This is a genomic window from Winogradskyella jejuensis (genome assembly GCF_900129745.1).
Classification (GTDB): domain Bacteria; phylum Bacteroidota; class Bacteroidia; order Flavobacteriales; family Flavobacteriaceae; genus Winogradskyella; species Winogradskyella jejuensis.
Window position 1 is genome coordinate 1,211,103 of record NZ_FQWS01000001.1, and the last position, 57,671, is coordinate 1,268,773.

Below are 57,671 nucleotides of genomic sequence, written 5' to 3' on the forward strand. Positions count from 1 at the left end.
TAAAGGACAATTATCATCCACATCGGCAATACCATCACCATCATCATCAGTATCACAAACATCCCCAATACCATCATTATCTGTATCTAATTGATCAGGATTAGGAATTAAAGGACAATTATCATCTATATCTGCAACACCGTCTTCGTCATCGTCAGTGTCACAAGCGTCACCATCCCCGTCGCTATCAGTATCTAATTGGTCTGGATTAGCAATAGTAGGACAATTATCTTCAACATCTAAAACACCATCTCCATCATCATCTGTATCGCAAGCATCACCGATGCCGTCATTATTTGAGTCTACTTGACTACTATTAGATGTGTTTGGACAGTTATCTTCGTCATCATTAATTCCATCATTATCTGTATCAATATTAACTTCTGGTGGCGTGGGTGTTTCTTCATCTTTACAGCCATTTACAAGAAAAATGGACATACACAGAAGTAGTCTAAGTGTAAGTTTGGTAATATTCATTCGGGTAAAATTTTATGCAATTTAATTATAACTATTAATACTTAACTAAAATTAGATCAATAAATTACCTTGAAATTGTTAAAAGCGTAATATTTTTGCAGCATGATAGAAGATAAAAATCCACAGCGTACGCCATTGAGTGAACTCGGTGAGTTTAAGTTAATTGAGCATTTAACAGCGCAATTTAAGATAAATCATAAGTCAACTGTTTTGGGGATAGGTGATGACGCCGCAATTTTAAACCCATCAAAAAAGCAGATTGTTGTCACCACAGATTTATTGGTTGAAGGTGTGCATTTTGATTTGAGTTATGTGCCATTAAAACACTTAGGCTATAAAGCTGTAATGGTAAATATTTCTGATGTATGCGCTATGAATGCCAATGCCACTCAGATTACTGTCTCTATTGCAGTATCTAATAGATTTCCCCTTGAAGCCTTAGAAGAGTTATATGCAGGTATAGAGACTGCTGCAAGATTATATAATGTGGATGTTGTTGGCGGTGATACAACGTCATCTACATCTGGACTTATAATATCTATTACCGCTGTAGGTGAAGTTGAAGAAGATAAAGTTGTAAAACGCTCCGGTGCAAAACCAAATGATTTACTAGTTGTTACGGGAGATTTGGGAGGTGCGTATATGGGACTTCAAGTGTTAGAGCGTGAAAAGGAGGTTTTTAAAGTCAATCCTCAAAATCAACCAGACTTATCCATGTATACTTATATAGTTGAAAGACAACTAAAACCTGAAGCACGTAAAGACATTGTGGATTTACTTAAAGAGCTAGACGTGAAACCAACAAGTATGATAGATATTAGTGACGGCTTATCTTCTGAAATTATCCATATCTGTAAACAAAGCAATGTTGGTGTAGATTTATATGAAAATAAGATTCCGTTAGACCCTCAAGTTATTAGTACTTGCGAAGAGTTTAATATAGACAGTACAACTATAGCCTTAAATGGAGGCGAAGATTACGAATTATTAATGACTATTTCTCAAGAAGATTTTCCTAAGATAAAAGGAAACCCAAATTTAACAGTAATTGGTTATATGACAGAAGCTGAAAGAGGCATGCATCTTATAACTCGTGCGGAAACAAAAGTCCCAATTATTGCTAAAGGTTGGAAAAGTTTTAATGAAAATGAGAAGCAGTAATTAAGCTGCCGAAGTAGCGTAGCGACGTGTTCTCATACGCGCTAACTTGTTAGAATATATTCTAGCCAAAGTGGCATTAATCTCCTTAAATTTTGGTGTAAGTTCGGTAAGTCGTCCATTACCGTTAGTGGTTAATTCGCGCTTACAACATTTACAAGTATACTCTTTTACATGCTCAGTGACGTCTTTGGTTACCTTATAATTATGCCCAAATATATCACAGTAGAAACGCTTTGGTGAAGTAGGTCGAGTAGATGTTTTCATAATTAGCTAGATTTGAGACAACTAACATAGCTAAAAAAAACACGTATAACGCCAAAACGTATTATTTTTCGATAAAACGTTTTAAAAAGTAAGATAATTCATATTTATTTTCAATATGACTCATGTGTCCTTGAGAGAAGATAACAGTTTCAATACCTGTATTTTTAGACTTTTCAACTAATAAATCTTCATCTACAATCCAATCTTTTTGCCCAATAACAATTACCTTTTTTCCTTTTATGGCTTTAAAAACTTCGTACCTATTAGGCCTTATAGCCATTCCTTTATGTCCAGCTATAAAACCTTGAACAGGAGTTTGTAAACCAATAGCGAGGGCTTTTTTTATTTCGGAAGCAAAAGGCACTTTACTTTCTGGTGCAAAAAGATTCACAAAAGACATACGGACTAAGTTTTCGTAATTGGTAGTGGCCATTTGTGCGGCTCTGGCTCTTAATACTTTTCGTTCGTGGTCATCTGCTTCAAAAGTGGAGTTTAATAAACATAAATCTTTAACTAAATTCGGATATATTTCTGCTAAAGCTAAAGCGACATAACCGCCCATGGAATGCCCTACACAACTAATTTCTTCAATCCGTAAATACTTTAAAACGGCAAAAACGGCTTCTGCCATATTTTCCATAGAATGAATGTATCCAAGACACTCGGTTTTTCCATGACCTAGTAAATCAATGCAAATAACTTTTCGTGTCCTGGAGAGTACAGGCACAAAATCGGTCCACATATCAATAGTTTCCAAAAAGCCATGTAGCAAAACAAGCGCATCGCCTTCGCCTTTAACGGTATAGTTAATCGAAATATTCTTGTAATTCAGTGTCATACTGCAAATATAAATTTTGAAAACTGATGTCGCTCCTATCGTTTTCACATTTATTATATTTACTGACGACTAAAATCAATGTCTTATGATAATTAAACGCTTTTTAGCTCTTCTGCTTTGTATTGTTTCGCTATCACTTTCGGCGCAAATTGAAGCAGAGAAACTGGATAAACTCATCCAAGAAACGCTTACCACTTTTGATGTTCCAGGGATTTCTGTGGGTATTCTAAAAGATAACCAGATTATTTATTCTCGAGGATTTGGGGTTCGTTCTTTGGAAACCAAAAAGAAAATGAATGCAGAAACCAAAGTTGGTGTAGCCTCTAATAGTAAGGGCTTTACCTGTTTTGCTTTGGCCATGCTTATAGATGAAGGAAAACTAAATTGGGATGATAAAGTGCGAAAGTACATACCGGAGTTTCAATTACATGACCCGTACATTACCGAAGCTTTTACCATTAGAGATTTGGTGACGCACAGAAGTGGATTAGGATTAGGGTCTGGCGATTTAATGTTTTTTCCAGAGGGAAGTGATTTTACGATTCAAGACATTATAGACAATCAAAAATATATAAAACCACAAAGTCAGTTTCGTACGGATTTTAGGTATAATAATAACATGTACATTGTTGCAGGTGAAGTATTGAAGCGCGTTAGTGGTATGTCTTGGGAAGACTTTATCGAAACTCGAATTATGCGACCTGTAGGCATGGTAAACAGTAAGGCATCTTATAACAGAGTTACAGACAAGTCTAATATTATTGAAGCGCACACGAGAACAGAAGGAAAGGTGATTCAGATTCCTCATGATTGGAGTCCAACAGCCAATGCAGCTGGAGGTATTGTAAGTAATGTTAGAGATATGCTCACTTGGGCTCAATTTTTAATGAATGATGCTGTAACGGTTGACGGTACGCGATTATTAAGTTCAGAACAATTTCATGAGCTATGGCAATTGCAAACGCCTCTTAAAGTCCGAAAAGGCGACTGGTACGATTCTAATTTTAGAGGTTACGGTTTGGGTTGGTTTTTAACGGATGTTAAAGGTGGACACAAACAAGTTTATCATACTGGTGGTTTGTTAGGAACGGTGACACAATTTACTATGATTCCAGATTTAAATTTAGCAATAGTCGTTTTGACCAATCAAATGAATGGTCGCGCTTTTAATACCATTACAAATACTATTAAAGACGCGTATCTAGGTTACGAGAATAGAGATTGGCTAAAAAACTATGGAAGTAGCCATGTCAGAAATTTGAAATATAACGATAGTATAAAAGCGTCGGTTTTTGCTCAAGTAGATAAAATGAATGGCAGTAAATTACTGCCTCAGCCAAAGCAGATTGTTGGGACATACAAAGACGCTTGGTTTGGAAATATCATTATTAGCCATGACGGTAAGAACTACACCATTAAAAGTGAACGTTCTTCTCAGCTTGTAGGCGAATTACTGCCTTACAGTCCCACAACCTATGTGGCTAAATGGAATAACAGAAGTTTTGACGCTGATGTGTTTGTTAATTTCACTTTTGATAAAGACGGAAAAGCGCAGTCAGCTACAATGAAATTTGTAGCACCAATCACCGATTTTAGCTTCGATTTCGAAGATTTAGAACTTAAACGTATAGACTAATGAATCGAACTAAAGAAATTTGGATGAGTGGCTTTGCGCTGTTCTCAATGTTTTTCGGTGCTGGAAATCTTATTTTGCCACCGCTTTTGGGTTTTAAAGCGTTGGACCAATGGCTCATTGTAGCTTTAGGTTTTGCCATTACGGCTGTAGTTATTCCCATAATGGCCATTTACGCTCATGCTAAACTTCAAGGGACTTTGTACGACTTTGGTAAAAAAGTATCTCCGCTTTTTAGCACAGTGTATTGTGTGTTAATATACATAATCGCTATAGCTTTACCGGCGCCACGTACGGCATCGGTAACTCATGAAATGGCAATTCAACCTTTTTTTGAAACACCAACATTGCTCACGAGTACTATTTATTTTTTATTGGTTTTAGTCTTTGTGCTCAACCGTTCTAAAGTGCTAAGTATCATTGGTAAATTTCTAACGCCACTTATTGTACTAATTCTATTACTAATTATTAGTATTGGTATATTTTCTGATGCTTCTATTGCTAACTCTGGTGTGTCTGGCGCACCATTAGTAGATGGTATTTTAGAAGGCTATCAGACCTTTGATGCCGTTGGAGGTGTTGTGGTTGGTGCTGTTCTTATAATCTCTCTTAACCTTAGAGGACATAATGGTTTTGAGGAGAAAAAAGAACTCATCAAAAAATCGGGACTTATCGCAGGAACAGGTCTATTTGTTATTTATGCTGGATTAATTGTGGTTGGTGCTTTGTACAGTAGTTATTTTCCTTCGGATATAGACCGTACTGCATTATTAGCAGGTCTTAGTTTAGAGACATTGGGAAGTATCGGACGTACTTTTTTAAGTGTTTTGGTAGCCTTGGCATGTTTCACGACTGCTGTTGGGATTATTACTGGTACAGCGGATTATTTTAAAGGCCTATTTGGTAATTCGCAAAAAGCCTACATCACCACAGGAGTTATAGGTTGTGTTATAGGTATCATTGTCGGAAGCTATAATGTTGGTTTTATTATCGATATTGCTTTACCAGCATTAATGTTTATTTACCCTATAACTATTATTCTTATTTTACTCAATACGGTACCTTCAAAATGGGCGTCACCTTTGGTATTTAAGACTGTGGTTTTAGCTACTTTTATATTTAGTATTCCAGATTTTCTAAAGTTTTTAGTCAATCCCAAACAACTAGAACCCATTGTAAATAGCATACCATTAGCACAACATAGTTTGGGTTGGGTATTGCCAGCTTTGGCAGCTTTTATTCTTACAAATTTGTTTCAGAAAACGTCTACTGCGCGTTCAGATTCTTAATAGCCGAAAAGGCTTGGTCAACAAGGTGACTCTCCACTAAAACGGTAAATTCGTTAGTGGTAGAAATGACTTCGTGAAGTGAAATCCCTTCCCAAGCAAAACGTTTAAAAATTTGATAATACAGACCCGAAATACGTTGGTTATTTTTTGGCAATCGAATACTAATGGCAGATAAATCATCTTGAGAGTCTATCATTTTTTCATTTTTAAAACCCTCTAGAACAATTCGTTTTTCAGACTCAGAAACAACAATGTTACTTTCGTAAACACCTCTCGAAAATCCATAAAATGATTTGGTGTCTAAGGTCTCCATAACATTAGAATGGCTCTTAATTAAAGTATCCGAATTCTGAAACGTATAATCTATTAAATGTGAACGCACTGTAATATCTCCCAATTGTTTTAACACAGCTTTTAGCTGATGCGATTGTCTTAAATGTACAGGTGGCGCATAACGTCGTAAGGCCATCATAATAGCACCTGTTTTTACAGGTTTGCCTAGCATTTTACTAACGGGTGCTTGCAACTCTTCAGACAAGGCTGAAAAGTTGATGATTTGTCTAAACAAGGCTTCTTCTAAAAAAGGTTGTTTAATTAAAATGTCTTCAACGCAGGAGGCAATAGTTTTCATTTTTTCTTATTTTTATTTCTTTCGGTTATGCTTTAACAGGCTCAGTATGTCTAGTCGTTTTTGTTTGAACACAATAGTAAAGAACAATAATTCTTATCATTTAAATTATAAACTAACACAAATCGAATCCTCTATGTCAGCCTAAGCTTGTCGAAGACGTCATAATATTTAGTCATCATTAATTTTAGTACCATATTCAGTATAATTCTTTGAGAATAATACTAAATCATCCCAATTTTCTTTTATCAGAGCAGTCTTCTTCCTTCGTGACCATCCTTTTATTTGTTTTTCAATCTTTATAGCTTCAGAAGGATTAGTACATTGTAAATACCATTCTAACTTAACAGGTAACCGTTCTGCTGTGTAACTAAACTTGTTACTACCAGACTGGTGTTGTTTTATGCGTCTTTCTAAATCGTTTGTCATACCAACGTAATAGGTCTTGTCTGAGCATGATAATATGTAAACGTAATAAGACTTCATAAGTTGGCTACAATAGATTTATAAATTATATGCTTCGACAGGCTCAGCATTACAGGTGTTTTTTTATTTGTAATAATCAATATTTTGTTACTGCTTCATCACACAATTTAATCAACACAATTTATTTCTTTAATGTCAGTCTGAGCTTGTCGAAGACGTCAACGGTTTTTTTATGCATGATGCTTCGACAGGCTCAGCATGACAATCGTTTTCAAAATTGTAATAAACTTATTTTTTTCTTATTGTTATATAATTAACACAATGTGCAAAAATAAACTATTTCTTTTAATAATTGGTAACAAATGACATTACAAATCTATTTTTGCCCTGTAAAAAAGAAAAAGAAGAATGTTAGTATATAAGTTTGGAGGGACGTCAGTAGGTTCTGTAGTAAACATGAACCACGTTAAAGACATCATAGATACCAAAGACCAAAAAATAGTAGTGCTTTCTGCCATGTCAGGAACTACAAACGCTTTGGTTACAATTTCAGAGCATATAGAAGCTGGTCGAATTGATGAAGCGCAACAAGAGATTAATAATCTAAACGAAATCTATAACGCCACCGTTTACGATTTGCTTTATGACGAAACATTAAGACAAGAGGTCAGCACCTATGTCAACGGTATTTTTAAAAATCTGGTTCAAGCAACAACACGTCATTACAACATTCAATTACATAATAGTATTGTGGCTAATGGCGAGTTGTTATCGACGTTTATGTTCAGCCGATTTTTACAACAAGAAGGTTATAATGTTCAGTTGTTATCGGCTTTAGATTTTATGCGTTTGGACCGTAATAACGAGCCCGATAATTTTTACATCAAACAAAATTTATTTCGTCTAATCGATAGCCAACCAACGGCAGACATCTATATTACACAAGGGTTTATTAGCTTGGATGCCGATGGTGCTATTACCAATTTACAACGTGGCGGTAGCGATTATACAGCCACGATTATTGGTGGCGCTATTGAAGCGGATGAGGTTCAAATCTGGACGGATATCGACGGGTTTCATAACAACGACCCGCGTTATGTAAACGATACCAAAGCCTTATCGCATTTGTCTTATGACGAAGCGGCAGAGTTGGCGTACTTTGGCGCAAAGATTCTGCATCCGCAAACGGTGATGCCCATGCGTAGTCTAGATATTCCACTACGTCTTAAAAACACGATGGCACCGGAAGCGCATGGTACCTTAATCACTAACCAAACGCACGGCGAAGGCATTAAAGCCATTGCCGCCAAAGATGGTATTACGGCTATAAAAATAAAGTCCGTTAGGATGCTTTTGGCGCACGGTTTTTTAAAGAAAGTTTTTGAGATTTTTGAGACTTTTGAAACGCCAATAGATATGATTACCACTTCCGAAATTGCCGTATCGCTAACCATTGACGACGCGCAACATTTAGATGCTATTGTTACCGAGCTTCAAAAATTTGCTGAGGTCGAGGTGCAAGATTATATGAGTATTGTTTGTTTGGTGGGGAACCAAATTATTTATCATCCTGATACACCAGAGCTTTTCCAAGTGTTGCAAGATGTTAATGTACGTATGATTGCCTATGGCGGCAGCAACAACAATATTTCCTTATTGGTAAACACTAGCGATAAGCACGAAACCTTACAGAAGTTACAACGCTACGTGTTTGATGGTAATTCTGTTTTAGTTTAGTTTTTAGTTGAAGAAAGCGCCGAAAGGCGCTTTTTTATTCTCTATAACTTATCCTATCTTTAACACTCCTTTTTTCTCATTGTATAATTACACTAAATGTTATATGCAAGCTTATGCAGCTATTTGTTTTAGTACTTTTTTTGCCAACTTAACAGCCAACGCTGAATAAATAAAAGAGCTGTTTTTTTCCCTCGGACACATACAGATTATCAAGAATATTTCTATATTTGACAAAAAAAGTCAAATTATGTTGGACGCAATAGTTTCAATTGGAGATACCTTAAAAGAAATACGCGAAACGAAAGGTTTTCATCTACAAGAAGTTGCTGATAAAACTTCCATTAACTATACTTCATTAAGCAGAATTGAAACAGGAAAAAGACTTCCAACAAAAACGCAAGTACAAAGTTTAGCTGAATTTTATAGTTACAGCGAAAACGACTTAATTAGACAATTAATTAGTGACAAAATAATCTATGAAGTTCAAAACGAAGATTTAGGACTTGAAGGTTTTCATCTTGCGGAGCAAAAATTAAAATATGGTCTAAATCTTTTTAATGACTATAAAAATCAAGACAAATTTCAACTACAAAGTCGTAGATACATTGGCAATAAGGCAAAATTGACTGATTGGATAATGGAAATTATTGAATCGGAAACAGAAGGAAATGGAACTTTTATTGACATATTTTCTGGAACTTCAATTGTAGCTAAATCTGCAATGGAAAAATATAAAACCGTTATTCTAAACGACATACTATACTCTAACAATGTAACTTATCAAGCATTTTACGGTACATTAAAATGGAATTCTAACAAACTTGTTGAGTTAGCAAATGAATACAATACTATAAACTCAAAATCTATAAGAGAAAACTATTTTTCAAAAAATTTCGGAGGTAAATTTTATGAAAAGGAAGTTTCAAAACAAATTGGATATATAAGACAAGATATTGAGAAAAAGAAAAAAAATAATGAACTAAATTCGAGAGAATACGCAATATTACTCACTTCATTAATTTATACAATAGACAGACTTGCAAATACTGTTGGTCACTTTGATGCTTATATTAAAAAACCAATTATAAAAAAACCTTTGAATTTTAAATTAATTCAAACCTCTGATTTTAAAGGAGCAAAGATATTTCAAGAAGATGCTAATGAATTAGCGAGAAATATTAAAGGAGATATTGCATATATCGACCCACCATATAATTCAAGACAATATAGTAGATTTTATCATATTTACGAAAATCTTGTACAATGGAAAAAGCCAAAACTATACGGAGTTGCATTAAAACCTGAACCAGAGAATATGAGCAAATATTGTACTGTTCAAGCAAAAGACACTTTTAAGGATTTAGTAGAAAATTTGGATGTAAAATATTTAGCTGTTTCTTATAATAATACTCACAAATCAAAAAGCAAATCGTCTAAAAACAAAATTACGCTCGAAAAAATAACAGAAATACTTAATAATGTTGGAGAAACTAAAACATTTCAAACTAATTATAAAATCAAAGGAGTTAAATATATAGAGTCATTAATTGTAACTAAAAAATAGAATTATTAGGATTTGGGCGTTTCCCTTCGGGTCAGGCTTTCCGTTGCAATCTTTTTGTGAAAAACAAAAAGGATTTCCAATTCAATCCTTAACGCAAAAGCAAATTATGAGTTCAATTCAAATATTATCAAATTTAAATTACCCAATAGGAAAAGTAATAAATCAAGAATTACAAAATTCCATTGACACACAAATAGCAGTTGCATTTTTAAAATATACTGGTGTGAAAGTCATCGAAAAATCTTTAAAAACTTCATTAGATAATGGTGGTAAATTTGAGATAATCGCTGGGCTTGATTTTAAAACAACTGACCCAAAATCAATGTTGTATTTTATCAATTTGAAAAAGCAAAATCCCAATTTAAAATTTTATTGTTATGGAGATAGAAAATCAAATAAAACAGATATAGTATTTCATCCAAAGATTTATTTATTTAATAATGGTAAAGAAACAACTTCAATTGTTGGAAGTGCAAATATGACTGGAGGTGGCTTGCTTACAAATTTTGAAGTAAATACAATTTTCAATGAAAAGCAACCTATTTACAACTCTCAATTAAAGGCTATTTATAATTCAATAAAATTTACAGATAGTCTTTTTGAACCTAATGAAGAATATTTAACTGGTTATTCAGATGTTTTCAAGGCATTCACGAAAAATGAAAATCAAGCTTTAAAAGACAAAGGCTTAAAAAAAGCAATTAAAGAAATTGAGGAAAAAGAAAAGGAACTTCCTGGTACTATTCCTTCAATAAAATCAATGATTGTAGATTTCATTTTAAAACAAAATCAAAAAGGAATTAAAAGTGTTACTATCCCAGAAATTTATGAAGCTCTATTGCAAAGAATCAAAAATGAAGAAATAGAAGATAAATATAAACTTGAAACCTTCAGAAATTCAATAAGAGGAGAATTAAATCATCACGAAAAAAATAGTAACTCTACAAATGGAATGAAACTATTTAAAAGAGTTGAAAGAGGTTATTATTCGCTTACAGAAAAAGGTAAAGTTTTTAAAGGAAGATAATTATGGCACAACACATTTCAATTTTAAAAAATGATTTTCACCCAAAAATCAAAGAAACAATAATCAAAAGATTTTCAAAGAAAAATATAGGTTTAGCATCTTTAAAGTATCAAGAAATAAAAGATAAAGATTTAAAAATCAATAATTCTGATAGAGTTTTCATTAACAATCGAAAAATTAAGGGAAAACAAGAAATTTTTGAAATTCACTTTAATTCAGAAAAAAATAAAGTAGAAGAAATTTTTTGGGTAAAATAGCTTTTCAGACAGCAGTTAGGAATCCAGAGAGATATATTGATATATTAAGTGCTGTTGCTGAATTTGAAGGGACAGTACTGAATGATAAAAACCTAATAAAAATTGTTTCTAAACTCTATCTTGAGGGCATAGTTTCAAGTAACGAAATTGAAATTACCGAAAACACAAAACTTGAAGATATAGAAAAGCAAGTTATCGAAGTAAATAGTACACGGAGAGCAGATGGTGGTTTTCCTGCTGGCTACGCTTCACGCTTTTGGACTTATATGCGAACACCCTCAGAATTAGGATTTGTTTATGCCCAATACAATGACCAGTTTAAACTTTCAGCAATTTGTAAAAAATTAATCTCATCAGAAATTGATGAACAAGAGGCTTTTTCAATACAAGCAATAAAATATAATCGTAAAAATCCTTATCGAAACGTAAGTAACGATTTTAACTTTTTCGTATTTATTCTAAATATTCTACTTGAATTAAGAAAGAATGGGAAGTCTTTAAGCTACGAACAATTAATTGTTTCTATGTTCAGTAAAAATGGTAATGTTAAAGAGTTTCTAACATTATTAGAGAATAATAAGTTTCAAGACTATGATGCTGTTTTTGATTTTGTTAAAAACGAATACAAAGTCAACACAAAATTTAAGACAATTACGCAAGATTATCCAGATGTTGTACGTAGGGTTTTTATAATTTCAGGTTTTATTTCTATTCGTTTTACAGGTAAGAAACTAATTCAAATTAACGAAAGTAAACTCACATACATAGAAAAACTTTTGAAGTTTGATTTCCAATTAAGTGAGGAAGAAAAATCAGTTGCAATTAAATATTTTGATAAACTTGACACGCAAAATGACGAATTGTTTGAACTAATAACTTCATTTAGGAAAGAAGACGTTATTGACGGAGAACAATATGTCAACAAAATTTACAGTATAATTGAAGATTATGGAATAAACGAAGAAATAATTGTTGAGAGTATTGAAAAAATCGGAACAAGGAGGACAGTTATCGAAGAGTTTAAAGAAATTCCAGAACCACTAAAATTGGAATTTTTCATATCAATTTTAATAGCTTTAAAATACGGAAAGGAATATGCTATTAGACCAAATTATAAAGCTGACCACATTGGTAAACCGTATTCACACGCACCTGGAAACAAAGGAGACATTGAGATTTTCTCTAAAGAATTATATTGGCTGATAGAAGTAACACTAATTAGAAATAAAACTCAACAGCTAAATCACGAAACTGCTAATGTTATTAGACATTTGTATTCAAACGAGGAGTTTGATGATAGGTTGATAAAATATTTATCATTTGTTGCACCAACAATTCATCAAGACGTTCGTGAATTTTTTGATTTTTCAATTGTAAGAAGTAAATCAAACGAATATGACGTTAATATCAAACCTTACGATTTGAATGAGTTTGTCGATGTAACTATGGTTAGCGAAAATTTTGACGATATGAGAAATTATACAAATAATGTGATTGAAAATTTTAAAAATAATCTGAATTGAGTCAACGCTCAAAGACATACACATTTGCAATTCGCTTCATTCAACACAAGCCCAAAATTTCATAAGAGTATGTCTTTGCAAACTTTGATTGACATTCTGAATGAAAAAAGCTAGTTTACTAGCATATGTAAAAAACAAGCGGTTTAATTCCTAAAATTTATCCTATCGCGAATACCACCACTTTCTCGGTGAATAATCACATCAGCTTTCTTGCGTTTGGCAATGGTTTTGGCTTTGTTAATAGCGGTAGATTGCTTGCGATGTTTGGAGGTAATGCGTTTGTTGCCTTCGCGCCGTACAGCCCAACCGTCTTCGTAAGGCACCACATGTTGATGCCATGTACGGTTTTTAGATGCTGAGCCTGTTGAAGCACCTAAAGCTTCAAGAATAACCTTGATGATATCAACTATAGTTTTTGACCACGACCTAGAAGGCATATACTTAAGAATTACGAGTTCATCAAATCTTCAATTTCTTCAATGGCAATAGGGATATTTCTCATAAGGTTAAACGGCTCACCAGACTCTTGAATTACCACATCGTCTTCTAAACGAATACCAAAACCTTCGTCAGGTATGTAAATTCCAGGTTCTACTGTAAACACTTGGTTTGCTTGCATTGGTTCATGAAGCAACCCGTAATCGTGGGTGTCTAAACCTATATGGTGACTAGTGCCGTGCATAAAGTATTTTTTGTAGGCTGGCCAATCTGGATTTTCGTTTTGTACATCGGCTTTATCAATTAAGCCTAGACCCAATAATTCTGAGGTCATGAGTTTACCAACTTCTACATGATAGTCTTCCCAATATGCACCAGGAACGAGCATCTTTGTCGCTTCGTCTTTCACCCGATTTACAGCATTATAGACTTGCTTTTGTCGGTCTGTAAAACGACCAGAAACTGGTATAGTTCTGGTCATATCGCTACTGTAATTGGCATATTCTGCACCAACATCAAGCAGAATTAAATCGCCTGCTTTGCATTGTTGGTTATTTTCAATGTAATGCAATACGTTAGCATTATTCCCTGAAGCTATGATTGGTGTGTAAGCAAAACCTTTAGAACGGTTATTTAAAAACTCGTGCATAAACTCGGCTTCGATATTGTATTCCCAAACATTTGGTTTTACAAAATTAAGCACACGTCTAAACCCTTTTTCGGTAATATCACAGGCTTTTTGCATTAAGTCCAATTCAATTTGGTCTTTTACAGAACGTAAACGTTGTAAGATGGGATTGCTTTTGGCTACACTATGCGCAGGATATTTGTCTTTTAGCCATTTGGTAAAACGGTCTTCACGTGTTTCGGTTTCTACATTGGCACGGTAATGCTCGTTGGTATTAATGTAAACCGTTTCGGCTTGTGTCATTAACTCAAACATGACTTTTTCTAGGTCTTGTAACCAATACACGGTTTTAACACCAGAGGTTTCAAAGGCCTTTTCTTTGGTGAGTTTTTCGCCTTCCCAAACAGCAATATGTTCATTTGTTTCTTTAAGAAATAAGATTTCGCGATGTTTTGCTTTTGGACAATCTGGGAATAGCACCAAAATACTTTCTTCTTGGTCAACGCCACTGAGGTAAAAAATATCACGATGTTGCGCAAAAGGTAAGGTGCTATCTGCACTAACAGGATAGATGTCGTTAGAATTAAAAACGGCTAAACTGTTTGGCGTCATTGCAGCCATAAAGTTCTTACGGTTTTTTATAAAGAGCTGGCGGTCGATTAAATCGTATTTCATGAGTAATGATTTTCTGTCTGTTTGAACTAACGGTATTGTGTAATTCGTAATCGTTTCAAAAATAAACAATCAAAGCTATAAGCAAAAGCAAAGCAGACATTCTGTTAAACTTTTATTAGCAATTTTGAAGCTGAAAAGAGATTGGTTAATTTCATGCCACTAAAAAACCACCACCATGAACTATTTTAAAATATTCTCATTTTTTCTTTTTATCTCTTCAGTTTTAGGATTTGCACAACAACCTGCAACATCTGCCGAAACTATAAAAGCGGCCTTAGAGCAAAAACGCCAAATGACCGAAAACTCATTGGTAAAAAATGTGCCTTTTAAAAACATTGGGCCAACCATAATGAGTGGTCGTGTAGTCGATGTCGATGTTAATCCAGAAAGGCCATCGGAATTTTACGTAGGCTACGCGTCTGGAGGTGTTTGGCATACAACAAATAATGGGACGACTTTCGAGCCAATTTTAGATTCATCAGATACTCAAAATGTAGGTGATATTGCTGTGCATTGGTCAACTCGCACCATTTATGTAGGTACAGGTGAGAATAATGCGTCGCGAAGCTCTTATGCAGGTATAGGTATTTTAAAATCTACGGATAATGGTAAGTCTTGGGGAAATTTGGGTCTGATGGACGCACATCATTTTGCGCCGATATTAATTCATCCAGAAAACCCTGATGTGGTCGTTGTTGGCGCAACGGGACATTTATATTCTGAAAATGATGAACGAGGTATTTACAAAACTACCGATGGCGGAAAAACATGGAAACAAACGCTTTTTGTAGATAATATGAGCGGTATTATAGACTTACAACAAAATCCAAATAATTACAACGTTATGTTTGCTACATCGTGGACAAAAGACCGTAAAGCATGGAATTTTACAGGTAATGGAAGCAACTCTGCCATTTATAAAAGTACTGATGCTGGCGAAACGTGGACAAAAGTTTCAACGGCTTCAAGCGGTTTCCCTACTGGCGAAGGTGTTGGACGTATTGGTGTTGCTGTTTTTGATGATAATACAGTGTATGCCATACATGATAGCCAATTCCGAAGACCAGACGATAAAAAGAAATCGGACAGTCGAGGATTAACAAAAGACGATTTTAAATCCATGTCTAATGCTGAATTTTTGGCACTTGATGACAAAAAATTAAACACGTTTTTAAAGACCAATGGCTTCCAAGAAAAATACCGTGCTGAGAATGTAAAGCAAATGGTACGTAGTGGAAATGTAAAGCCGATAGATTTAGCTAAGTATTTGGAAGATGCCAACTCTATGTTGTTTGATACACCTGTCGTTGGTGCAGAAGTTTACAAAAGTACCGATGGTGGAAAAACTTGGAAGAAAACACATGACGATTATTTAGATGGCATTTATTTTAGTTACGGGTATTATTTTGGGCATATCCATGTATCGCCAGCGGATGCTAATCATATTTACATTTATGGCGTGCCGATTTTAAAGTCTAAAGACGGCGGAAAAACATTCAAATCTATTAGTGCTGAGAATGTTCACGCGGACCATCATGCGCTTTGGATTAATCCTAAGAATCCAAATCACTTAGTAAATGGTAATGACGGTGGTGTTAATATTACCTACGACGATGGCGAAAATTGGATTAAAAACAATTCGCCTTCAGTTGGGCAATTTTATGCGATTAATGTCGACAATGAAAAGCCCTATAATGTTTATGGCGGTTTACAAGATAACGGCGTTTGGAAAGGGGCTAATAATGCTCGTGAAGATAAAGGCTGGCATCAGCGTGGACAGTATCCTTGGAAATCAATCATGGGTGGCGATGGCATGCAAATTCAGATAGATAGCAGAAACTCAAACACAGTTTATACAGGCTATCAGTTTGGAAATTATTTTCGATTAAATCTAGAAACCGGTGACCAAAAGTACATTCAGCCAAAGCATACTTTAGGCGAGAATCCATACCGTTTTAATTGGCAAACCCCAATATTATTATCACCACATAATCAGGATATTTTATATCTCGGTGGCAATAAATTGATGCGCAGTATGAATCAAGGCGACGATTGGGAAGCTATAAGTGACGACTTAACTAATGGTGGTAAAAAAGGAAACGTAGCTTACGGTACATTGGCAACCATTAGCGAAAGCCCGTTTAAATTTGGTTTAATTTATACTGGTAGTGACGATGGACTAGTGCACGTTACTAAAGATGCAGGTGGCAGTTGGACTAATATTTCAGCAGGATTTCCAAAAGATTTATGGGTAAGTCGTGTTGTGGCGTCTCAGCACAAAAAAGAACGTGTTTATGTGACACTTAATGGATACCGTTGGGACGATTTTAAAGTGTATGCTTACATGAGCGATAATTATGGACAAACTTGGAAAGACATTTCTGGCAATATACCAGCATCGCCAGTAAATGTAATTACTGAAGATTCTGAAAATGAAAATATCCTGTATTTAGGAACAGATAATGGAGCATATGTCTCTTTCAATCAAGGCGAAAGTTGGGAAGTCTTTTCTAATGGCGTGCCTAATGTTGCAGTCCATGATATTGTTCTTCAGCCTGAAGCAAAAGACCTATTATTAGGTACACATGGAAGAAGTATTTACAAGGCAAATGTAGCGCCTTTGCAAATGATGGATTCTAAAATGAATTCTGAAGCTGTTACGCTTTTCAAAATAAATCCAATCCGCTATTCTAGCCGTTGGGGAAGCTCATGGAGCAAATGGTTAGACGCATACGAGCCTGAAACAACAATTCAGTTTTTTAGCAATTCAAAAGAAGAAAAAGTAATTAAAATCCTATCAGAAAAAGGTGCTGAGTTAAATAGAATGACTGTCAGTGTAGATAAAGGTTTTAACTACATTGATTATAACTTGGAGTTGTCTAAAAAAGGAAGAAAAGCATTGCTGAAAGAGAACACCAGTATTGATGTTAATGAGGCAAGCAACGGAAAATATTACCTTCCTAAAGGCACTTATTCTATAGATATCGAAGGCGTTAAAACAGATTTAGTAATTAAGTAAAAACGTACAGAATTTAGTTAAATTAAACTAAAAACGATGGTTTAACGTTTAAGAAGTGATTAGGTTTGTTTGCCTAACGGATAATCATCAATCATTGTTACACATGTTAAACCGCTATTTACTTATCGCATGTCTATGCGTCTCGTTTATTTCATTTTCACAAGAAGAAACAGTTGAGCAAGTCAAGATTTTTCTCGATTGTGACCGCTGCGATGACGAATTTCAACGACAAAACTTAGGAAACGTCCAATTTGTAAGAGATCAAGATTTAAGTGACGTCCATATCTTTGTGGTAACACAACGAAATGGTGCTGGTGGGCGGAGTTATGAGATGGATTTTATAGGTAAGAATACGTTTGAAGCCATTAATTACAAATTAAGTTTTTCCACAGATGCAAACATGACCAATGATGAGGTTAGAAAGCGTGTTTTAGAATATTTAAAGCTTGGTTTAGTGCGTTTTTGGATTGCAAAAGGAACCATTTCGGAAGTTGCAGTAAATGTTCCAACACCAGAAAATGAAGAAGAGGAAGTTGAAGAAGAAGATCCTTGGAATTACTGGTTATTTCGTGTGGGAGCCAACGGCTTTTTTAATGGACAAGAGCTTAATAATAGAAGTAATTTTAATGTAAATGCTTCGGCAAGACGCGTTACAGAAAAGAATAAATTTTCATTATTTCTACGTTATGGCGAAAACAGGTCCACATTTACATTTATAAATGATTTAGATGAAGAAGAAGACTTTAAAGTGTTTAATAATAATAAACGTTTAAATGTTAATGATGTTCTAAGCATCAATGACCATTGGTCTTACGGTTTCTTTGGGAGCTTAGGGACTTCAACGTTTAGTAATTTCGATTTATTTGCAACATTTAGACCAGCATTAGAGTATAGTTTTTTTGATTATGTAGATTCTGCAAAAAAGCAACTGACCATTTCTTACCGAAACGGAATTAGATATAACGAATATATAGAGCGTACTGTTTTTAATGAGACAGAAGAGCTTCTTTGGGAGCATGGAGTTCAACTTGGAGGCCGTATAAATCAGGAATGGGGTACAGTCAATGCAGAAATCTCATTTAACCAGTTTTTAAATGACCCAACACTGAATGCAACAAATTTCTTTTTAAGTACTAATGTGCGCCTGTTTAAAGGTTTTAATTTTAATGTCAGCGGCAGTTATTCTATAACAAGAAACCAAGTAAATATTCCCGGTGGCGACCTAACCGTCGAAGAGTTATTACTACAACAACAACAGCTTCAATCGGGTTATAATTATTTTGTAAGTGTTGGATTTAATTATGCTTTTGGTTCTATTTACAATACGATAGTTAATCCGCGTTTTGATTTTTAATTAAAACGATTCTAAATAAGTGATTAGAAGTCGTCTCAGTTGTCAAAACGCCATTTGAGCAGTATCTTTGCAGGACTAACTTATAAGAATAAATCTACAATGAGCGGAATTTTAAATTCGTCAATAGGAAGAAAGTTTGCCATGGCACTTTCGGCACTCTTTCTAATGGTTTTTTTACTACAACATTTTTCAATTAATATTTTATCGGTTTTTAGTCCAGACACCTTCAATGAGGTTTCGCATTTTATGGGAACATTTTGGGTAGTACAGTACTTATTACAACCTGTATTGATTTTTGGTGTGGTGTTTCATTTTGTAATGGGCTTTGTGTTAGAATACCAAAACAATAAAGCAAGAAAGGTTGGTTATGCAAAAACAAGTCGTGCTGCAAACTCAACTTGGATGAGTAGAAACATGTTATTAACGGGTCTTGTGGTATTAGCATTTTTAGCCTTGCACATGTATGATTTTTGGGTTCACGAAATGCAGGTAAAATATATCCAAGGCGATATGTCTGGTCTTATTAATCCAGATAATGCAGAATCAGGATTTAGATATTACGAAGAGCTACGCGAGAAGTTTGTTGACCCAATAAGAGTCGGATTCTATGCTGTCTCTTTTGTACTGTTAGCATTACATTTATTGCACGGTTTTAATTCGGCGTTTCAATCCGTTGGCGCAAATAATAAATATGTAAAAGGACTTAAAGGCTTTAGCAAAGTGTATGCTATCGGAATTCCTGTAGGATTTATTTTTATAGCTTTATTTCATCACTTCACCCACTAAAAAAATTAGACAATGTCAATATTAGATTCTAAAATACCAGAAGGTCCTTTAGCGGACAAGTGGACAAAACATAAAAATGAGATTAACTTAGTTAATCCTGCTAACAAACGTCTTATAGATGTTATAATTGTTGGTACAGGTTTAGCTGGAGGTTCTGCTGCAGCAACCTTAGCAGAGCTTGGTTATAACGTAAAGGCATTTTGTTTTCAAGATTCGCCAAGACGTGCGCACTCTATTGCAGCGCAAGGCGGAATTAATGCAGCAAAAAACTATCAAGGTGATGGAGATTCTACATACCGCTTATTTTACGATACGGTAAAAGGGGGTGATTATCGTTCTCGTGAGGCTAATGTTTATCGCTTGGCTGAGGTATCTACAAATATTATTGACCAATGTGTAGCGCAAGGTGTACCTTTTGCTAGAGAATATGGTGGTTTATTAGATAACCGTTCTTTTGGTGGCGTATTAGTGTCAAGAACATTCTATGCCAAAGGACAGACAGGACAACAGTTATTGCTAGGTGCTTATGCAGCTATGAACCGTCAGATTGGCCGTGGAAAAATTAAAATGTACACGCGTCACGAAATGTTAGACGTTGTAGTAGTTGATGGTAAAGCTCGCGGAATAATTGCGCGCAACTTAGTTACTGGTGAGACTGAAAGACATTCAGCTCATGCTGTTGTTTTAGGAACAGGTGGCTATGGTAATGCATTTTACCTTTCAACTTATGCTATGGGCAGTAATGTAACGGCTGCATGGAAAGCGCACAAACGTGGTGCATTCTTTGCAAATCCATGTTACACTCAGATTCACCCAACATGTATTCCTGTTTCTGGAGACCATCAATCTAAATTAACATTGATGTCAGAGTCGTTACGTAACGATGGACGTATTTGGGTGCCAAAGCACAAAAAAGATGTAGAAGCTATAAGAAACGGAAGTTTAAAACCTGTTGATTTAGCAGAAGAAGATAGAGATTATTATTTAGAGCGTCGTTATCCTGCATTCGGAAACTTGGTGCCGCGTGATGTTGCCTCAAGGGCAGCTAAAGAGCGTTGCGATGCTGGTTATGGTGTTAACCAAACAGGAGAGGCTGTTTACTTAGATTTTGCAGCGGCAATTGAGCGTTATGGAAAAGAACAAGCCTATGTTAAAGGACTTGATGTTGATGACAAAAAGGTAGTTACGGATTTAGGTAAAAAAGTGGTAGAGAATAAGTACGGAAATTTATTCCAGATGTACGAAAAAATCGTAGATCAGAATCCATACGAAACACCAATGATGATTTATCCTGCTGTTCACTACACTATGGGTGGCCTTTGGGTAGATTATAACCTAATGACTACTGTGCCTGGTTTATATGCTATCGGAGAAGCTAATTTCTCTGATCATGGCGCTAACCGTTTGGGAGCTTCGGCATTAATGCAAGGTTTAGCAGATGGTTATTTTGTATTGCCTTATACTATTGGAGACTATCTAGCTCACGATATTAGAACAGGACCAATCCCTACAGATACTAAAGAGTTTGATGAAGCAGAAGAAAAAGTAAGAGGTGATATTGACAAACTTATCAATAACGAAGGCTCTAAGTCTGTAGATTATTTCCACAAGAAATTAGGTAAAATCATGTGGAATAAATGCGGAATGGCACGTAATGAGAAAGAGCTAAAAGAAGCGATTACTGAGATTGCTGCTTTACGAGAAGAATTCTACAAAGACGTTTTTGTACCTGGAACAGATGCAGAGTATAACGAAGAATTAGCTAAAGCAGGTCGTGTTGCAGACTTCTTAGAATTAGGAGAGTTATTTGCAAAAGATGCTTTGGAGCGCGAAGAATCAGCTGGTGGTCACTTTAGAGAAGAGTATCAGACAGAATCTGGTGAAGCATTAAGAGTTCCTGAGTTCCAATATGTATCTGCATGGGAATACAAAGGAAAACCTAGTGAAGCTGTTCACCATAAAGAAGAGTTGAAATACGAAAATATTGAAGTAAAAGAACGTTCGTATAAATAGAAAGTTTATGAAATATGTAATCTCACTAATAATAGTTTTATTCACGTTCAGTGGTTTTTCTCAAACTTTAAAAAAACCATCAGAAGGTAAAGCTATGGTCTACATCATGAGAAGTAATGACCTTGGAGGTGCCATGAACTTTAGAGTTTATGACAAAGATTTGTTCTTAGGTGCATTGCCTTCTAGAGCCTATTTCACATACGAATGTGACCCAGGAGAACATTTATTTTGGGCTGCTTCAGAGAATAGAGATTACGTAGAAGCTAATCTTGAAGCTGGTAAAACATACGTTATAGATTTAAGAGCAAAGATGGGTATGTTTATCGCTGCTGTTGGTGTTGAGCCGTATACGCCAAACAACAAAAGACATGTAAAGCGTGTCAATAAAGTGCTTAAAAAACACATTAACGCCAACATTGTAGAAGCCGATAGAACATCTGAAAAAGAGGAAAATATCGAAAAAGCTATGAAAGCATATAATAGAATTAAGGATAATACTAATTCTAAAATAAAAAGGCTTACAGCTGATATGAACTTTAATAACAACTAACTAACCAATCAATAATCAATTATGAATTCTAACATTTTAAAATTAAAATTAAAAAGAGTTGACCCAGTAAAGTATGCTTTAATCACGACTGCTTTAACACTTACAATCATGTTAATCGTCTTTGTTCCATTTTTACTAATCTTTTCTGCCATAGGAATAGGTGCAGGCTCTGAGTCTTTTGGAGCTGGAGCAGCTATTTTAGGAGGAGGAATTATTGGGATGCTTTTTGGAATAATTTTTTATGGAGTTATCATATTTGTAGTTACATTGATTGCTACATCACTTTTAAACTTCATTCTTAAGAAAACAGGAGGATTAGACATCGATTTTGAAAAAGTGGGTTTCGATTTTGAAGCACAACAACAATCAAATCAGGGTCGCATAGAACAATAAAAAGAAAAATTGCTATGATGAATTTAACGTTAAAAATATGGCGTCAAAAAAACGCTAGTGACAAAGGAAAGATGGTAGATTATCCACTTAGTGGTATTTCTCCAGACATGTCATTTCTTGAAATGCTAGATGTTTTAAATCAAGAGCTCATAGGAAAAGGCGAAGAGCCAGTAGCTTTTGATCACGACTGTAGAGAAGGTATTTGCGGAACATGTTCTTTGTATATTAATGGACGTGCACATGGGCCGGCAACAAAAATTACAGCATGTCAACTGCACATGCGTAGTTTTAAAGACGGCGATACCATTTATATAGAGCCATGGAGAGCAGAAGCATTTCCGGTTGTAAAAGACTTGATTGTAGACCGTTCTTCTTTTGACAGAATTCAGCAAGCAGGAGGATTTATATCTGTAAACACTTCAGGTAATACGCAAGATGCAAATGCTATTCCTATTGAAAAAGAAAATGCAGATAAAGCCTTTGATGCAGCAACATGTATTGGATGTGGTGCTTGTGTAGCGAGTTGTAAAAACTCATCTGCTATGTTATTTGTATCAGCAAAAGTATCTCAGTTTGCGCTTTTACCACAAGGTCAAGTAGAAGCAACTGACCGTGTACTTAACATGGTAAAGCAAATGGATGAAGAAGGTTTTGGTAACTGTACAAACACAGGAGCTTGTGAAGTAGAATGTCCTAAAGGAATTTCTTTAGAGAATATTGCACGTATGAATCGTGAATACCTTTCAGCTAGTTTAAAAGGTTAATGAACGAATAAGAAATTATAACGTCTAAAAAAATCCTAAGTTTAGCTTAGGATTTTTTTATGCCCCAAATCAAATGATAAATCACGATTCTAAAATGAAATTTTATAAATTTTCAATCTTACTTTTTACGGTAATCTTTTTCACGTCTTGTGGTCAGAAAGCCACACAACCAAAAGAAGTAACGCAGCCAGATAAAACTGAGGTTTTATATGATGACATAGCACTATTAAATCATATTAAAACCTTAAGCTCTGATGCTTTTGAAGGTCGGAAAACAGGAACTGTAGGTGCAGAAAAAGCTAGAGTATACATTATTGAACAATTTAAAGCCCAAGAAGTAAAAACTTTTGGAAAATTTGAGCATCAATTCACATTCAAAAACCGTGATAAAGAAATTGAAGCTGTCAATGTTTTAGGTGTTGTAAAAGGAACTGTATTTCCTGATAAGTATATCGTTGTAAGTGCACATTACGACCACTTAGGTAGCAGAAATGGTGAAATTTATAATGGCGCAGATGATGATGCCTCTGGTGTCGCCGCGTTGTTTGCATTTGCTGAAATGCTAAAGAAAAATCCACCAAAACATTCTGTGATATTAGCGGCTTTTGATGCCGAGGAAATGGGTTTACAAGGCGCAAAATATTTTGTTGAAAAGATGAAAGATTCAAAAATAATTGCCAATATTAATATGGATATGATTAGTCGAAGCCCTAAAAACGAATTGTATGTGGTGGGCAGCCGTTATACCGAAAAATTGAAATCTTTAATAGAGGATTTTAAAAATCCTACTCAGGCTAAACTATTGGTTGGTCACGATGGTACAGACGGTAAGATGGATTGGACCTATTCTTCAGACCACGGACCTTTTCATAAAGCTAATATTCCATTTTTGTACTTTGGTAACGAAGACCACGCTGCTTACCACAAACCAACTGATGATTTTGAAGATATTACCCCAGAATTTTACAAAAATGCGGTGACTATAATTCAGGCTGTATTTAGGGACTTAGATGCTTCAAGTTTATAATCTTCTTAAGGTTTAACCTTATGTTTTAGTATATTTCGAGTGTTATTTAGAAAGCATGCAAAACCCAACGGAATTTTATAATAATCAGTTAGAAAAGCATAAGGCAAAAGCAAAGCAACTCTTTAAAACCTTAAGTCTATTTAGCTTATTCAGGCTTACCGTCTTTGTGCTTACCGTTGCGGGAATTTATTTTACCTTCAATCAGTGGCAAGTAGCAGCAGTCATTGCTGTTGTTGGTGTTGCTATCTTTCTATACCTATTATCTAAATACACAGATCTAAAAGCGGAGCGTGCACGTTACAAGAGACTGGTAAAGATTAATGAGACAGAGCTTCAAATAGCTTCAGGCGATTTTCACAATAGAGCAGATGGCTCAGAATATCAAAATTCAAAGCATTTTTACAGTTTGGATATCGACTTGTTTGGTAAAGGGTCTTTCTTTCAGTTTATTAACAGAACAACCATTAAAGAAGGTACTCAAAAGCTCGTTAATACTCTTTTGTCTAATGAGATAACGGATATTCCAAAGCGTCAAGACGCTATAAAAGAATTGGCAGAAACACCGGAGTGGTATCAAAATTATACAGCTGTAGCGCAAGGCGTCACTGTAGAACATTCTGCAAGTCGTATTATCTCGTGGCTCAAAGATTACAAGCCTTTTTTAAGTAAAACTTGGTTTTTAATTACCATTGTATTTAGTCTTATGTCTTTAGTCATTTTTGGGTTGGCAGTGGTTGAAATGATTCCAATAGCCTATTTTGGGTATTGGCTATTACTTGGTTTAGGATTAACGGGTCATTTTCTAAAGCGAATAAATAATGTTTCTCTTCATACATCAAAAGCAAAGGAAACTTTTAGACAATATGCACAACTTCTAAGTGCCATTGAGAATACCACTTTTAAGTCAGAACTTTTAAAAGAGCAACAACATAAAATTGAATCAGACGGAAAAAAAGCGTCAGAAATTTTTTCAAAGTTTTCTAAACACATCGATGCTTTAGATAACCGAAACAATTTGATTTCTGCCATATTTGGGAATGGTTATTTCCTCTGGGATATAAGGCAAACTTACTACATAGAACAATGGATTAACACCTACGCTCATAAGATTGAAGATTGGTTTGAAGTTGTTACTTTCTTTGATGCTTATAACAGTTTAGGAAATTATGCTTTTAATCATCAGGATTTCTCATATCCTAAAATTTTGGATTCTGAACATACAATCTTTGCTAAAGACTTAGGTCACCCACTTTTAAATTCAGCTAAGCGTGTAGATAGTGACTTAAATTTACAGCAAGAGCAATTCTTTATAGTCACAGGTGCAAATATGGCAGGGAAAAGTACCTTTTTAAGAACCGTAGCTTTGCATATTGTTATGGCCAATGTTGGTTTGCCAGTATGTGCAAAAGAGAGTACATACAAGCCTATTAAACTCATTACGAGTATGCGTACCACAGACTCTTTAACAGATGATAGCAGTTATTTCTTTAGTGAACTGACACGTTTAAAATTTGTGGTTGATACTATAGAAAAGGATAATAACTATTTCATCATACTAGATGAAATCTTAAAAGGTACTAACAGTACTGATAAGGCCATTGGTTCACGAAAGTTTGTAGAAAAACTAGTTAAATTAAATGCTACCGGAATTATTGCCACTCATGATTTAAGTCTTACAGAAATTGAGAGCGAACTAGAAGCTGTAAAAAACTACTTTTTTGATGCTAAGATTGTTAATGACGAGCTCTTTTTTGATTACAAACTCAAACAAGGTGTTTGCCAAAACATGAATGCGAGTTTTTTGTTGAAGAAGATGGAGATTGTTTAATATGTAGGTTTTATAATTTGTCATGCTGAAACAAGTTCAGCATCTCTTTAAAATTCTTCTAAGTATTCAATAAAATGCAATAAAAAACCCTCTCTATTTCTAGAAAGGGTTTTTTTTAAATGATTTATAAAAGAGTGTTTAATTAAGCTTCAAAAGGCTCAATTGAAACATAAGACTTGTTGTCTTTCTTTTTAGTAAATTTTACGATACCATCAACTTTAGCATGTAAAGTGTGGTCTTTTCCTTGGTATACGTTCTCACCTGGGTGATGCGTGTTACCACGTTGTCTAATGATAATGTTCCCTGCGATAGCAGCTTGACCACCAAATATCTTAACACCTAAGCGTTTCGATTCTGATTCTCTACCGTTTTTAGAACTACCAACTCCTTTTTTATGAGCCATTGTCTTAAGGTTTTATATTGTTAAACTTGAGCGATTAAGCAATTACGCTTTACCACCATCTAATTCGTCTTGCCATTTTTTAAGCTCGTCCCACTTACCTTCAGCAGCTAATTTAGCTTGCTTTGGCCAAGTGTCAGTAACATGGTTACCACGAACTCCAGCAATAATTTCAGAAATTGCTTCTGGCTTAGCTTTTGCTAAATCAGCGAAAGTAGCAATACCAGCTTCAACTAACGTAGAAGCAATTTTTGGTCCAATACCTTCAATTTTCTTTAAATCATCTGCTTTTGCAGTTGCTTTTTTAGCCGGTGCTGCTTTTTTAGCTGCTGGCTTTGCTTCTGCTTTAGGTTCAGCTTTTTTAGTTTCCTTTTTTGGAGCAGCTTTTTTAGCTCCAGAAGCTGTAATACCTTCGATTACGATTTCAGAAAGTGCTTGACGGTGACCATTCTTAACTCGGTAACCTTTGCGTCTTTTCTTTTTGAAAACAATAACCTTGTCACCTTTAAGGTGCTTTAAGACTTTAGCACTTACTTGTGCTCCGTCTATAGCTGGGGCGCCTAAAGTTACATTGTCACCATCACCAATTAAAAGAACGTTGTCGAAAGAAACTTTCTTACCTTCTTCAGTTGCTAAACGGTTAACAAAAACTTTTTGGTCTTTTTCAACTTTAAATTGATGCCCTGCTATCTCTACAATTGCGTACATAGCGTAACGTTTTTATTAATTTGTTATTCAATAAATTAAGCCTTCTTCTCAGAAAGCGGATGCAAATATACGCTTAAATTACTAATTCACAAACGTTTTAAAGGTTTTGAGCTATATTTTAAATACGAATTATTTGATGATTGAAGTTTGTTTTGTTTCCAATTTATAAAAGACCTATATATTTTACATTTTATTTAGAAGAAAAAGCTTTTTTGTTCGCTATTTTTGTGGGAATTGCTGTAACAATAATCACTTCAGCAAGACAAACATTTGAAACTTTTATTAAATAAAACACCAAAAATGAAAAGAAGCTTATTAAGTTTAGCCCTTTTGATGTTTGTAGGCTACTCAGCCTCAGCACAAAAGGTAGAGTTTGAAGAATTTGATTTAGATAACGGTCTCCACGTTATTTTGCATCAAGATAATACCGCGCCAGTAGTTGCTACAACAGTAATGTATGATGTTGGAGGTAAAGACCGTGAGGAAGGTAGAACGGGTTTCGCTCACTTTTTTGAGCACCTTTTATTCGAAGGCTCTGAGAATATCGAGCGTGGAGAATTTATGAAAATTATTCCTGCAAACGGAGGTACGTTTAATGCCACAACATCGCAAGACAGAACTTATTATTATGAGATTTTCCCTTCTAATAAATTAGAGTTAGGTCTATGGTTAGAGTCTGAGCGTATGCTTCACCCTGTAATTGACCAGGTAGGTGTTGATACACAAAATGAAGTTGTAAAAGAAGAAAAGCGCCAAAGTTATGACAGACCTTATGGAAAATTATTAGAAGTTATTGGTAATAACTTATTTGAGGTTCACCCTTATAAAGACCCTAATATTGGTTTTATGGAAGACCTCGATGCAGCAACACTCGAGGAGTTTAATGCTTATTTCGAGAAATATTATGGACCTAATAACGCTGTATTAATTGTAGCAGGCGATATTGATAAAGAAAAAACTAAAGAATTAGTAAAACAATATTTTAGTGCTGTAAAGCCTAAGCCAGAAGTCGTTAGAAACTTTCCAAAAGAAACACCTATTACCGAAACAAAGAAGGTAACAGCATACGACCCAAACATTCAAATTCCTGCGATATTGGCAGCATACAGATTACCAGGCCAAGCGTCTAGAGATGCATATGTATTAGATATGATTTCTTCATATTTAAGTGGAGGAAAAAGTTCGGTTTTATACAAGAAATTAGTAGATAATCAACAACAGGCTTTAGCAGTGCAAGCTGTTAATTTAGGTCAAGTAGATTACAACATCTTTGCTTTATTTGCTTTACCTCAAGGAGAAACAACACTCGACACGCTTTTAGCTGAAATGGACGAAGAGATTGCTAAAATGCAAACAGAATTAATCTCTGAGCGTGATTATCAAAAACTTCAAAACCAGTTTGAAAATCAATTCGTAAACTCTAATTCTAGCGTTGCTGGTATTGCAAGTTCTTTAGCAACCTATTATTTGTTGTATGGAGATGTTAATTTAATTAATACACAATTAGATTTATACCGCTCTATTACTAGAGAAGAAATTAGAGATGTGGCAGCAAAATATTTGAGCCCAAATCAACGTGTTGAAATCCAGTACTTACCTAAAAAAGACGAAAAATAAGATGAAGAATATAAAATTAAAATTAGCTGCGTTTGTAGGGGTTGCTTTACTATCTTTTGGCGTTAATGCACAAATAGACCGTTCTCAAATGCCAAAAGCAGGACCAGAACCTACAATTAATTTAGAGAAACCAGACGAGTTTAAGCTTAAAAACGGAATTACGGTAATGGTTGTCGAAAACAACAAATTACCTCGAGTATCTTATCAGTTAAGTATTGATAATAACCCTTACAAAGAAGGAGATAAAGCAGGTGTTGCTAGTATTTTATCCGCAATGTTAGGTAATGGAACAACGTCTATTTCTAAAGACGATTTTAATGATGAGGTGGACTTCCTTGGAGCAAATATTAGTTTTAGTTCTAGTGGAGGTTTTGGTAGTGGGTTAGTAAAATACGCAGACCGTATTGTTGAACTTATGGCTGATGCCGCAATCAATCCTTTATTAACAGAAGAAGAGTTTAACAAAGAAAAGGATAAACTTATTGAGAATTTAAAATCTAACGAGAAAAGTCTTGATGCAGCTGCTAGTAGAGTTGGTGGCGCTTTATCATATGGTAAAAATCATGTGTATGGTGAGTTTACGACAGAAAAAACCGTAAACAACGTAACCTACCAAGATGTATTAGATTTTTACAAGGTGCGTTTTGCTCCTAACAATGCCTATATTGTTGTAGTTGGCGATATCGATACAAAAACAGCAAAAAAACAATTAAAGAAATATTTTGGAAAATGGGAGAAAGTTGAAAACCTACCGGTTATTCCTAATCCTGAATTAACATCTAATGTTTCTAATACTGAAATCAACTTTGTGGATATGCCCAATGCGACACAGTCTAATATCTCTGTGACAAATAATGTTAGCTTAAAACAAAGTGATGACGATTATTTTGCCGCACTTATGGCCAATAACATCCTTGGTGGTGGAGGCGAAGGTTATTTATTTAAAAACCTTCGTGAAGACAAAGGGTATACGTATGGAGCTTACTCTAGTTTAGGAGCTAACCGTTATGGTGTATCTCGTTTCAATGCAAGCGCAAAAGTGCGTAACGCGGTAACTGATAGTGCTGTAGTAGAGTTTCTTAAAGAGATTAAGCGTATAAGAACAGAGCCAGTTGATCCACAAAATTTAAAAGATGCTAAAGCTAAATATGTTGGTAATTTTGTAATGCGTTTAGAGCGTCCACAAACAATTGCAAGCTATGCGTTAAACATTAAGCGTAATAACTTACCAGAAGATTTTTATGCAAACTATTTAGAAAACATCAATAAGGTTTCTATAGAAGATGTACAGCGTGTGGCTAACAAATACTTTAGTGTAGATAATGCCAGAGTTGTTATCGTTGGTAAAGGTGCTGATGTTATTGAAAATCTTGAAAAAGTAGGCTTACCAATTAAATATTACGACAAGTATGCTAATGCTACAGAAAAACCAGTATTTTCTAAGCCATTACCAGAAGGTTTAACTGCTTCTGATGTTGTAAAGAATTATGTTAAGGCTATTGGGGGCGAAGCTTTATTGAGAGATGTAAAGTCTACACTAACGGTTGCTGATGTTACAATCACTGGCGCACCATTTAAGCCAAAGGCTACGATTAAACAAATGGCGCCTAATATGTTCTCTATGGAAATGGCCATAGAGGGTATGGGAACTGTCATGAAACAAAAATTTGATGGGAAGTCTGGTTACCAAGAGCAACAAGGACAAAAAATACCAATGTCAGATGATGATGTTAACTCACGTAAATCAGAAAAAGGTTTATTCCCTGAGATATATATGGAAGCTTCAAATATTGCATTAGAAAGTCTAACAGATGTTGACGGTACAGATGCATACAAAATTGTAGTAACAAAAGATGGTAAATCATCAGCGAGATACTATGCGGCTGATTCAGGATTATTAATTAGGACTGAAGAAACTAACGAAGTTCAAGGACAAACAATTACCACTGTGACGGATTACTCTAACTATAAAGAAGTAAATGGAGTTATGATGCCACAAACTATGAAGGTCAATGCAGGACCACAAGTCTTAGAATTTAATATGTCAGAGATTAAAATTAACGAAGGCGTAACAGCCGAAGATTTCAACTAGAAGTCTGTATATAAATACATTAAAAACCGAAGTCAAGAGGCTTCGGTTTTTTTATGTTTTTCTAGTATTGGAAATGTAAACTCCAGTTAAAATGATAAGTGTTGCAATACCTTGCATTGGAGTAAAAGCTTCGCCATCTAAGAGTCCCCAAATTACTGCTACAATAGGCATTAAATAGGTCACAGAAGTCGCAAAAACTGGAGAAGATATTTGTATCAATTTATTAAATAATACCTTGGCTAAAGCGGTGCCAAATACAGATAAAATAATGACGCAAAGGATAGCCGTCCAAATAGTTTCAGAATTAAAAGTCGACGCAGAGAAAAAATCTGTAAATAGTAATACGATAAGTGCTGGTACAATGATAAACACATAATTACCCGCAGCAATTGTCAGTGGCTTAACATCTTGTAAATAACGTTTTATAATATTTACATTGGCAGCGTACATTAAAGTTGAAATAATAATAAAACCGGCATAGAGATAATTTTGGTTTGGATTAATCTCAGAGCCTTTTAAAATTAGAATCGCAGTACCAATAAACCCTACAATAATTCCAAATACTTGCCTACGAGTAGATGTAATTTTAAACACAGCGACACCCATCAAAACGGTATTAAGCGGTACTAAAGAATTTAATATAGAAGTAACCGCACTATCAATTTCAGTTTCAGCTATGGCAAATAAAAATGCTGGAAAAAAAGAACCCAAAAATCCAGAGATAGCTATCCATTTCCATTGCGGTTTTTTTATTTGTTTTAAGCTACTATAACCAAAAATAAGTAAAATCCCACCTGTAAGAACATTTCGTAAAGACCCAATTTGAAAAGGCGTTAGCCCTAAAAGCGATTTCTTAATAAGTATAAAAGAACTCCCCCAAATAATCGATAAAATGATGAGATAAAGCCATTTGGTGTTAATGTTTTTCATAAATGCTGGTTAGAGGTCACAAAATTCGTTAATTATTTTTCAAGAAACCTTGTATTTATTAGATTTGTTTCAAATAAGAATTTAGTAATTATGAAAATTTTCAAAAATATTATTACGGTCGTTGCACTAGCATTAGTTGTTATTGCATGTAAAAACAATTCTGAACCAGAAGTAAAAACAGTTGAGATTGCTAAAAAAGAGACCAAGCAAGCTTTAGACCCAAATGCTACATATGCTAAAGTTGAGTTTAATATTGAAGGTATGACTTGTGCTGTAGGATGTGCCAAAACCATTGAAAAGAAAATGGCTAAAATGGAAGGTGTAAAAATGGCTAAAGTAGACTTCGATAAAAAATTAGCTATGGTAGAATACGATGAGGCTAAGGTTTCACCAAATTCTCTAAAAGAAGCCGTTGGTAAAGTGAGTGATATCTACGAGGTAAAAGACATTAAAAACGTAGATGCGTTTTCTTCTGAGAAAAAAGAATGCAAAGCAGATTGTAAGATGGATTGTTGTAAAGACAAATCTAAAGAAGAGAAGGAAAAAATGGCTTGTGCTAAAGATTGCAAAAAGGCATGTTGTAAGGCTGAAAAAGCTTAACTACAATTAAATAATAATATTGTATTAAACGCTATCCTTTTCGGTGGCGTTTTTTCTTTTATATAGCTTGTAAAAATACTAAGGCTAGAATTATAAAAGCTAAAGGTAAAACTATAAGTTTCCATGGTTGAATCTTTTGCCTTTTTGATTTAGCGTTTAGAACATTTCTTCGTTTTCCGTTATAACGCATCCAGTTTTTTAAGTAAATGAATAGCACACATATTAAAGAAAGTATTACAGCTTTTTCTGAGCTTATTTGACCCATATTAAGCTGACTAGCAAAAGCAGCAAAGAAACATGCTATTAGACCGAAAAATGCTATTTCAACAACACTTATATAATGTAAGGATAGTTGCATAGCCTTGCGACCTAGTTTGGATTTGGTGTAGTTTAAAAAAGAAATGTAAAATGTATCAAACATAATTAATTGTAAAAATAAAAAACCGCACCTAATCAGGTACGGTTTTATTTATGATTAAATCAAATAACTAATTAAAGTACAGTGATTTTAACGTTGTCTAAATCTATAGTCATGTTTTGGTTAGCAGTATCACTACCTGTATATCTAAAGGCAATGTATGCAGTACCAGTTACAGACGATAAGTCTAAAGGTCCAGAATTTACAAACGTAAACCAGTTACCCGGATCTACGATATAACTTTTAGTAAAAGGTAATGATGTCCAAGTTGCACTTGTTACACCAGCTTCAGTGCCATCAAAATCGTTAGACCATAATACTTCTACTGGGTCATGACCAGAATCTGGGAATGCGTGTTGCATATCAAAAGATAATACTTCTCCACTCTGAGCATCCATGTCTATAGATGGTGTAATTAACCAACCGATGTTTGAAGAATCTCCTGAGCTAAATGCTGAGAATCTCGCCGTACCATTACCACTAAATACATCTTCTCTCCATGGTCTAGAACCAGCTTCGATAAAGTTAATCCATCCTGGAGTATTAAAATCTGTATTGTCTGTAGCTTCTTGGAAGTCTGCAATAAAAACTGGGTCACAACGCTCTCCTGTCATATCTACGTCTTCTGGTGAGTTGATAACAACGTTAAACTCATCTCCAAAGAAGTTTTTCTGTAAAACAGCGGTCATTGTACCTCTACCAGCTGGTAGTGTTAAACCTTTAAAATCTGCAAAAGTGCTAGTTGCAAAAGTTGTAGATGCACCAGTTGCACAATCTTCTAAAGTACGCTCACCGTCAAACTGGTCTCCAGGCTCAGAAGCATAACTTTGAGCGTTTGGTGCTACAGCTTGAGATTTTAAAAATTGTACATTATCTAAAGTGATTAGTAAGTTTGTTTTGTCATCAGAAAAATCTGCAATACCCATAGTTAAAGGAACCATAGTTGCAACTTCAGCAGAACGAATGATAAAATCATTTTCTACAGGAGCAGGAATTTTACCAATGCGCTCACCATCTCTTGGTCCAACCGTTAATACACCGTTAGAAATACCAGCTACTAAGCCATTTAACTTAACAAATACTTTACGACCGACTTCGTAACGTATAAACAAAGGGTTAACATCAACGAGTACTCTAATACCTGCTGTTGGGCTTTCAGGAGCATTTTGAAGGATTAATTCTTCGAAATAGTTACCGCCCTCATCAGAAGAGATTACATAACCTTCTACTAAAATATCATTACCGTCTGTTGGATAAGTAAAAAGCGTATCGTCATCAGAATAATCTAATGAACTGTTCCCTTGCTCTTGTGCTAAGTTTCCAACAACAGAGCTTATAGGAATAATTTGTTCACCATTAGTAAATACAGGTTCAACAACAGCAGTATTAGGAACGCTAAAATCGTCGTCTTCTACACAGCTATTAAATGCTACTAAACCGATAAGTAGAAGGATTAATTTATTAATTTTTAAAGTTTTCATTTTCTATGTGTTTTATTTTTTCTTTTTCAATTAAAATCTTACGTAAACATTTAAGTAATACGTTGTACCGTTACCAAAGAAATAACGCGAACCAAAAACAGGTCCATTATCTCTAGATTGATCTTCTCTGATTCTTCTAAAGTTAGCAAGTCTTGATTGCTCAAAACCACCTGTTCTATAATCTTGATTAAATACATTGTTTATAGTAGCAAAGAAACCGATGAAATAATCATCTACTTTCCATGATTTACCACCTATAATATTTACAAGCATATAATCATCAAACTGCTCTTGCTTTAATAATTCTTTAGCTAAAATAGGGTCATAGTCGTTGAATGTATTACCATCAAAATCTGAAGTAAAGTTAGCAGATCTTGCCAAATTACTAACATCTATATAAGCATTAGAGAAGAAATTACTCGTAACTCCTATATTCCAGAAGTCTGGGTCACGATATTCGAAACCAACTTGGAAGGCGCGTTCTGGTCCTCCAGCAACGTGAACATCCTTAAGGTTAGTTGTGCCATCACCAAAACGCAATTGACCTGGGAAGTTTACACTAGTTAGGTATAAATCTGGATTATTTTGGAAAGTATACTGTCCTACAGAGGCTGCACCTTTAAGCTTTATTGTAGGTGTAACTTGAGCTTCTATACCAACTTCTACACCAACATGACGTCTTTCGACATTCGTTAATATCTCTTGGACAAAAGCATCACCGTTATCAACACCTAAACCAGCTAAATCTTCAGTAAAGTAGAATCCAACATCACTTCCGTTTTCAAAACCAGAATAAAAACCAGTAACTCTGGCTTTTACTATTGGCGAACGGTAGATATAACTTACATCTAAAGACTGAATGTCTTCGCTTTCTAGACCAGTAACAGTTGCATTTGTCTGTCTAGCATTACTAAACGAATTTCTAATACCAGGTGCTTTTGTAAATTTACTAGCATTTACGTCTAATAAGTGCTTACCAGTAATTTTATAAGTAAAGCCAGCTTTAACACCATAATTTGTAAATTCTAATTCCTCACTTTTACCAAATGAACCTGTTGGTCCTTCTCCAGAGAAAAAGCCATTTTCAAAAATCCCATTTCTTTGGTATGTAGTTCTCGAAATATTTCCACCTAAATAAAAATCTATTTTATTGTATTTAAACTGCGCTTGTGCAAATGCACTGGCTACTTCAGCGTTTATCTCGTAGTTGTATTTATAACGGTCACCTTCTCTTACGATACGGTTAGGATTTCTTAAATCACTCTGTGCTAAATCTGCAGCAACATCGTCAGAGTCTGTTGTATTATCTTCTTCAGCAAAGAAATCTACATCTAAGTAACCTGTACCTCCAAGTAAATCTTCTACTCTAGCATAATTTTGGCTGTTTAAAGTTCTATAATTAACAGCAGCATTTAAACGAATATTCTCAGCTAAATCCGCATCTAAAATAGAGTTGAAGCTCCATTGCTTATCTTCTATGACATCAGCCTGTATAGCGTATAAAGAATTACCACCTTGAGCTCTTAAACTTGCATTGGCTTCGTACAGTTGATTCCAGTTAAGTTGCCCGTCATTTACAAAAGCCTCTTGAGCTATAAACGCTTGTTGGTAATCAAAAGCTGTTGGATTTGGGTCTTGTAAGAAGAAACTAGGAAGGTTTTGGTAATAATCTGGATTTGGGTTACGTGCACCTCCTAAAAAGACACTCTCGTTTCCAACAGTTACTAAGCGTGTACCTCCATTATCTATACGTGTATTGGCTATCTCCCCAAACTGGTAAGCTACATTTGTATTTAAACGCACCTTTTTAGAAATATCCCAGTAGTGGTTAAGCATTACTATTGGCTCTTCTATCTCTCTTATTCTAGAATTGCGCTGCTCACCATTTAATTCTCCCCAAAATGGATTGTATTGTCTTCCTTTTAAGTCAAAAATTTCTTGAGTAATAGCTGTAGAGCGTCCACGCCTGTTCTGAGCGTAGATGCTTGTTAAGTTAATGCTATGTTTATCATTAATTTTCTTTTCAACTGCTGCGAAAAAGGAGTTGGCATCGTATAATGTACCATCTACATAACCTTGGTTACCAAAACGTCTAGATAATAACACAGAATAAGACCAGCCATCAGCTAAAAGCCCTGAACTATAACTACCCATGATACGACCTTGGTAACTTCTGTTAGCAGCTGCGTAAGATATACGACCACCTTTACGGTATTTAGAAGCACGCATTATAATGTTATTTGTACCTGCTAAATCACCAAAATTATAATCGTTAGCAGAAATACCCATTGAGAATTCTTGGTTACGTTGCACATCATTTAATCCACCCCAGTTACCCCATTGTGGACGTCCGTTGAATTGCTTGTTCATTTCAATACCATTGATAAGTACTTTACCATTGGCATTGTCTAAACCTCTTGGTCTAAAGAATGTTGCGCTAAAGTCGAATGCAGCAGCACTTAAAAACACATCTCTAGAGGCTTGTAGTAATCCAGAAACGTTGTCAGTAAGACCATCGTCTTCACTGTTTAAGTTGTCATCGGAAATAGAAATGGTGTACAAATCTTTCTTGTCTGTTGGGTCAAAATCAAGAGTCATTCCTGAAATATCAACAGTTTTACCCTGATTAACTACAATTGGGTAACGCTTAGTTTCGTAACCTACTTTTTCAATTTTAAGTACCTGTTCACCTAAAGGGACATTAGCAGAAAAGCTAAATTCACCTTTGGCATCAGTAATCGTACTTAGTTCTGTACCTTCGATAGTTACAGTAACATCAGGAATAGGTTCTCCTGTTGTTCCATCTAAAACACTTCCTTTAACTAGAGTTTGCTGAGCAAAACTTACTAGCGAAAAAGCTATTCCAAACAGAAAGAGTAAAAAACTTTTTTTCATGCCTAGTTTTATATTGTTTAATTTAAGAAACCCTTAACAAAAATTTTAAGGGGATGCAAATTTACATTATTTATAATAAATACATACTTTTGGCATCTAATTTGCTCTAGGCTTTACAATTATATAACATTACTAAATGAAATTTTTAAAATTCCCCCTTGTATTAGTTGCTCTTTTCTTAGCATTCACGGTAAATGCGCAGGAAAAGAAATTTAAAATCCACACCGTGGCTTTCTATAACTTAGAAAACTTGTTTGATACGATTAACGACCCAACGAAATACGATGAGGCTAGTCCGATTATGGAAATGGCAGCTGCTAATCGATCTGAAGTTTACGAAAAGAAAGTAAAAGGAATGGCTCGTGTTCTTGCCGAAATTGGACGTGGTGAAATGAGTAGAAACGCTCCAGCAATTATTGGGGTATGTGAAATTGAAAACAGAAAAGTTTTAGAGGATCTTGTAAACAATCCTTTACTATTAGGAAAGGATTACGGAATTATACATTTTGATGGCCCTGATGCTAGAAGTATTGATGTAGCATTACTTTATCAAAAAGCATTATTTCAGCCCACAAATTCTAGCTCTCATGAATTAAAGATTTTTGATGATCAGACAGGAAAACGTAAATATACAAGAGACCAATTATTGGTTAGTGGAAAATTAGATGGAGATGATATCCATGTTATAGTAAATCACTGGCCATCTCGAAGTGGTGGAGAGGCTAGAAGTAGACCAAAGCGTGTTGCTGCGGCAAAAGTGACTAAGCGTTTAGTAGATTCTTTGCAGTCTAACGACCCTTATGCTAAGATTCTAATCATGGGAGATTTAAACGATGACCCAACAAATGCTAGTGTAAAAGACGTACTTAAAGCACAAGCCAATAAAAAGCGCGTAAAGCTAAAAGGTATCTACAATCCTTATGAAAATATGTTTAGGAAGAAAGGTCTTGGTACGACAGCATATCGTGACGCATGGAGTTTATTTGACCAAATTATGGTGACTGCGCCTTTACTAGAAAAGGATTATTCTTCTTTCAGATTTTTTAAAGCAGGAATTTATAATAAACAATACTTAACAAATCCACGAGGAAGATACGAAGGTTATCCATTTAGAAGTTTTGCTGATGGAGGCTACACAGGAGGATTTAGTGATCACTTCCCGGTTTATGTTTATCTTATAAAGGAGGTTGAATAATGCTTTCAACTTTCTGAAAATAAAAAGGCTTCAATTAGTTTTGAAGCCTTTTTTATGCGTTTATCTAAAACCACAGATTCCAAGGAATCATATAGAGAACAAGTGCTAGAGCTATAGTGTAAAAAATAGAAAGTATTTTAAATTTTGGTTTAGACACCAGTTTCTTTTTATGTTTTGAGTAGCCAATAGTAACTAAAGCCACAGCAATTAACATAGTTGAAGGATGCTCAACAGCTAACTTTCTTATAGCATCGTTTTTCATAACTTCTCCAACAGATAGTTCATCAAAATAACCTTTTGTAAACCAAAGAATGATGCCTATAAGTAACTGAATGTGCATTGTTATTAATGCAAACAATGAAATTCTAAAATCTTTTGCGTCAAATTCTTTATCTCCAAAGAATTTAAATAGTGCATTAAGTGTTGCTAGGACCAAGACTAATAAAACTAAATAGGCCCAATAAGAATGAATAAACTGAAGTGTTTCCATAGTGTGTAATTAGTTAGTTACACAAAAGTACATAATACAAGCTTATAAAACAGTAATAAATCTAGTCCGAAATTGTTATCTCATGCTTCAATTCATTCCCCAATTCGTCAACAACCGTAATCGTGTGCTTTCCTGGTTTCGGTAAAACCGCCATATCATGAAGGTCTTTTGTTTTGCCAACATAAGTTTCATCAATATACCAAAAGAGCTCCAATTCTGGTTTTGAATGTGCTACTTTTAAGATTAAATCATTTGTGTTTCCATCAAAATCTTTTGGTAAAAAAATGGTGCTTTGTTGCGTTGGGTAAATAAACTCCATAGCTACAGAAGTAGACGCTTTGCAGTCGCTTCGAAATGGTGGTAAGTCTTTATAAAATGGATTTTTACTTTTGTAATAAAACGCTTGTAATGGCGGAAGCGTAAACCAAGACTCACTTTTTATATTTAAAATATCCTCGCAAGACGAATTCACCTGAAATTGCTTCGAAGCATCTAAATGTACCAGTTTATGATACGGACAAGGTTCCGTTTTTTGTCCACTAATTTGAATAAATTTTGAAGACACCACATCGCATATTGAAGATGCGCGATAACCACTTTTATCGCAAATTTGTACTTCAATCATTTCGTCATATGGTTTATCAAACCAAGTACTTTTTGGGAGTAAATCAAACACATCGAATAAAATTGGCGCAGCAGTTTGTACACCAACCAAACCTGGTCGACCTTCGCCATCAGCATTGCCAACCCAAACGCCAACCACATAATCTTTCGTGGCGCCAATAGCCCAAGCATCTCTAAACCCAAAACTTGTTCCTGTTTTCCAAGCAATCTCTTGAGATGAGTCATAATATTCCCAACTATCATCTTCTTCTGGGCGATTGACTTGCTTCATACTTTCAAACGTATGATAGATAGAGGCGGCGTCAAAAATGGTTTTTTCCTGAGAAAGTTTTCCAAAGTTTACTGCTGAATTAGAAAACGTAGGCTCACAAAATTCCTTCGTATAATATTGACTTGAATTTTCATTAAAATGATTTAATGTAGAAGCCATTGCCGCGTAACTTTTGCACAAATCCCACAAGTTGCTTTCCGCACCACCTAGAATTAATGATAAGCCGTAATGATTGGCATTATACTTCACATCCTTAAGTTTCAACTGCTTTAAATATTGATAAAATCTATCCAAACCAAAATCTTGAAGCATTCGAACAGCAGGGACATTCAGCGAGCGTGATAAAGCCATATCCGCAGGCACGGCGCCATCAAATTCTTTGTTGAAATTTTCGGGTTGGTAACTCCCAAATTGCGTAGGAATATCAGCCACCAACGTATTTGGTAAAATATCGCCAGCATCAAGCATTGAAGCGTATAGAAATGGTTTTAGAATACTTCCTGTACTTCTCGGTTTGTCAATGATATCTACATTTTTTTGATGCGCTTTATCCGTTGGCGAGTTACCAATGTAGCTAAGTACTTTTCGTGTTTTCACATCCAAAACCAACACCGAAATATTATGAATTTCGTTCTGTTTTAATTGATTATAATGCTGTTTTACAATGCCATTGGCTTGTTCTTGTAAGCTAACATTTAGTGTGGTTTTTATCCGTTTTCCTTTATATGTTTTTGCAATTTTTTGAAGTAAATGTGGCGCAATCTGAGGTAAAGGATATGGTTTTTGAGGCAGACCTTCAGCTATAGATAATTCGTAAGTCAATTTGTCAATCGTGCCATTATCATAGATTTTTTTCAATAAACGATTACGTTTTTTTAGTAACCGTTCTTGGTTTTTACCAGGATAAATTAAACTCGGTGCATTGGGTAAAACAGCTAATGTTGCACTTTCTGCCCAAGACAAATCTGAAACGTTTCTATTAAAATAACGCCAAGCTGCAGCATCAATACCTACCACATTTCCGCCGAATGGCGCGTGACTTACGTATAGATTTAAAATATCGTCTTTCGAATGTCGAAATTCTAATCGCGTAGCCAAAATAAGCTCTTTCAATTTTTCAAAATAGGTACGTTTTTGTCCTTTTCGTGATAAGCGAATGACTTGCTGTGTAATGGTACTTCCACCACGTTTTATTTCTCCAGAACTTATGTTTTGCTTTAGTGCTTTAAATATGGAAATAGGGTTAAATCCAGGATGTTTATAAAAATAATCGTCTTCAAACTGAAGAATACAAATTTTAAATTTTTCTGGAATACTGTCCGTTTCTGGAAATCGCCATTGTCCGTCATCTGCAATTAGGGCACCTAATAATTGATTAGAATTGCTTGTAATTACGGTTGCTGTTGGGTCCTTAAAAAGTTGCTTTGGTAAGCAGAAGTAATAGGCGGCAAGCGCAATACAGATGATTGCGCTTTTGATTTTATTGCGTTTTATGTAGTTTATAAGTTTCAATATTTGGACTATTATCTCTCAAACTCATACTCACGTTCTACTTTGCAAATGCGCACTTTATACCAATTATACCATTGTTCACGGCCTTTTTGTTGTGCAAATAGATGCTCAGCGTTTTGTTTCCATTGCTTTATGGCGTCTAAACTTCCCCAGTAACTTACTGTGATTCCGACTTCGGAGCGCGCACTTTCAATTCCTAAATAACCGTCTTGTTGCTTGGCAAGATTTTCCATTTTGTTTGCCAGTTCAGCATAACCTTTAATATCCTCATTTTTTGTGGAGGTGAAGATAACAGCGTAATATGGTTTAGTGCTTTTCATAATTTACTTTTCAACCGTTATCCAACGTCCTTTATTACGCACCAAATAATCATTATCGTACATCGCTTCGGCTTGTGCGCCTGGTAAATAGTACGTTCCTAAGTAAGATGCGTTTAGTAAAACGGTGAATGTTTTTGTGCCTCTTTTGCCACGTCGTTCCATATCAAAATAAAAGTTCACACGGTCATCTCGTATGTCCGTATATCTCGCTTGACTTACTGTTGTGTCTCCAAAATCGGTAAAGCGCGTGTTTACAATATCCCAACCTGAAGGGAAAATCTGAGTCAGCGCCACATCTTTCACGACTTCGTTATTAAGATTTGTGATGCTTACGGTTGCCACAAAGTCCTGACCTTGTTGTAGTCTATTGACATCAAGTGTGTTGCCTTTTAAATCTTTATAAACTGTCGAAATTGAAAATCCGCGTTGTACTGGTAATTCTTCACCAAGCTTTAATTTTCCTGAGTTCAACACACGTACGTAAACCAAATTATCGTCATTATTTTCGAGTGAAATGGTGTTTAAACCATCTACGACAGGAATATCACGTTGTGCAATACCATTTTTAGTGGTAATGGTTTCTGTCTTTCCGTTTACGGAGTATTTGAGATTTAATTCCTTTCCGCCATTTTTAGCGATTAACTTTCCGATGGCTAGCAAACTATATGCTGTGGTTTGTGTGCTCATCCAAGTATCACTAGACAATGATTTTCCAATAGTTTTTGCCAAATCCGAAGCTTTCGGATTATTAGTAATGAGCATCGTTTCTAAAGCCATAGCGCAATTTCTATCCAACGAGCCATAGGTATAATAGTTACTTTTTGGTGGCTGAAAATCGATATTTGCTGTTTTGGTAATGGCGTCACTTGCCTCTTTTTGTCCAGCTAATGCGTAAGCTGCGGATAGTCTCCATTTGGCCTCATTAGACAGTTCTGTGAACTCGCGTAAACGGTTCATGCTCGCTAAATCCGGACTTCCTGCAAGTGCCAATGTGTACAATCTGTAAGCTTGTGCTAAATCACTACGATAGTTTCTGTAGCTCGGACGCCAATCTCGCGCCGCTCTTTTTTGATAAGCCAGCCAATTACTCTTAAATGTCAGTGGTAAAACATACCCTTTCTTCTCGGCTTCGAGCATGAAATGCCCAGCATAGGTTGTACCCCAATCGTTAGCTGAGTTTTCGCCAATCCAATAACTCAATCCGCCATCATGTCTTTGGAAACTCGCCAAACGGTTTATGCCGCTTTTAATATTATCTTGAATTTCTTTTTTACGTGTCGAAGTCAAATCAAAAATATCTGTCAAGTATAACTGTGGAAAAACACCTGATGTTGTTTGCTCGACGCATCCATGCGGATAGCGGATGAGATACGCTAAACGCTTATTAAAATCCATTGGCGGTAAAGTTGAAAACTCAACCGTTGCCATGTTCGTTCCCGATACACCGAATGTTGAAAAAGTCACATCTTGCGAAGATTTCGCTTGAAGTTCTTTATCAATCACTTTTGAAGAAATTGGATTTGGGTTTTCGACATCAATTTCTACTTTATAATAGGATGTTTCACCGTTTCCTGAAGCAACAACCTCAATAGTATTTATGCCTTTTGCTTTGGTCACATCCAATTCAAAATACGCCATTTTTTCATCAGGATTTTCAAATTGAAGCGTTTGAGTTTTGTTTCCTTTTACGGTGATACCATCACTTAATTTCAAATCTAATTTTACGTTTTTCACTTTCTTTTCCATGGCAAAAACAGTAACTGGTAAAGTCACTTTTTCGCCTGGACTTAACTTTCGTGGAAGCGTTGCCAATACCATTAAGGGTTGTTTTACTTGCACAGATTTTTCAGCATTACCGTAAGCTTCATCTGCATTATCGCCGGCGATAACCATTGTACGGACTGCACCAATATAATTTGGCATTTTTAGTTTGTGCGTTGCGGTTTCATTGGCCTCTAAAATAAATGGGCCTAAATAAGTAACGACTGGTTTAAACCGATTGGCTTTTTTATTTTTTCCTTTTGCCGCTTCGCCATCACCACCAATGGCGAACACTTGGTCAACACTACCAGAATATGCGCCTATGACATCATCGAAAATATCCCAAGTTTTTACCCCAAGCGCTTCGCGCGCATAGAAACTGTCCCAAACGTTTGGTATTTTAAAACGTGTTAAATCGAGCAAACCTTCTTCTACAACGGCGATGGTATAAGTCATGGGTTTGTTATTTTTTTCGGAGACTTTTATTTCGTAATCTGTCTTCGGTCTGATGCTATTTGGCATTGAAATTTCTGGATACAATCGTGTTTCAGGATTCTCTACGAGAAGCGGAATCACACCATACAATCTAATGGGTAAATCGTTAGACGTGACATCATGTGGCTGCAATAACGAAATATTGATAAAGGCATTTGGTGCCATATCTTCCGTAATCGGTATTTCAATTGTAGTTTCGCCTTTTTTCGTTTCTACCCATTGGTAATCGATGATTTCTGAACCATTTTCTAAGCTAATCAACGCACGACCTTCAGTACCAGAAGGAAACGTCAGTTTCGCCGTTTCGCCTACATTGTAATTGTCTTTATCTGTTGAAAACACCAACATTTTTGCGGCTTCTTTATCTGATGACGGTGCAGATTGCCACCAGTTTTTATAAAAGTATGCCGTACGTCCTGTGGCATGACCGCTTTCTGGGTCTAAAATTCTGATTAAATAACGACCGCGATTTCCATCAGGGATATTTAGCTTAAAATTTGCTTTTCCGTTAGTATCGGTATTAATTTTAAAGTCTTTAATTGGTCTATGATAACTGCTCGAAACGTAGCTTGAAAGATTATCGTAAGAGGAATTCCACCACCAACGCCATTCGACTTTATAAACTTTGACTTCGAGATTTTTTCGCTGCACGCCTTTGCCATCAGCATTAACTGTAGCCACATCAAACGTGTGGTTTTCATCTGTAAAATAGGAACCATAAGTATTGCCTTCAGGAGATTTTAAGCCCACAAAACTCTCGTAAGGCGCGTAAGGCATTGTAAAGGAATCTAATGAAAAATCACCGCCATTTTCAAACGCTCTGACTAAAAATTGAGCGTTAAGCATTCCTGGTGCATTTTTTCCAATATTTAGTTGGCTATTTATTTTTGCGTTGCCGTTTTCGTCCAGACTTCCATCGTAAACAATAGCTTCTTCCGTGGTAAAATTTCGGGTTGGGTCATTAAAAATGTAATCTTTATAACCTTCAAAACTTGCGGATTTTGTGGTGAATTTCGCTTTCACTTCAGCTTTAATGTTTTTTGCAGGTGCGCCGTGAAGCCAAGCAACATTTAAATCGCCCTTTAATGGTGTGTTGTTGGTTAAAATTTCATCTTTAAAATCGATTTTAATTTTTAAACGGTTAGGTTTTACGGTTTCAATCTTTAAGGTTTTGGTGAATGATGCGCCACCGACTGACACTTTCGCGTAGTAATTACCGGTTTTATAATCTGTAGATGTTGGTACTGTAAAATTGTAAAAATGATTGACGTTATCAACCGATACATGGCGATGCACCAGCTTACCAACTGGGTCTGTAATTTCGAGTTTTACAGGATGACGTTGTGGTAATTTATTAGCATTGTCGTTGAGCACAAATGTGAGAAATAAACTATCGCCAGGTCGCCAAACACCACGCTCAGCATAGATATAACCTTTAAGTCCACGTTGTAGTTTTTTACCAGAAACATCAAATTTACTAAGCGATAACGAATTGCCATCTAAAAGCTTTACATAACTTGTGTTTCGACCTTTATTGACGATGGCAAATGCAGCACGTTTTTCAGTATCAATTTCGGCAATGCCGTCTTTGTTTGTAATTGCTTTTGTAAGTAATTGCTGCTGATAATTATATAAATCTACGGTAACACCACTTTCTGGATTGGTCGTTAAAAGGTCTGTGACCGCAAAGAGATATGAGTTGGCATTTCCTTTTTTAGCTACAACACCTAAATTAGAAGCTATAAGATTTTGCGCAACAGTTCTGTTGGCATAATTATAATACGAATCTGTACAAGGATTATCTCTATCACGCCATCTGTAATTTTGGTTTCTGTAACTGTACGTAATATTGTCCCAATAGTCTTCTTCTAATTGGTTTAATTCTTCTTCGGACATGTCATTAGATGCGTAGCTGTCTTCTTCGTAGTAATCGTCATAATAGTCATCTTCGTTACTAGAGACTTCACTGGCATTTATGTCACAATCATAAAGTGAATAGTCACGCTTAAAACTTAATTCTACGCGATAAATAGAACCCACATCGGAGGTAAAATATTTAGATAAATCTATACTATAAGCCTTCCATTTTCCTGTGTTTTGAGATTCGTCTTCGATTAGGGTTATCGTTTGCTTAGCAATGCGTCGTCCTACGTTACGAATACCATACTGATTGTTGCTATTTAAATTATTTGTTTGAAGAAACTGAAGCACATTATCTTCAAAAATCTTAATAATACGTACATCGACCTTACTGAGGTTTACAGCTTCAAAATTGAATTTTAATTCTTGAGAATTTGGAAGAATAGTTCCATTACTTATTAACCGTACCTGTGGTTTTAAAGCCTCGAATGTTATTTTTTCAGAGAAATTAGTTTTTAACTTAAAGTTGTCCGTGTTTTTAATTCCAGTGAAAACATCGACTCTAATATCACCCACTAATTTAGAATCTGGATAGACTTTTAAAACATTTCCGTCGACCACATATTTAGGATTCTTTACATTTTGAATAGTCACCAATCCCGAAAAATTCTGCTGCTTTTTTAAGGGGTCAGAAAAGTTAAGTGACAAGTATTGCTCAGGCGATTGAAATACTTCTGTATTAATAATGGTGAAATTGTTTTTACCTGGAATAGTTACAGAATTTTCACCTTTATTTTCAGCATTTATAGCGCTGCCATTCCAACTAACATCAATCTTGCTATCTTCAATAAAACGTTTGATGCTGTCGATTTTAAATTCAAAATATTTCGAATTTTTGTTGGCTTCATTCCACACCAATTTTAAATTGGTATTGTTCTGCGAAGCTTCGACCAATTCTTTCGCGTTCTCTAAACTAATCACATCCGCAGAGCGCAAATAACCCAACAAATATTGCCATTCTTTACTGTACGATTGCAAATCTGAAGTCGTAACGGTAAACCCAGGAGTTATAGTTTTAAACTGAAACGTATAGGATTTGTAGTCTTTAGGAATACTCTTGTAAATATCACCCAAATTCACCGTAACATCATATTCTGTATCTGGCTCTAAAGGTTCGTCTGGCGTGAAAAGTAATGTTGTTTTATTGAGTGCTTGTAATTTACCTTGAACGTAAGGTTTTATTTTTATCAAATCAACATCTAAGTCTTGCCCCATTTCCCATTCGCTTACCTCGTTTGCCAAAAATATCTTTATGGGTTCGACGACCGAAACACGACCAGAAGTGGTGTAACTGATGTAATCTTTAAACTTAAAGATATTGTTGGTTTCCGTGGTCTTGTCTTTACAAGAAACTGCGAGAAAAGCGATGATTATGAGGGCGAAGACTTTGTTGATTTGCATAATTTAATGGATTTCTATGTGATTATAACTTACGACGCTTTGCTTAAAGGTAATTCAAAGATTACAATTTTTTCAGTTTTGTAACCGTCAATATCTGTCATAATAACTTTAAGCTCAATATGGCTCGGTGCAATACTGTAAGTAGCACTATCTTCGAGGTTTAAAGTTGAATATAATTCGGCTTTATCAAAACTTCCGAAACGCTTAGAATCTTTTGCAGATAATGTTGCTGTTTTAAAGATATTTCCTTTTGAGAATTCCAATTTTAAAGGTTTCCAACTTGAGGTGTAATGCTGAAAGTCTGTAAATGCAGCTTCACCATCTTTTTTCTTTACTACAATACTGTTTTTGTAGCGTTGAAAGACTTCAATAGTTCTGTAGCTTTGATGATGCTTCACCTTGAGGTACCTGTTTTCAACAGTTTCATTATTATTTATTTTGAAAACTGGCATGACGATATCATTTTCTACGCTAGATGATTTTATTTCCGCATCAGTGTGTAATTTATCAATATAAATGGTAAAGGCATCACCAGCTATTTTTAGTGGCTGCTCTATTTTTTCATCGGTTAAATACCCGTTGAATACATAGCCGTCTTCGAAATATTCACCTACCGCAGGGCCTTTTATTTTAACCCATTTACCAGACACTTTTTTATCATTATCCTTAACATCTAAATGCAAATTGGTGTGCTCAATGATTTCTACTGCTGTACCATAATCTAATATGCCTATTTTAGTGGCACCTTGATTTGGTTGTTCTCTAATGACTAATCCGTTTTCTGCGTTTACATACTGGATATCTTGGGCGTGTGCTACGCTCAGCGCGAAGCATGCCACTGCTAAAATTCTTAAAAACATAATGTGTGGATTTAAATATTACTGTTTCTCATTCCTTATGAGAACTCTTAAAAATCAAGATGTAGGCCTATTCTTGTTAAATAGATACGTGACTTTTTTTTGATTTAGATCTCATTCAATTGTTAAAATGTTCACAAAGTTGATGTCAATTATCAAGCTGAAAAAGACTATTGTAAGCGACAATTTATTGCTATCTTGCCCAAATTAATTTTACTAAAAATCAATATACTATGGGAACAGTGGCAACTGATTTCGGAATAAAAGAAGCATTACAAAAGTTGGGTGTTTCAGATATAAATCACGGAACTTCAACAGGTTCTAATAATTTTGGAAATGGCGATTTAATTGAAAGCTACTCACCAGTAGATGGGCAATTAATCGCAAAAGTATCTACAACAACTCGCGAAGATTACGACAAGGTTATGGACGCAGCAACATCTGCTTTTAAAACCTTCAGAGCCATGCCAGCTCCACAACGTGGTGAAATTGTTCGTCAGTTTGGAAACAAATTAAGAGAGTTAAAAGAACCTCTTGGGAAATTAGTCTCTTACGAAATGGGAAAATCTTTGCAAGAAGGTTATGGTGAGGTGCAAGAAATGATTGATATCTGCGACTTTGCGGTAGGCTTATCGCGTCAGTTAAATGGGCAAACTATTCCATCTGAAAGACCAGGTCACGTTATGCGTGAGCAATGGCATTCTTTAGGAGTTGTTGGTATAATTTCGGCATTTAATTTTCCAGTTGCCGTTTGGGCTTGGAACACCGCTCTGGCTTGGGTTTGTGGCGATACTTGCGTTTGGAAAGGTTCTGAAAAAGCGCCAGTTTGTGCTGTAGCTTGCCAAAATATTATTGCGGGTGTTTTAAAGGAAAACAACTTGCCAGAAGGTATATCTTGTATCGTTAATGGTGATTATAAAGTTGGTGAATACATCACTACAGATACTAGAATTCCTTTAGTGTCTGCAACCGGTTCTACACGTATGGGACGCATTGTTGGTAAAACAGTAGCTGAACGTTTTGGAAAATCGTTGTTAGAATTAGGCGGAAATAATGCCATAATCATCACACCAACTGCTGATTTAAAAGTCGTAGTTCCTGGTGCTGTTTTTGGTGCTGTTGGTACTTGCGGTCAGCGCTGTACATCGACACGTCGTTTAATTATTCACGAAAGCGTATACGATAAAGTACGCGATGCAATTGTTGGCGCGTACAAACAACTAACTATTGGTAATCCTTTAGATGAAAGCAATCATATTGGACCATTAATCGATAAAGACGCTGTAAATACATACTTGGCTGCGATTGAAAAAGCAAAAGCTGAAGGTGGAAATGTATTAGTTGAAGGTGGTGTTTTAGAAGGCGAAGGTTACGAAAGCGGATGCTACGTAAAGCCAGCAATTATTGAAGCCGAAAATCATTTTGAAATTGTTCAGCATGAAACATTTGCACCAATTTTATACTTAATGAAATATTCTGGCGATGTTGAAAATGCTATTGAAATGCAAAATAGCGTAGCTCAAGGTTTATCATCTGCAATAATGACCAATGAGATGAAAGAAGCTGAAAAATTCTTGTCTTTCGCAGGAAGCGATTGTGGAATTGCCAATGTAAACATTGGAACTTCTGGCGCAGAAATCGGTGGTGCATTTGGAGGTGAAAAAGAAACCGGTGGCGGACGCGAATCTGGTTCTGACGCTTGGAAAATCTATATGAGAAGACAAACGAATACAATAAACTACTCTGATGAATTGCCATTGGCGCAAGGCATTAAGTTTGATTTGTAATAATATTGCACAACAGATATTAATAAAAACCGTTTCAATTTTGAAGCGGTTTTTTGTTTTAGAGAATTAAACCTTTTTAACTAACTTAGGTCTTAACAACATGAAAGTAGAACATCTTAAACATCTTTACTGGCGCGCAGGTTTTGGAGTTACTCCAAGTATTCTTGAACATTATAAAAATGCGACAAAAAGCCAAGTAGTTTCAGACTTGTTCAAAGCGTCAGAGACTACTGAGCCTTTAAAAATTGACCTATCCGAGTTTAAGGGCTTTAAAACACTTTCTTTTAAAGAAAATCCGAAGCTAATTAAAGAATTGGCTCAAAAAAGCAGAAAGCGCTTAATGGATTTTAATATTGCATGGGTTAACAGATTAAATACATCCGACGCTGTCTTAAGAGAACGTATGACGCTTTTTTGGGCAAACCATTTTGTGTGTGGCGAAAAAAATGTGGTTTACGCCCAGCAGTACAATAATATGCTTAGAGAATATGCCTTGGGGAACTTTAGAGATTTTGTAAAAGCAATGTCTAAAGAAGCTGCGATGATAAAGTATCTTAATCTTAGACAGAATGTAAAAGCGCAACCTAATGAGAATTTTGCTCGAGAGCTTATGGAACTTTTCACATTAGGACCTGGTCATTACACCGAAAACGACATTAAAGAAAGTGCAAGAGCATTCACAGGATATTTTAATATGCTTGATGGTACCTTTAGGCTTAGAAGATTTCAGCATGATTATGGTCAAAAAACTTTCATGGGTAGAACAGGAAATTTTAATGGCGATGATATCATTGATATTATTCTAGAAAATCGACAATGCGCTAAATTTATTTGTGAGAAAGTTTATAGATACTTTGTAAATGAAATTATAGATAAAAATCGTGTTGAATCTATGGTAGAGGTCTTTTTCGAAGACTACGACATCTCTAGACTAATGCAATACGTTTTTACGCAAGATTGGTTTTATGACAATGACAATATTGGGAATAAAATAAAATCGCCAATTGATTATTTAGTTGGGTTATCTAGAACAGTTCCTTTTATTTTAAAGAATGAAAAAGCTGTAATTAAACTTCAAAAATTATTAGGGCAAACTTTACTAGACCCACCAAATGTTGCGGGCTGGAAAGGGCATAAGGCGTGGATAGATGCTAATACAATTATGGTGCGCTTAAAATTGCCTTCTGTTTTATTAAACGGTGGAATGATTGCATTGGACGACGAAAAGGATGAAATGCGACGTCAGTTTTTCAAGCGAAACAAATCGAAATTACCCATAAAAACTTTAGCGAATTGGGATAAGTTTCAAAACGAGTATAAAAAGATTTCTATTGAGGATTTGGATTCAGTTTTAATAAACGGACAATTAAACAAAGGGACTTTGACTTACTTAAAATCTTTGTATAAAGATTCTAAGCAGAAATACTGTATTCAGTTAATGTCATTGCCAGAATATCAAATGTGTTAGTTATGGAAAGAAGAGATTTTTTAAGAAATTCAGCTTTGGCAAGTAGTTTGTTTTTTGTTCCAAATTTTGTGAGAGCTTTTGAGGATTTTGAGGCTAAATCCATCGGTTATAAGCGCTTAGTTATTATCCAACTCACTGGAGGAAATGATGGGCTAAATACTATTATTCCATACAATAACGATTTGTACTACAATGCGCGTCCTACCCTTGGAATTAAGAATGATGTTATAAAACTAAATGACGAGTTGGCATTGCATCCGAGTTTAAAGCCCTTACAGCATCTTTACGATAGCGGTGAGCTTTCCATCATAAATAATGTAGGTTATCCAAATCCAGTAAGGTCGCATTTTAGGTCAATGGATATTTGGCAATCTGGAAGTTCTAGTGACGAGTATTTGCAAAGTGGATGGCTAGGCCGATTTTTGGATAAACATGGGAAACATCCTTACAATGCTATAGAACTTGACGAAACGCTTAGCTTAGCTTTAAAAGGGGAAACCTTTAATGGTATTGCAACTAATGATTACAGAACATTATACAAAACGGCTCGAGACCCCTATTTTCAGAATGTTTTAAATCATTATAACGACCAGCATTTATCAGAACATAATTTAGGTTATTTGTATAAGAATATGATAGATGCTAAATCTTCGGCAAATTATATTTATGAGACCACTAAAGTAAAATTATCACAAGAAGACTATCCTCAGAATAAATTTGGTAAACAGCTAAAAAGCACAGCGCAGTTTATCAATTCTGGATTGGACACAAAAGTATTTTATAATGCCTTAGATGGTTTTGATACTCATGCAAATCAGCAAAACACCCAAAAACGCTTATTGTCTATTTATGCGGAAGCACTTTTCTCTTTCGTAAAAGACCTAAAACGAAACGGGACTTTTGAAGACACATTGATTCTCACGTTTTCGGAATTTGGAAGGCGTGTAAAACAAAATGCGGCCAATGGTACAGACCACGGCTCTGCAAATAACGTGTTTGTTGTTGGTAAAAACCTTAAAACTGCTGGAGTCTATAACCAATTATCCTCTTTGTCTGATTTAGATGATAATGGCGATTTAAAGTTTACTGTAGATTTTAGACAAGTTTATGCTACAATTCTAGAAAATTGGCTAGGAACTTCAACAAAAGGCATTATTAGTGTTCCTCAGAGAAAATTAAAATTCATATAAAAACCTTACTTCAATGCCAAAACGTTGTTGGGAGAAGTAAGGTTTACGTATATTATTGTTGAATAATAGCAATTAAAACTAACAATAGTTAGTTGATTTTTAATAGATTATAGACCAATTGCAATAAAATTAGAACATCTGTTTTTTGAGGTAAAAATAATCGACGAAAGTCTTAATTGTACTTTACTTTTCTGAGTATTCGCATAGTTAGTTTGTAAACCTCGTAGATAGATTTACTGTAACTTTTTAAAAGCGGTTTAGCTTCTTCTAATTTATCAATAGCACTTTCAAAATCATTTAGATAACAAATAAGATAAGTTGCAGAAAGGTTATTTAAATCGGCTATTTCGTTCGGAGTTAAAGACAGTCCTTTTTTTAATTTTTCTAACAGTGTATTGTTAGTGTTGTAGATGTGGTGCAATACTTTTTTATCAAATTGAGGTGGCTCAAACAAAAGCTTGGTCTCTATAGAGTAGTTGGCGTTATTGCCAAACTCTATAACCGTTTCTTCAAGTTTGTAATATTTGTAATTATTATGAAGTCCAAGTTTTACATATTCAATAATCGTAAAATCATTTTCAGAATAGCTAATAGAAACTTCATCTAATGCAGAATAAAATAACCGTCGTTGCTCGTTGATTAGTTCTATGTCTACCCGAGAAAAGAAGACCTCATCTTCAACTTCTTTTTTTTGGCCTGCCCAACAGAGCACAAAATATTCTTTAAAAACTTTGTATTGGGGCAGATAATCTTCTCGTTTTTTCATAAAATCGAAAACACCCTTCAGCGTTAGTTCAATGTTATTACGAGCGTGATGTTCGATTGTTGAGACAATTTCAGAGTTTACGTCCTTTATCTCAATGTCAAAAACCTTGGGCATACTCATGCTGCCATCTCTAAAAAAGACAGCACCACCATAATATTTCCAGATATTTCGTCTTAAGGACGTGATTTCATTGTTTGGTCTAATGGTTACCAAGCCTACAACTTTATCGTCTGGTAAGTGCGGGAAAGGGATGTTCTCGTACTGAACAATTGGTGGATTAGTGAGATAGGCGTTTATGAGATTTTGAATTTTACTGTCGTCATAGAAGTCAACCCCAACAATTTTATTGTCAGCATCGTCTACACCTATAACTATGTACGAGTTGTTTTTTGGGTTACTATTAGATAGCGCGCAGATATGCTTTAGAAATTTGGCTTTACCCTCTTTATAGCTGAGATTTAACTTTCGTTTTTTGTCATAAAAACTGTTCTCATCATTGTGAGCAAGAAGGTTTTTAATTAAAAGACGTTTGTTAATCAATGCTTTATTTTTTTGGTCTAATCTTCTTTTCGGATATAGACATTACTATGCTTTTAGGGTGATTATTAAAGTTTAATAAATTGGGATTACGTTTTTCAGAAACCATAACCGCTTCAAGTATCATCTTCTTAATCTCGTCAATTGGGAAATCTTCATTCGAACTAACTTTCAAATGACGAATAAGCTTACCTTTGCCTTCTAATTTAATTTTACTGCTTGTTAACTCTGAGCCTCGATTAAATCCAAAATTTAAGTGTTTTGAGTACAAAGCGATATGGCAGAACGCATCTTTTAATTTTTCAGATTTGGAATAAGCTATGGCAACGGCATTGTAATTATCCCAGATAAGTTCGTTAGTTTCGGGAACTAGAGAAGTTATAAATTCTCTTAGCCAAATAGTTAAGTGTTTGATTTCCTCGCTGTAGGGTTCTATAAAGTTTTGTAATTGAGGATTAGCTTTCATCTCTACGATTTTTTTACAATAGTAGAACTCGCCTGTGCTGTACAAAACATCAATATATCAGCAATGTTAACGTGAGCGGGTCTACTTATTGCAAAATGAATAACCTCCGCAACATCCTCTGGTTGGAGAGCTTTATAACCTTTGTAAACATTATCTGCTTGACTTCCACCTTTGAAACGCACTTGAGAAAATTCGGTTTCAACCAAGCCCGGATTTACAGCGCTGACTTTTATACCATAAGGATTCAAGTCTATACGCATGCCTTCTGTGATGGCCAAAACAGCATGCTTACTAGCGCAATACACATTTCCTTTTGGATAGACTTCTTTCCCAGCAGAAGAACCTATATTAATAATATGTCCTGATTTTCGCTCGGTCATTCCGGGAATAATAGCTTTGCTCACATAGAGTAATCCTTTGACATTAATATCCATCATAGCATCCCAATCATCTGTATCTCCTGTTTCTATGGGGTCTAAGCCATGAGCATTGCCTGCGTTATTGATTAAAACATCGATGTTTCTAAAGGTATCTGGTAGGGAGGCAATGGCTTCAAAAGTTTTGTCTCTATCTCGTACATCAAAATTTAAAGTATGCACGTCAGTTTCTCTCGAGAGGGCTTTTTGCACTATATCTAGTCGTTCTTGGCGTCGTCCACAGAGCACTAAGTTAATGCCATGTTTAGCAAATTCGTGCGCAGTTGCTCTTCCTATTCCACTTGTTGCACCTGTTATTAGAGCTGTTTTTTTCATATTGTTTTATTTCTAATTATTAAGGCACTTTATGACCTTGAGCAGCTACCAAAATTAAAAACCAGTCTTCTAATTCTAAATCAATTTTAGTGGCTTCCATGGCTTGCTGCAATCGTGTTTTGTTTGTTGTGCCTACTACAGGTGTAATTCCTGAAGGATGCTTTAGTAACCAGGCTAATAGTAATTGGTCTTCAGTTGCATTGTATTTTCCTAATAACGCTCCCAATTGTTTATGGATACGTCTTGTTTGTTCTGTGTCTTCTCTAAAAACGCTACCAAGCGGTGACCAAGCCATAGGTTTGATTCCGTGAGAAAGCATAAAATCTAAAGTGCCATCATGCATAGCTTCATGAGCAGTTAAAGAAAACTCTATTTGGTTAACATCAATATCTACTCTAAGCCCAAGCATATCCATTTGAGAAGGCGTGAAATTAGACACACCAAAATCTCTTATTTTCCCCTGTTGTTTCAATAATGAAATGGCTTCTGCAATTTCATCAGGATGCATTAATGGACTAGGACGGTGAAGTAAGAGCAAGTCTAAATATTCGGTTTGAAGATTTTTAAGCGATTCCTCAACAGACCAAATCATATAATCTTTGTTGTAATCGTAATGTTTGACTTTATTCTTTCGGCTTTCAGCCATATACTGAATGCCCATTTTAGATATTAGTTGTATATCCTCTCGTTTAACTCCTGAAGAAGTAAAAGCTTTTCCAAATTCTGCTTCGGTGGTATAGCCACCATAAATATCTGCGTGGTCAAAGGTGGTGATACCTTTAGAAATGCAATGTTGTATCATAGACGCCATCTCTGAAGTAGAAAATTGTTTTCCCCATGCGCCCCAAGTCATGGTCCCACTAATTATTTCTGAATAATTTATCACGTTAATGATTGGTTTTTAGTTACAGTAAAAATATCCATTTTATATGGAAAAACCTGCCTTAAAATTGGGTTAACACTAATTATAAGAAAGCACAGTATTTTTAACCAATCATTAACATCATAGGTAGAATAATTTTAACAATTTGCGAAACTGATATTGAAAGACGGATATAACGGTTGAAAAACTTATAAAACATGGAAGAAACGAATACAATTGATATAAAATCGATTAACGAAAAGATTGAAAAAGAGAGTGCTTTTGTAGACTTATTAACCTTAGAAATGAACAAGGTCATTGTAGGTCAAAAACATATGGTAGAACGTTTGCTCATTGGTCTTTTAGGTCAAGGACATATTCTGCAAGAAGGTGTTCCTGGTTTAGCAAAAACTTTAGCTATAAACACACTGTCTAAAGCTGTTTCGGGAAGTTTTAGTCGTATTCAGTTTACACCAGATTTATTACCTGCAGATGTTGTAGGGACTTTAATTTACAATATAAAAGAGAACGATTTCTCAATTAAAAAAGGACCAATATTTGCCAACTTTGTATTGGCAGATGAGATTAACAGAGCACCTGCAAAAGTACAATCGGCATTGTTAGAAGCCATGCAAGAAAAACAGGTAACTATTGGTGACGAGACTTTTGTTTTAGACAAGCCATTTTTAGTAATGGCAACTCAAAATCCGGTGGAACAAGAAGGAACATATCCACTTCCTGAAGCTCAAGTCGACCGTTTTATGCTTAAAACGGTAATTGATTACCCAAAACAAGCCGAAGAACAGCTTATCATGCGTGCCAACTTAAAAGGCTCATGGGAGAAAGTAAATCCTGTAGTTTCAGTAGAGCAAATTTTAAACGCTCAAAATGCCGTTAGAGAAGTTTATATGGATGAAAAGATTGAAAAGTATATCCTCGATATCATCTTTGCAACGCGCTACCCAGAAAATTACAATTTAGGTGATTTAAAAGCTTTAATCTCTTTCGGAGCTTCACCTCGTGGAAGCATTAATTTAGCAACTGCAGCAAAATGTTACGCATTTATTAAACGTCGTGGTTATGTAATCCCAGAAGATGTTCGAGCAGTAGTGCATGACGTATTACGCCATAGAATAGGTATTACTTATGAAGCTGAGGCAGAAAATGTAACTTCAGAAGATATCATCAATAAGATTGTAAATCAAATCGAAGTACCATAGAATTTAAGATTTTAGAATTACGAACAACGATTTAGAAAATCGTAAATCAACAATCTTCAATCGTAAATTGAAAAATGGATACCAAAGAACTTCTTAAAAAAGTACGCAAAATAGAGATTAAGACACGTCGTTTGTCTGATCATATTTTTGGAGGCGAATACCATTCGACTTTCAAAGGGCGTGGTATGACGTTTTCGGAAGTTCGTCAGTATCAGTTTGGAGACGACGTTCGTAATATAGACTGGAATGTTACTGCTCGAACAAATGAGCCTCACGTTAAGGTTTTTGAAGAAGAGCGTGAGCTTACCATGATGTTGATGGCAGATGTTTCAGGAAG

48 protein-coding genes (2 of these 48 cut by a window edge) are annotated in these 57,671 nt (G+C 35.3%); 26 read left to right on the top strand and 22 right to left on the bottom strand.

What is annotated here, in order from left to right; all coding sequences use genetic code 11:
- A protein-coding gene (locus BUB95_RS05670; RefSeq protein WP_083573319.1) for a choice-of-anchor B family protein crosses the window boundary here: on the bottom strand, positions 1–477 show its beginning. It extends 1,287 nt beyond the left edge of the window; only the first 477 of its 1,764 coding nucleotides appear in the window; its start codon is at positions 475–477; its stop codon lies beyond the left edge, outside the window.
- Between the two features lie 102 nt (positions 478–579).
- Between BUB95_RS05670 and thiL the strand changes: the two genes are divergently transcribed.
- The gene (thiL, locus tag BUB95_RS05675; protein WP_073084119.1) at positions 580–1,638 is read left to right on the top strand and encodes a thiamine-phosphate kinase; all 1,059 of its coding nucleotides are present in this window, start codon (positions 580–582) and stop codon (positions 1,636–1,638) included.
- Here the strand turns inward: thiL and BUB95_RS05680 are convergent, their stop codons facing one another.
- Together BUB95_RS05680 and BUB95_RS05685 are read right to left on the bottom strand one after the other, a co-directional pair.
- Positions 1,639–1,902, bottom strand: coding sequence for a hypothetical protein (locus BUB95_RS05680; RefSeq protein ID WP_073084121.1), 264 nt, complete (start codon positions 1,900–1,902; stop codon positions 1,639–1,641).
- A 61-nt stretch (positions 1,903–1,963) separates the two neighbouring features.
- Positions 1,964–2,740, bottom strand: a complete 777-nt coding sequence (locus BUB95_RS05685; protein ID WP_073084123.1) for an alpha/beta fold hydrolase — start codon at positions 2,738–2,740, stop codon at positions 1,964–1,966.
- An 85-nt stretch (positions 2,741–2,825) separates the two neighbouring features.
- Between BUB95_RS05685 and BUB95_RS05690 the strand changes: the two genes are divergently transcribed.
- Both BUB95_RS05690 and brnQ read left to right on the top strand, forming a co-directional pair.
- The gene (locus BUB95_RS05690; RefSeq protein ID WP_200777201.1) at positions 2,826–4,376 is read left to right on the top strand and encodes a serine hydrolase; all 1,551 of its coding nucleotides are present in this window, start codon (positions 2,826–2,828) and stop codon (positions 4,374–4,376) included.
- Complete coding sequence (gene brnQ, locus BUB95_RS05695) at positions 4,376–5,662, top strand: branched-chain amino acid transport system II carrier protein (RefSeq protein ID WP_073084125.1); 1,287 nt, start codon at positions 4,376–4,378, stop codon at positions 5,660–5,662. The genes BUB95_RS05690 and brnQ overlap by 1 nt, the downstream gene beginning before the upstream one ends.
- Here the strand turns inward: brnQ and BUB95_RS05700 are convergent.
- Positions 5,640–6,293, bottom strand: a complete 654-nt coding sequence (locus BUB95_RS05700) for a hypothetical protein (RefSeq protein WP_073084127.1) — start codon at positions 6,291–6,293, stop codon at positions 5,640–5,642. The two genes, brnQ and BUB95_RS05700, sit on opposite strands and share 23 nt — an antisense overlap.
- Before the next feature lie 168 nt (positions 6,294–6,461).
- A complete protein-coding gene (locus BUB95_RS05705) occupies positions 6,462–6,776 on the bottom strand; it encodes a GIY-YIG nuclease family protein (RefSeq protein ID WP_073084129.1) in 315 nt (104 codons plus the stop codon).
- 348 nt (positions 6,777–7,124) lie between these two features.
- On the opposite strand from BUB95_RS05705, the gene BUB95_RS05710 reads away from it, so the two are divergent.
- The 5 genes from BUB95_RS05710 (at position 7,125) to BUB95_RS05730 (ending at position 12,824) form a co-directional block, all read left to right on the top strand.
- On the top strand, positions 7,125–8,453 hold the full coding sequence (locus tag BUB95_RS05710; protein WP_073084131.1) for an aspartate kinase: 1,329 nt from the start codon (positions 7,125–7,127) through the stop codon (positions 8,451–8,453).
- A gap of 247 nt (positions 8,454–8,700) precedes the next feature.
- Positions 8,701–10,017 (top strand): DNA adenine methylase, encoded by a 1,317-nt coding sequence (locus BUB95_RS05715; protein WP_073084133.1) that lies wholly within the window; start codon positions 8,701–8,703, stop codon positions 10,015–10,017.
- Between the two features lie 106 nt (positions 10,018–10,123).
- Entirely contained in the window at positions 10,124–11,044 is a 921-nt protein-coding gene (locus BUB95_RS05720) for a phospholipase D-like domain-containing protein (RefSeq protein WP_073085104.1), read from the top strand.
- 2 nt (positions 11,045–11,046) lie between these two features.
- Complete coding sequence (locus tag BUB95_RS05725; RefSeq protein ID WP_073084136.1) at positions 11,047–11,301, top strand: hypothetical protein; 255 nt, start codon at positions 11,047–11,049, stop codon at positions 11,299–11,301.
- Positions 11,289–12,824 (top strand): AlwI family type II restriction endonuclease, encoded by a 1,536-nt coding sequence (locus BUB95_RS05730; protein WP_073084138.1) that lies wholly within the window; start codon positions 11,289–11,291, stop codon positions 12,822–12,824. Before BUB95_RS05725 ends, BUB95_RS05730 begins: the two co-directional genes overlap by 13 nt.
- Before the next feature lie 143 nt (positions 12,825–12,967).
- Here BUB95_RS05730 and BUB95_RS05735 read toward each other — a convergent pair whose 3' ends face one another.
- Positions 12,968–13,261, bottom strand: a complete 294-nt coding sequence (locus tag BUB95_RS05735) for a DUF2188 domain-containing protein (RefSeq protein WP_083573320.1) — start codon at positions 13,259–13,261, stop codon at positions 12,968–12,970.
- Positions 13,262–13,272: 11 nt separating this feature from the next.
- Entirely contained in the window at positions 13,273–14,565 is a 1,293-nt protein-coding gene (locus BUB95_RS05740) for an aminopeptidase P family protein (protein WP_073085108.1), read from the bottom strand.
- A 175-nt stretch (positions 14,566–14,740) separates the two neighbouring features.
- Here BUB95_RS05740 and BUB95_RS05745 point away from each other — a divergent pair, with 175 nt between their 5' ends.
- From BUB95_RS05745 to BUB95_RS05785, 9 genes are all read left to right on the top strand, one after another.
- Positions 14,741–17,584 (top strand): WD40/YVTN/BNR-like repeat-containing protein, encoded by a 2,844-nt coding sequence (locus BUB95_RS05745; RefSeq protein WP_073084141.1) that lies wholly within the window; start codon positions 14,741–14,743, stop codon positions 17,582–17,584.
- A gap of 103 nt (positions 17,585–17,687) precedes the next feature.
- Positions 17,688–18,938: a hypothetical protein gene (locus BUB95_RS05750; RefSeq protein ID WP_073084143.1), complete on the top strand. Its 1,251-nt coding sequence runs from the start codon at positions 17,688–17,690 to the stop codon at positions 18,936–18,938.
- A 99-nt stretch (positions 18,939–19,037) separates the two neighbouring features.
- Entirely contained in the window at positions 19,038–19,724 is a 687-nt protein-coding gene (locus BUB95_RS05755) for a succinate dehydrogenase cytochrome b subunit (RefSeq protein ID WP_073084145.1), read from the top strand.
- A gap of 12 nt (positions 19,725–19,736) precedes the next feature.
- Complete coding sequence (locus tag BUB95_RS05760) at positions 19,737–21,737, top strand: fumarate reductase/succinate dehydrogenase flavoprotein subunit (RefSeq protein ID WP_073084147.1); 2,001 nt, start codon at positions 19,737–19,739, stop codon at positions 21,735–21,737.
- A gap of 7 nt (positions 21,738–21,744) precedes the next feature.
- Positions 21,745–22,287, top strand: coding sequence for a hypothetical protein (locus tag BUB95_RS05765; RefSeq protein WP_073084149.1), 543 nt, complete (start codon positions 21,745–21,747; stop codon positions 22,285–22,287).
- 21 nt (positions 22,288–22,308) lie between these two features.
- A complete protein-coding gene (locus BUB95_RS05770; protein ID WP_073084151.1) occupies positions 22,309–22,680 on the top strand; it encodes a hypothetical protein in 372 nt (123 codons plus the stop codon).
- 17 nt (positions 22,681–22,697) lie between these two features.
- The gene (locus BUB95_RS05775) at positions 22,698–23,444 is read left to right on the top strand and encodes a succinate dehydrogenase/fumarate reductase iron-sulfur subunit (protein WP_073084153.1); all 747 of its coding nucleotides are present in this window, start codon (positions 22,698–22,700) and stop codon (positions 23,442–23,444) included.
- 94 nt (positions 23,445–23,538) lie between these two features.
- The gene (locus BUB95_RS05780; RefSeq protein WP_073084155.1) at positions 23,539–24,471 is read left to right on the top strand and encodes a M20/M25/M40 family metallo-hydrolase; all 933 of its coding nucleotides are present in this window, start codon (positions 23,539–23,541) and stop codon (positions 24,469–24,471) included.
- 55 nt (positions 24,472–24,526) lie between these two features.
- Complete coding sequence (locus BUB95_RS05785) at positions 24,527–26,299, top strand: MutS-related protein (RefSeq protein WP_073084158.1); 1,773 nt, start codon at positions 24,527–24,529, stop codon at positions 26,297–26,299.
- Positions 26,300–26,441: 142 nt separating this feature from the next.
- Here BUB95_RS05785 and rpmA read toward each other — a convergent pair whose 3' ends face one another.
- Both rpmA and rplU read right to left on the bottom strand, forming a co-directional pair.
- The gene (rpmA, locus tag BUB95_RS05790; RefSeq protein ID WP_073084160.1) at positions 26,442–26,702 is read right to left on the bottom strand and encodes a 50S ribosomal protein L27; all 261 of its coding nucleotides are present in this window, start codon (positions 26,700–26,702) and stop codon (positions 26,442–26,444) included.
- Between the two features lie 42 nt (positions 26,703–26,744).
- Complete coding sequence (rplU, locus tag BUB95_RS05795) at positions 26,745–27,407, bottom strand: 50S ribosomal protein L21 (RefSeq protein ID WP_073084162.1); 663 nt, start codon at positions 27,405–27,407, stop codon at positions 26,745–26,747.
- Between the two features lie 300 nt (positions 27,408–27,707).
- Between rplU and BUB95_RS05800 the strand changes: the two genes are divergently transcribed.
- Positions 27,708–29,024 (top strand): M16 family metallopeptidase, encoded by a 1,317-nt coding sequence (locus BUB95_RS05800; RefSeq protein ID WP_073085110.1) that lies wholly within the window; start codon positions 27,708–27,710, stop codon positions 29,022–29,024.
- 1 nt (position 29,025) lies between these two features.
- Positions 29,026–31,116, top strand: coding sequence for a M16 family metallopeptidase (locus tag BUB95_RS05805; RefSeq protein WP_073084165.1), 2,091 nt, complete (start codon positions 29,026–29,028; stop codon positions 31,114–31,116).
- Positions 31,117–31,167: 51 nt separating this feature from the next.
- Here BUB95_RS05805 and BUB95_RS05810 read toward each other — a convergent pair whose 3' ends face one another.
- Positions 31,168–32,046 (bottom strand): DMT family transporter, encoded by an 879-nt coding sequence (locus BUB95_RS05810; RefSeq protein WP_073084167.1) that lies wholly within the window; start codon positions 32,044–32,046, stop codon positions 31,168–31,170.
- A 90-nt stretch (positions 32,047–32,136) separates the two neighbouring features.
- On the opposite strand from BUB95_RS05810, the gene BUB95_RS05815 reads away from it, so the two are divergent.
- On the top strand, positions 32,137–32,646 hold the full coding sequence (locus BUB95_RS05815) for a heavy-metal-associated domain-containing protein (RefSeq protein ID WP_073084170.1): 510 nt from the start codon (positions 32,137–32,139) through the stop codon (positions 32,644–32,646).
- Between the two features lie 58 nt (positions 32,647–32,704).
- Here the strand turns inward: BUB95_RS05815 and BUB95_RS05820 are convergent, their stop codons facing one another.
- From BUB95_RS05820 to BUB95_RS05830, 3 genes are all read right to left on the bottom strand, one after another.
- On the bottom strand, positions 32,705–33,004 hold the full coding sequence (locus tag BUB95_RS05820) for a hypothetical protein (protein ID WP_143185566.1): 300 nt from the start codon (positions 33,002–33,004) through the stop codon (positions 32,705–32,707).
- A gap of 134 nt (positions 33,005–33,138) precedes the next feature.
- Positions 33,139–34,545 (bottom strand): DUF5689 domain-containing protein, encoded by a 1,407-nt coding sequence (locus tag BUB95_RS05825; protein WP_073084175.1) that lies wholly within the window; start codon positions 34,543–34,545, stop codon positions 33,139–33,141.
- A gap of 30 nt (positions 34,546–34,575) precedes the next feature.
- Complete coding sequence (locus BUB95_RS05830; protein ID WP_073084178.1) at positions 34,576–37,440, bottom strand: carboxypeptidase-like regulatory domain-containing protein; 2,865 nt, start codon at positions 37,438–37,440, stop codon at positions 34,576–34,578.
- Between the two features lie 136 nt (positions 37,441–37,576).
- Between BUB95_RS05830 and BUB95_RS05835 the strand changes: the two genes are divergently transcribed.
- Positions 37,577–38,635, top strand: a complete 1,059-nt coding sequence (locus BUB95_RS05835; RefSeq protein ID WP_073084180.1) for an endonuclease/exonuclease/phosphatase family protein — start codon at positions 37,577–37,579, stop codon at positions 38,633–38,635.
- Between the two features lie 64 nt (positions 38,636–38,699).
- Here the strand turns inward: BUB95_RS05835 and BUB95_RS05840 are convergent, their stop codons facing one another.
- The 5 genes from BUB95_RS05840 to BUB95_RS05860 form a co-directional block, all read right to left on the bottom strand.
- Positions 38,700–39,125: a hypothetical protein gene (locus BUB95_RS05840; RefSeq protein WP_073084182.1), complete on the bottom strand. Its 426-nt coding sequence runs from the start codon at positions 39,123–39,125 to the stop codon at positions 38,700–38,702.
- A 61-nt stretch (positions 39,126–39,186) separates the two neighbouring features.
- Positions 39,187–41,535 (bottom strand): penicillin-binding protein 1C, encoded by a 2,349-nt coding sequence (pbpC, locus tag BUB95_RS05845; protein WP_073084184.1) that lies wholly within the window; start codon positions 41,533–41,535, stop codon positions 39,187–39,189.
- Between the two features lie 8 nt (positions 41,536–41,543).
- Positions 41,544–41,852 carry an antibiotic biosynthesis monooxygenase family protein gene (locus tag BUB95_RS05850; RefSeq protein WP_073084185.1) on the bottom strand — a complete coding sequence of 103 codons (309 nt, stop codon included), beginning with the start codon at positions 41,850–41,852 and terminating at the stop codon, positions 41,544–41,546.
- A 3-nt stretch (positions 41,853–41,855) separates the two neighbouring features.
- Complete coding sequence (locus BUB95_RS05855; protein WP_073084186.1) at positions 41,856–47,429, bottom strand: alpha-2-macroglobulin family protein; 5,574 nt, start codon at positions 47,427–47,429, stop codon at positions 41,856–41,858.
- A 29-nt stretch (positions 47,430–47,458) separates the two neighbouring features.
- Positions 47,459–48,289, bottom strand: coding sequence for an SH3 domain-containing protein (locus tag BUB95_RS05860; RefSeq protein WP_073084188.1), 831 nt, complete (start codon positions 48,287–48,289; stop codon positions 47,459–47,461).
- 230 nt (positions 48,290–48,519) lie between these two features.
- Here BUB95_RS05860 and amaB point away from each other — a divergent pair, with 230 nt between their 5' ends.
- The 3 genes from amaB to BUB95_RS05875 all read left to right on the top strand — a co-directional run bounded on the left by amaB (position 48,520) and on the right by BUB95_RS05875 (position 52,731).
- Positions 48,520–50,073 carry an L-piperidine-6-carboxylate dehydrogenase gene (gene amaB / locus BUB95_RS05865; protein ID WP_073084190.1) on the top strand — a complete coding sequence of 518 codons (1,554 nt, stop codon included), beginning with the start codon at positions 48,520–48,522 and terminating at the stop codon, positions 50,071–50,073.
- Positions 50,074–50,173: 100 nt separating this feature from the next.
- Complete coding sequence (locus tag BUB95_RS05870) at positions 50,174–51,541, top strand: DUF1800 domain-containing protein (protein ID WP_073084192.1); 1,368 nt, start codon at positions 50,174–50,176, stop codon at positions 51,539–51,541.
- 2 nt (positions 51,542–51,543) lie between these two features.
- Positions 51,544–52,731, top strand: coding sequence for a DUF1501 domain-containing protein (locus BUB95_RS05875; RefSeq protein WP_073084194.1), 1,188 nt, complete (start codon positions 51,544–51,546; stop codon positions 52,729–52,731).
- Between the two features lie 172 nt (positions 52,732–52,903).
- Here the strand turns inward: BUB95_RS05875 and BUB95_RS05880 are convergent, their stop codons facing one another.
- Genes BUB95_RS05880 through BUB95_RS05895 form a run of 4 tightly spaced genes read right to left on the bottom strand, consistent with a single transcriptional unit; the run spans position 52,904 to position 56,135 of the window.
- The gene (locus BUB95_RS05880; RefSeq protein ID WP_073084196.1) at positions 52,904–54,037 is read right to left on the bottom strand and encodes an ATP-binding protein; all 1,134 of its coding nucleotides are present in this window, start codon (positions 54,035–54,037) and stop codon (positions 52,904–52,906) included.
- Positions 54,038–54,041: 4 nt separating this feature from the next.
- On the bottom strand, positions 54,042–54,500 hold the full coding sequence (locus BUB95_RS05885; RefSeq protein ID WP_073084198.1) for a DUF1801 domain-containing protein: 459 nt from the start codon (positions 54,498–54,500) through the stop codon (positions 54,042–54,044).
- A gap of 2 nt (positions 54,501–54,502) precedes the next feature.
- Positions 54,503–55,252, bottom strand: coding sequence for an SDR family NAD(P)-dependent oxidoreductase (locus tag BUB95_RS05890; RefSeq protein ID WP_073084200.1), 750 nt, complete (start codon positions 55,250–55,252; stop codon positions 54,503–54,505).
- Positions 55,253–55,271: 19 nt separating this feature from the next.
- On the bottom strand, positions 55,272–56,135 hold the full coding sequence (locus tag BUB95_RS05895; protein WP_083573345.1) for an aldo/keto reductase: 864 nt from the start codon (positions 56,133–56,135) through the stop codon (positions 55,272–55,274).
- A 197-nt stretch (positions 56,136–56,332) separates the two neighbouring features.
- Between BUB95_RS05895 and BUB95_RS05900 the strand changes: the two genes are divergently transcribed.
- Positions 56,333–57,334 carry an AAA family ATPase gene (locus BUB95_RS05900; protein WP_073084204.1) on the top strand — a complete coding sequence of 334 codons (1,002 nt, stop codon included), beginning with the start codon at positions 56,333–56,335 and terminating at the stop codon, positions 57,332–57,334.
- Positions 57,335–57,408: 74 nt separating this feature from the next.
- On the top strand, positions 57,409–57,671 hold the 5' end (the start) of the coding sequence (locus BUB95_RS05905) for a DUF58 domain-containing protein (protein WP_073084206.1). It continues 604 nt past the right edge of the window; the window shows 263 of its 867 coding nt (coding positions 1–263); it begins with the start codon at positions 57,409–57,411; its stop codon lies beyond the right edge, outside the window.

Excerpts from the sequence above, each read along its gene's own strand:
- thiL (WP_073084119.1), top strand. The coding sequence starts at position 580 with ATGATAGAAGATAAAAATCCACAGCGTACGCCATTGAGTGAACTCGGT.
- BUB95_RS05680 (WP_073084121.1), bottom strand. The coding sequence starts at position 1,902 with ATGAAAACATCTACTCGACCTACTTCACCAAAGCGTTTCTACTGTGAT.
- BUB95_RS05685 (WP_073084123.1), bottom strand. The coding sequence starts at position 2,740 with ATGACACTGAATTACAAGAATATTTCGATTAACTATACCGTTAAAGGC.
- BUB95_RS05690 (WP_200777201.1), top strand. The coding sequence starts at position 2,826 with ATGATAATTAAACGCTTTTTAGCTCTTCTGCTTTGTATTGTTTCGCTA.
- brnQ (WP_073084125.1), top strand. The coding sequence starts at position 4,376 with ATGAATCGAACTAAAGAAATTTGGATGAGTGGCTTTGCGCTGTTCTCA.
- BUB95_RS05700 (WP_073084127.1), bottom strand. The coding sequence starts at position 6,293 with ATGAAAACTATTGCCTCCTGCGTTGAAGACATTTTAATTAAACAACCT.
- BUB95_RS05705 (WP_073084129.1), bottom strand. The coding sequence starts at position 6,776 with ATGAAGTCTTATTACGTTTACATATTATCATGCTCAGACAAGACCTAT.
- BUB95_RS05710 (WP_073084131.1), top strand. The coding sequence starts at position 7,125 with ATGTTAGTATATAAGTTTGGAGGGACGTCAGTAGGTTCTGTAGTAAAC.
- BUB95_RS05715 (WP_073084133.1), top strand. The coding sequence starts at position 8,701 with ATGTTGGACGCAATAGTTTCAATTGGAGATACCTTAAAAGAAATACGC.
- BUB95_RS05720 (WP_073085104.1), top strand. The coding sequence starts at position 10,124 with ATGAGTTCAATTCAAATATTATCAAATTTAAATTACCCAATAGGAAAA.
- BUB95_RS05725 (WP_073084136.1), top strand. The coding sequence starts at position 11,047 with ATGGCACAACACATTTCAATTTTAAAAAATGATTTTCACCCAAAAATC.
- BUB95_RS05735 (WP_083573320.1), bottom strand. The coding sequence starts at position 13,261 with ATGCCTTCTAGGTCGTGGTCAAAAACTATAGTTGATATCATCAAGGTT.
- BUB95_RS05740 (WP_073085108.1), bottom strand. The coding sequence starts at position 14,565 with ATGAAATACGATTTAATCGACCGCCAGCTCTTTATAAAAAACCGTAAG.
- BUB95_RS05745 (WP_073084141.1), top strand. The coding sequence starts at position 14,741 with ATGAACTATTTTAAAATATTCTCATTTTTTCTTTTTATCTCTTCAGTT.
- BUB95_RS05750 (WP_073084143.1), top strand. The coding sequence starts at position 17,688 with ATGTTAAACCGCTATTTACTTATCGCATGTCTATGCGTCTCGTTTATT.
- BUB95_RS05755 (WP_073084145.1), top strand. The coding sequence starts at position 19,038 with ATGAGCGGAATTTTAAATTCGTCAATAGGAAGAAAGTTTGCCATGGCA.
- BUB95_RS05760 (WP_073084147.1), top strand. The coding sequence starts at position 19,737 with ATGTCAATATTAGATTCTAAAATACCAGAAGGTCCTTTAGCGGACAAG.
- BUB95_RS05765 (WP_073084149.1), top strand. The coding sequence starts at position 21,745 with ATGAAATATGTAATCTCACTAATAATAGTTTTATTCACGTTCAGTGGT.
- BUB95_RS05770 (WP_073084151.1), top strand. The coding sequence starts at position 22,309 with ATGAATTCTAACATTTTAAAATTAAAATTAAAAAGAGTTGACCCAGTA.
- BUB95_RS05775 (WP_073084153.1), top strand. The coding sequence starts at position 22,698 with ATGAATTTAACGTTAAAAATATGGCGTCAAAAAAACGCTAGTGACAAA.
- BUB95_RS05780 (WP_073084155.1), top strand. The coding sequence starts at position 23,539 with ATGAAATTTTATAAATTTTCAATCTTACTTTTTACGGTAATCTTTTTC.
- BUB95_RS05785 (WP_073084158.1), top strand. The coding sequence starts at position 24,527 with ATGCAAAACCCAACGGAATTTTATAATAATCAGTTAGAAAAGCATAAG.
- rpmA (WP_073084160.1), bottom strand. The coding sequence starts at position 26,702 with ATGGCTCATAAAAAAGGAGTTGGTAGTTCTAAAAACGGTAGAGAATCA.
- rplU (WP_073084162.1), bottom strand. The coding sequence starts at position 27,407 with ATGTACGCAATTGTAGAGATAGCAGGGCATCAATTTAAAGTTGAAAAA.
- BUB95_RS05800 (WP_073085110.1), top strand. The coding sequence starts at position 27,708 with ATGAAAAGAAGCTTATTAAGTTTAGCCCTTTTGATGTTTGTAGGCTAC.
- BUB95_RS05805 (WP_073084165.1), top strand. The coding sequence starts at position 29,026 with ATGAAGAATATAAAATTAAAATTAGCTGCGTTTGTAGGGGTTGCTTTA.
- BUB95_RS05810 (WP_073084167.1), bottom strand. The coding sequence starts at position 32,046 with ATGAAAAACATTAACACCAAATGGCTTTATCTCATCATTTTATCGATT.
- BUB95_RS05815 (WP_073084170.1), top strand. The coding sequence starts at position 32,137 with ATGAAAATTTTCAAAAATATTATTACGGTCGTTGCACTAGCATTAGTT.
- BUB95_RS05820 (WP_143185566.1), bottom strand. The coding sequence starts at position 33,004 with ATGCAACTATCCTTACATTATATAAGTGTTGTTGAAATAGCATTTTTC.
- BUB95_RS05825 (WP_073084175.1), bottom strand. The coding sequence starts at position 34,545 with ATGAAAACTTTAAAAATTAATAAATTAATCCTTCTACTTATCGGTTTA.
- BUB95_RS05830 (WP_073084178.1), bottom strand. The coding sequence starts at position 37,440 with ATGAAAAAAAGTTTTTTACTCTTTCTGTTTGGAATAGCTTTTTCGCTA.
- BUB95_RS05835 (WP_073084180.1), top strand. The coding sequence starts at position 37,577 with ATGAAATTTTTAAAATTCCCCCTTGTATTAGTTGCTCTTTTCTTAGCA.
- BUB95_RS05840 (WP_073084182.1), bottom strand. The coding sequence starts at position 39,125 with ATGGAAACACTTCAGTTTATTCATTCTTATTGGGCCTATTTAGTTTTA.
- BUB95_RS05850 (WP_073084185.1), bottom strand. The coding sequence starts at position 41,852 with ATGAAAAGCACTAAACCATATTACGCTGTTATCTTCACCTCCACAAAA.
- BUB95_RS05855 (WP_073084186.1), bottom strand. The coding sequence starts at position 47,429 with ATGCAAATCAACAAAGTCTTCGCCCTCATAATCATCGCTTTTCTCGCA.
- BUB95_RS05860 (WP_073084188.1), bottom strand. The coding sequence starts at position 48,289 with ATGTTTTTAAGAATTTTAGCAGTGGCATGCTTCGCGCTGAGCGTAGCA.
- amaB (WP_073084190.1), top strand. The coding sequence starts at position 48,520 with ATGGGAACAGTGGCAACTGATTTCGGAATAAAAGAAGCATTACAAAAG.
- BUB95_RS05870 (WP_073084192.1), top strand. The coding sequence starts at position 50,174 with ATGAAAGTAGAACATCTTAAACATCTTTACTGGCGCGCAGGTTTTGGA.
- BUB95_RS05875 (WP_073084194.1), top strand. The coding sequence starts at position 51,544 with ATGGAAAGAAGAGATTTTTTAAGAAATTCAGCTTTGGCAAGTAGTTTG.
- BUB95_RS05885 (WP_073084198.1), bottom strand. The coding sequence starts at position 54,500 with ATGAAAGCTAATCCTCAATTACAAAACTTTATAGAACCCTACAGCGAG.
- BUB95_RS05890 (WP_073084200.1), bottom strand. The coding sequence starts at position 55,252 with ATGAAAAAAACAGCTCTAATAACAGGTGCAACAAGTGGAATAGGAAGA.
- BUB95_RS05900 (WP_073084204.1), top strand. The coding sequence starts at position 56,333 with ATGGAAGAAACGAATACAATTGATATAAAATCGATTAACGAAAAGATT.